54 protein-coding genes and 4 tRNA genes (1 of these 58 running past the window's edge) are annotated in these 57,671 nt (G+C 39.4%); 15 read left to right on the top strand and 43 right to left on the bottom strand.

The features are described from left to right. Window positions 1–396: the 5' portion of a TetR/AcrR family transcriptional regulator gene (locus ACG59Z_RS17070; protein ID WP_400200541.1), read on the bottom strand. The gene continues 186 nt to the left of window position 1, outside the view; the window shows 396 of its 582 coding nt (coding positions 1–396); its start codon is at window positions 394–396; its stop codon lies off the left edge, out of view. A 695-nt stretch (window positions 397–1,091) separates the two neighbouring features. Here ACG59Z_RS17070 and ACG59Z_RS17065 point away from each other — a divergent pair. Beyond that, on the top strand, window positions 1,092–1,508 hold the full coding sequence (locus ACG59Z_RS17065; protein ID WP_004703602.1) for an NF045616 family extracytoplasmic (lipo)protein: 417 nt from the start codon (window positions 1,092–1,094) through the stop codon (window positions 1,506–1,508). Window positions 1,509–1,561: 53 nt separating this feature from the next. Here the strand turns inward: ACG59Z_RS17065 and ACG59Z_RS17060 are convergent, their stop codons facing one another. The 4 genes from ACG59Z_RS17060 to ACG59Z_RS17045 all read right to left on the bottom strand — a co-directional run bounded on the left by ACG59Z_RS17060 (window position 1,562) and on the right by ACG59Z_RS17045 (window position 5,535). After that, complete coding sequence (locus ACG59Z_RS17060) at window positions 1,562–2,053, bottom strand: flavin reductase (RefSeq protein ID WP_032014964.1); 492 nt, start codon at window positions 2,051–2,053, stop codon at window positions 1,562–1,564. 187 nt (window positions 2,054–2,240) lie between these two features. Next, complete coding sequence (locus ACG59Z_RS17055; protein ID WP_400200538.1) at window positions 2,241–3,284, bottom strand: methionine synthase; 1,044 nt, start codon at window positions 3,282–3,284, stop codon at window positions 2,241–2,243. Window positions 3,285–3,305: 21 nt separating this feature from the next. Further along, window positions 3,306–4,292 carry a DUF1852 domain-containing protein gene (locus tag ACG59Z_RS17050; RefSeq protein WP_016804373.1) on the bottom strand — a complete coding sequence of 329 codons (987 nt, stop codon included), beginning with the start codon at window positions 4,290–4,292 and terminating at the stop codon, window positions 3,306–3,308. 370 nt (window positions 4,293–4,662) lie between these two features. Next, window positions 4,663–5,535, bottom strand: coding sequence for a LysR family transcriptional regulator (locus ACG59Z_RS17045; protein WP_400200534.1), 873 nt, complete (start codon window positions 5,533–5,535; stop codon window positions 4,663–4,665). Window positions 5,536–5,790: 255 nt separating this feature from the next. On the opposite strand from ACG59Z_RS17045, the gene ACG59Z_RS17040 reads away from it, so the two are divergent. From ACG59Z_RS17040 to tcuB, 7 genes are all read left to right on the top strand, one after another. Continuing rightward, window positions 5,791–6,399 (top strand): LysE family translocator, encoded by a 609-nt coding sequence (locus ACG59Z_RS17040; protein ID WP_400200532.1) that lies wholly within the window; start codon window positions 5,791–5,793, stop codon window positions 6,397–6,399. A 204-nt stretch (window positions 6,400–6,603) separates the two neighbouring features. Next, window positions 6,604–7,533 carry a LysR family transcriptional regulator gene (locus ACG59Z_RS17035; RefSeq protein WP_400200530.1) on the top strand — a complete coding sequence of 310 codons (930 nt, stop codon included), beginning with the start codon at window positions 6,604–6,606 and terminating at the stop codon, window positions 7,531–7,533. 278 nt (window positions 7,534–7,811) lie between these two features. After that, window positions 7,812–9,122 carry an MFS transporter gene (locus ACG59Z_RS17030; RefSeq protein ID WP_400200528.1) on the top strand — a complete coding sequence of 437 codons (1,311 nt, stop codon included), beginning with the start codon at window positions 7,812–7,814 and terminating at the stop codon, window positions 9,120–9,122. An 86-nt stretch (window positions 9,123–9,208) separates the two neighbouring features. Then, window positions 9,209–10,003 carry a substrate-binding domain-containing protein gene (locus tag ACG59Z_RS17025; protein ID WP_400200527.1) on the top strand — a complete coding sequence of 265 codons (795 nt, stop codon included), beginning with the start codon at window positions 9,209–9,211 and terminating at the stop codon, window positions 10,001–10,003. 131 nt (window positions 10,004–10,134) lie between these two features. Continuing rightward, window positions 10,135–11,064: a LysR family transcriptional regulator gene (locus ACG59Z_RS17020; RefSeq protein ID WP_400200526.1), complete on the top strand. Its 930-nt coding sequence runs from the start codon at window positions 10,135–10,137 to the stop codon at window positions 11,062–11,064. Window positions 11,065–11,167: 103 nt separating this feature from the next. After that, window positions 11,168–12,574: an FAD-dependent tricarballylate dehydrogenase TcuA gene (gene tcuA, locus ACG59Z_RS17015; RefSeq protein WP_039254690.1), complete on the top strand. Its 1,407-nt coding sequence runs from the start codon at window positions 11,168–11,170 to the stop codon at window positions 12,572–12,574. After that, window positions 12,564–13,697 (top strand): tricarballylate utilization 4Fe-4S protein TcuB, encoded by a 1,134-nt coding sequence (gene tcuB / locus ACG59Z_RS17010; protein WP_400200522.1) that lies wholly within the window; start codon window positions 12,564–12,566, stop codon window positions 13,695–13,697. Before tcuA ends, tcuB begins: the two co-directional genes overlap by 11 nt. Before the next feature lie 75 nt (window positions 13,698–13,772). On the opposite strand, the gene ACG59Z_RS17005 is transcribed toward tcuB, so the two are convergent. Then, window positions 13,773–14,306: an HPP family protein gene (locus ACG59Z_RS17005; RefSeq protein WP_400200520.1), complete on the bottom strand. Its 534-nt coding sequence runs from the start codon at window positions 14,304–14,306 to the stop codon at window positions 13,773–13,775. Between the two features lie 97 nt (window positions 14,307–14,403). On the opposite strand from ACG59Z_RS17005, the gene ACG59Z_RS17000 reads away from it, so the two are divergent. Together ACG59Z_RS17000 and ACG59Z_RS16995 are read left to right on the top strand one after the other, a co-directional pair. Further along, window positions 14,404–14,952 carry a TetR/AcrR family transcriptional regulator gene (locus ACG59Z_RS17000; protein ID WP_014208449.1) on the top strand — a complete coding sequence of 183 codons (549 nt, stop codon included), beginning with the start codon at window positions 14,404–14,406 and terminating at the stop codon, window positions 14,950–14,952. Window positions 14,953–14,966: 14 nt separating this feature from the next. Continuing rightward, window positions 14,967–15,626 carry a VOC family protein gene (locus ACG59Z_RS16995; protein ID WP_400200517.1) on the top strand — a complete coding sequence of 220 codons (660 nt, stop codon included), beginning with the start codon at window positions 14,967–14,969 and terminating at the stop codon, window positions 15,624–15,626. A gap of 85 nt (window positions 15,627–15,711) precedes the next feature. Here ACG59Z_RS16995 and ACG59Z_RS16990 read toward each other — a convergent pair whose 3' ends face one another. The 3 genes from ACG59Z_RS16990 to ACG59Z_RS16980 all read right to left on the bottom strand — a co-directional run bounded on the left by ACG59Z_RS16990 (window position 15,712) and on the right by ACG59Z_RS16980 (window position 19,762). Further along, window positions 15,712–16,941, bottom strand: a complete 1,230-nt coding sequence (locus ACG59Z_RS16990; RefSeq protein WP_400200515.1) for a CaiB/BaiF CoA transferase family protein — start codon at window positions 16,939–16,941, stop codon at window positions 15,712–15,714. Between the two features lie 51 nt (window positions 16,942–16,992). Next, window positions 16,993–18,315 (bottom strand): MFS transporter, encoded by a 1,323-nt coding sequence (locus ACG59Z_RS16985; RefSeq protein ID WP_400200513.1) that lies wholly within the window; start codon window positions 18,313–18,315, stop codon window positions 16,993–16,995. Window positions 18,316–18,541: 226 nt separating this feature from the next. After that, the gene (locus ACG59Z_RS16980) at window positions 18,542–19,762 is read right to left on the bottom strand and encodes an acyl-CoA dehydrogenase (RefSeq protein WP_400200511.1); all 1,221 of its coding nucleotides are present in this window, start codon (window positions 19,760–19,762) and stop codon (window positions 18,542–18,544) included. Between the two features lie 246 nt (window positions 19,763–20,008). Here ACG59Z_RS16980 and ACG59Z_RS16975 point away from each other — a divergent pair, with 246 nt between their 5' ends. Further along, window positions 20,009–20,956 (top strand): LysR substrate-binding domain-containing protein, encoded by a 948-nt coding sequence (locus ACG59Z_RS16975; RefSeq protein ID WP_400200510.1) that lies wholly within the window; start codon window positions 20,009–20,011, stop codon window positions 20,954–20,956. Window positions 20,957–21,046: 90 nt separating this feature from the next. Here ACG59Z_RS16975 and ACG59Z_RS16970 read toward each other — a convergent pair whose 3' ends face one another. Further along, the gene (locus ACG59Z_RS16970) at window positions 21,047–22,222 is read right to left on the bottom strand and encodes a zinc-binding dehydrogenase (protein WP_400200508.1); all 1,176 of its coding nucleotides are present in this window, start codon (window positions 22,220–22,222) and stop codon (window positions 21,047–21,049) included. 403 nt (window positions 22,223–22,625) lie between these two features. Between ACG59Z_RS16970 and add the strand changes: the two genes are divergently transcribed. Further along, complete coding sequence (gene add, locus ACG59Z_RS16965) at window positions 22,626–23,621, top strand: adenosine deaminase (protein WP_400200506.1); 996 nt, start codon at window positions 22,626–22,628, stop codon at window positions 23,619–23,621. A gap of 276 nt (window positions 23,622–23,897) precedes the next feature. Here the strand turns inward: add and ACG59Z_RS16960 are convergent. The 14 genes from ACG59Z_RS16960 to rpe form a co-directional block, all read right to left on the bottom strand. After that, window positions 23,898–23,974: transfer RNA gene (locus ACG59Z_RS16960), tRNA-Pro, on the bottom strand. Window positions 23,975–23,978: 4 nt separating this feature from the next. Then, a tRNA-His gene (locus ACG59Z_RS16955) sits at window positions 23,979–24,054 on the bottom strand. Window positions 24,055–24,087: 33 nt separating this feature from the next. Continuing rightward, window positions 24,088–24,164: transfer RNA gene (locus ACG59Z_RS16950), tRNA-Arg, on the bottom strand. Window positions 24,165–24,220: 56 nt separating this feature from the next. Then, window positions 24,221–24,297, bottom strand: a tRNA-Pro gene (locus tag ACG59Z_RS16945). Window positions 24,298–24,439: 142 nt separating this feature from the next. Further along, window positions 24,440–25,504, bottom strand: a complete 1,065-nt coding sequence (gene nadA, locus ACG59Z_RS16940; protein WP_024433993.1) for a quinolinate synthase NadA — start codon at window positions 25,502–25,504, stop codon at window positions 24,440–24,442. 145 nt (window positions 25,505–25,649) lie between these two features. After that, window positions 25,650–26,870: a bifunctional glutamate N-acetyltransferase/amino-acid acetyltransferase ArgJ gene (gene argJ / locus ACG59Z_RS16935; protein WP_400200504.1), complete on the bottom strand. Its 1,221-nt coding sequence runs from the start codon at window positions 26,868–26,870 to the stop codon at window positions 25,650–25,652. 136 nt (window positions 26,871–27,006) lie between these two features. Continuing rightward, entirely contained in the window at window positions 27,007–27,486 is a 480-nt protein-coding gene (locus ACG59Z_RS16930) for a methylated-DNA--[protein]-cysteine S-methyltransferase (RefSeq protein ID WP_400200502.1), read from the bottom strand. A gap of 11 nt (window positions 27,487–27,497) precedes the next feature. Then, a complete protein-coding gene (locus ACG59Z_RS16925; protein ID WP_002050323.1) occupies window positions 27,498–27,818 on the bottom strand; it encodes a multidrug efflux SMR transporter in 321 nt (106 codons plus the stop codon). A gap of 150 nt (window positions 27,819–27,968) precedes the next feature. Next, window positions 27,969–28,964, bottom strand: coding sequence for a cation transporter (locus ACG59Z_RS16920; RefSeq protein ID WP_400200499.1), 996 nt, complete (start codon window positions 28,962–28,964; stop codon window positions 27,969–27,971). Between the two features lie 28 nt (window positions 28,965–28,992). Beyond that, complete coding sequence (locus ACG59Z_RS16915) at window positions 28,993–29,748, bottom strand: copper resistance protein B (RefSeq protein WP_400200497.1); 756 nt, start codon at window positions 29,746–29,748, stop codon at window positions 28,993–28,995. Continuing rightward, window positions 29,735–31,810: a multicopper oxidase domain-containing protein gene (locus ACG59Z_RS16910; protein WP_400200495.1), complete on the bottom strand. Its 2,076-nt coding sequence runs from the start codon at window positions 31,808–31,810 to the stop codon at window positions 29,735–29,737. The genes ACG59Z_RS16915 and ACG59Z_RS16910 overlap by 14 nt, the downstream gene beginning before the upstream one ends. Window positions 31,811–31,849: 39 nt before the next feature. Then, window positions 31,850–32,242 (bottom strand): hypothetical protein, encoded by a 393-nt coding sequence (locus ACG59Z_RS16905; RefSeq protein ID WP_400200545.1) that lies wholly within the window; start codon window positions 32,240–32,242, stop codon window positions 31,850–31,852. A gap of 101 nt (window positions 32,243–32,343) precedes the next feature. After that, window positions 32,344–33,165: a Cof-type HAD-IIB family hydrolase gene (locus tag ACG59Z_RS16900; protein ID WP_400200494.1), complete on the bottom strand. Its 822-nt coding sequence runs from the start codon at window positions 33,163–33,165 to the stop codon at window positions 32,344–32,346. Window positions 33,166–33,601: 436 nt separating this feature from the next. Then, window positions 33,602–34,288 carry a ribulose-phosphate 3-epimerase gene (gene rpe, locus ACG59Z_RS16895; RefSeq protein ID WP_019456697.1) on the bottom strand — a complete coding sequence of 229 codons (687 nt, stop codon included), beginning with the start codon at window positions 34,286–34,288 and terminating at the stop codon, window positions 33,602–33,604. Window positions 34,289–34,472: 184 nt separating this feature from the next. Between rpe and ACG59Z_RS16890 the strand changes: the two genes are divergently transcribed. Then, complete coding sequence (locus tag ACG59Z_RS16890) at window positions 34,473–34,745, top strand: DUF2218 domain-containing protein (RefSeq protein ID WP_031947423.1); 273 nt, start codon at window positions 34,473–34,475, stop codon at window positions 34,743–34,745. 3 nt (window positions 34,746–34,748) lie between these two features. Here the strand turns inward: ACG59Z_RS16890 and fghA are convergent, their stop codons facing one another. The 6 genes from fghA to ACG59Z_RS16860 form a co-directional block, all read right to left on the bottom strand. Beyond that, a complete protein-coding gene (gene fghA, locus ACG59Z_RS16885; protein WP_240288108.1) occupies window positions 34,749–35,594 on the bottom strand; it encodes an S-formylglutathione hydrolase in 846 nt (281 codons plus the stop codon). Continuing rightward, complete coding sequence (locus ACG59Z_RS16880; RefSeq protein ID WP_002050332.1) at window positions 35,563–37,014, bottom strand: C13 family peptidase; 1,452 nt, start codon at window positions 37,012–37,014, stop codon at window positions 35,563–35,565. The genes fghA and ACG59Z_RS16880 overlap by 32 nt, the downstream gene beginning before the upstream one ends. A gap of 136 nt (window positions 37,015–37,150) precedes the next feature. Next, window positions 37,151–37,942: a class I SAM-dependent methyltransferase gene (locus tag ACG59Z_RS16875; RefSeq protein ID WP_400200490.1), complete on the bottom strand. Its 792-nt coding sequence runs from the start codon at window positions 37,940–37,942 to the stop codon at window positions 37,151–37,153. A gap of 11 nt (window positions 37,943–37,953) precedes the next feature. Beyond that, complete coding sequence (gene tsaB / locus ACG59Z_RS16870; RefSeq protein WP_002050333.1) at window positions 37,954–38,619, bottom strand: tRNA (adenosine(37)-N6)-threonylcarbamoyltransferase complex dimerization subunit type 1 TsaB; 666 nt, start codon at window positions 38,617–38,619, stop codon at window positions 37,954–37,956. A 132-nt stretch (window positions 38,620–38,751) separates the two neighbouring features. Beyond that, entirely contained in the window at window positions 38,752–39,279 is a 528-nt protein-coding gene (locus ACG59Z_RS16865) for a gamma carbonic anhydrase family protein (RefSeq protein ID WP_114253416.1), read from the bottom strand. Window positions 39,280–39,301: 22 nt separating this feature from the next. Next, window positions 39,302–39,928 (bottom strand): CoA pyrophosphatase, encoded by a 627-nt coding sequence (locus ACG59Z_RS16860; RefSeq protein ID WP_081400259.1) that lies wholly within the window; start codon window positions 39,926–39,928, stop codon window positions 39,302–39,304. Window positions 39,929–40,042: 114 nt separating this feature from the next. On the opposite strand from ACG59Z_RS16860, the gene ACG59Z_RS16855 reads away from it, so the two are divergent. Next, window positions 40,043–40,591 (top strand): NUDIX hydrolase, encoded by a 549-nt coding sequence (locus tag ACG59Z_RS16855; protein ID WP_343570569.1) that lies wholly within the window; start codon window positions 40,043–40,045, stop codon window positions 40,589–40,591. 52 nt (window positions 40,592–40,643) lie between these two features. Here the strand turns inward: ACG59Z_RS16855 and ACG59Z_RS16850 are convergent, their stop codons facing one another. The 6 genes from ACG59Z_RS16850 to ACG59Z_RS16825 form a co-directional block, all read right to left on the bottom strand. Next, window positions 40,644–42,605 (bottom strand): protein FilF, encoded by a 1,962-nt coding sequence (locus ACG59Z_RS16850; protein ID WP_400200487.1) that lies wholly within the window; start codon window positions 42,603–42,605, stop codon window positions 40,644–40,646. 18 nt (window positions 42,606–42,623) lie between these two features. Then, window positions 42,624–43,874 carry a putative pilus assembly protein FilE gene (gene filE / locus ACG59Z_RS16845; RefSeq protein ID WP_400200486.1) on the bottom strand — a complete coding sequence of 417 codons (1,251 nt, stop codon included), beginning with the start codon at window positions 43,872–43,874 and terminating at the stop codon, window positions 42,624–42,626. Between the two features lie 14 nt (window positions 43,875–43,888). Further along, a complete protein-coding gene (locus ACG59Z_RS16840) occupies window positions 43,889–45,553 on the bottom strand; it encodes an OmpP1/FadL family transporter (protein ID WP_400200485.1) in 1,665 nt (554 codons plus the stop codon). Between the two features lie 12 nt (window positions 45,554–45,565). After that, window positions 45,566–46,750, bottom strand: coding sequence for a hypothetical protein (locus ACG59Z_RS16835; protein ID WP_400200483.1), 1,185 nt, complete (start codon window positions 46,748–46,750; stop codon window positions 45,566–45,568). Between the two features lie 44 nt (window positions 46,751–46,794). After that, window positions 46,795–47,628 (bottom strand): C39 family peptidase, encoded by an 834-nt coding sequence (locus tag ACG59Z_RS16830; protein ID WP_017393200.1) that lies wholly within the window; start codon window positions 47,626–47,628, stop codon window positions 46,795–46,797. 298 nt (window positions 47,629–47,926) lie between these two features. After that, entirely contained in the window at window positions 47,927–48,775 is an 849-nt protein-coding gene (locus ACG59Z_RS16825; RefSeq protein ID WP_263612971.1) for a DUF6160 family protein, read from the bottom strand. A gap of 342 nt (window positions 48,776–49,117) precedes the next feature. Between ACG59Z_RS16825 and ACG59Z_RS16820 the strand changes: the two genes are divergently transcribed. Then, a complete protein-coding gene (locus ACG59Z_RS16820; RefSeq protein WP_400200544.1) occupies window positions 49,118–50,482 on the top strand; it encodes an anthranilate synthase component I family protein in 1,365 nt (454 codons plus the stop codon). 3 nt (window positions 50,483–50,485) lie between these two features. Here the strand turns inward: ACG59Z_RS16820 and hisC are convergent, their stop codons facing one another. From hisC to ACG59Z_RS16785, 7 genes are all read right to left on the bottom strand, one after another. Beyond that, window positions 50,486–51,571, bottom strand: a complete 1,086-nt coding sequence (gene hisC / locus ACG59Z_RS16815; protein ID WP_400200479.1) for a histidinol-phosphate transaminase — start codon at window positions 51,569–51,571, stop codon at window positions 50,486–50,488. Between the two features lie 70 nt (window positions 51,572–51,641). Continuing rightward, window positions 51,642–52,931, bottom strand: coding sequence for a histidinol dehydrogenase (gene hisD, locus ACG59Z_RS16810; protein ID WP_400200477.1), 1,290 nt, complete (start codon window positions 52,929–52,931; stop codon window positions 51,642–51,644). A 105-nt stretch (window positions 52,932–53,036) separates the two neighbouring features. Then, on the bottom strand, window positions 53,037–53,720 hold the full coding sequence (gene hisG, locus ACG59Z_RS16805) for an ATP phosphoribosyltransferase (protein WP_068934120.1): 684 nt from the start codon (window positions 53,718–53,720) through the stop codon (window positions 53,037–53,039). Then, entirely contained in the window at window positions 53,720–54,976 is a 1,257-nt protein-coding gene (murA, locus tag ACG59Z_RS16800; RefSeq protein ID WP_311070520.1) for a UDP-N-acetylglucosamine 1-carboxyvinyltransferase, read from the bottom strand. Before murA ends, hisG begins: the two co-directional genes overlap by 1 nt. Window positions 54,977–54,982: 6 nt before the next feature. Beyond that, window positions 54,983–55,234 (bottom strand): BolA family iron metabolism protein IbaG, encoded by a 252-nt coding sequence (ibaG, locus tag ACG59Z_RS16795; RefSeq protein ID WP_002050455.1) that lies wholly within the window; start codon window positions 55,232–55,234, stop codon window positions 54,983–54,985. A 138-nt stretch (window positions 55,235–55,372) separates the two neighbouring features. Continuing rightward, window positions 55,373–55,711 carry a ribosome hibernation-promoting factor, HPF/YfiA family gene (gene hpf / locus ACG59Z_RS16790; protein ID WP_001167461.1) on the bottom strand — a complete coding sequence of 113 codons (339 nt, stop codon included), beginning with the start codon at window positions 55,709–55,711 and terminating at the stop codon, window positions 55,373–55,375. 169 nt (window positions 55,712–55,880) lie between these two features. Further along, window positions 55,881–57,329, bottom strand: coding sequence for an RNA polymerase factor sigma-54 (locus ACG59Z_RS16785; protein ID WP_400200472.1), 1,449 nt, complete (start codon window positions 57,327–57,329; stop codon window positions 55,881–55,883). Window positions 57,330–57,671 lie beyond the last annotated feature (342 nt).

Raw genomic sequence — 57,671 nt, 5'->3', positions numbered from 1 at the left:
TTCATGGCGTAACCACTTTCGGTATTCAACCGCCATACGGTAGGCCTTTGGGTAAAGCAGTTTTATTTCAAAAATGGCTTTAAGTAAAAGGTTGTACAGGCTGTTTAAATTGGTATGTAAAACAATAATTTCTTTGAGTTTGTCTTTTGAACTGTAGTAACGGTTTGAGTAAATGGTAGAGAGCACTTCTTCTCTGAGCAGGCTTTTTTGAAAGGCGGTGCACATTTCGATCAGGTGTTCTTTCGAGCCAAAATATTTATAAAACGTGGACTTGGTAATGTTGGCTTCTTTAGCAATTAGGTCTACGCCTGTGGTGTGAAAGCCACGAGTAGTAAAGAGTTGGATAGCGGTTTGAATAACCTGTAATTTTTTGGATGATATTTCTAAAGTTGGCATAGTTTTACCTTTTTAAATTCTTGTTGTGTCTAAATGAGATAAAAAGCCTGTGCCCTTTTTGGGAGAAAAAAAGGCACAGCAAAGCCGCAAGACGGTGCTTGGCACATCTCAAGTTTTGTTTTGCTAAGTTTTAAGTAAAAATGACGTAAAGCCTGAAAACCTTAGGGCGTTCAAGCTGCTATAATTTTTTAAGCTGTGTCGTTATAGCTTTTGGCGCTCAAGGCCAAGAAATGATGGATGTGCATAGCCAACTCCTGATTATTGGAGTTCTGCCAGAGCATTCATTTGGACTTATGGTGGCAGAACGAAAGAGGGTTGACAGACTGGTTTTCGAGAACCCAGCACACCCGAAGGTGTCCCCCTTCCGTCCTACCGCTACAAAAAGGGAGACGAGTGGGTCTACATCAAAAAAAACGTGTTTTTTCAATGCACTCGAAAAATCGGCCTGTCAAAGCCGGCTGGCAATGTGGCCAGCACGCAAAGCATAATCTGAGAGTTTAGATGTGTCAATGTCGCTTTTATGACAAGTATTTAAATTTCTTATTATTTTTCATTAGATTAACTTAATTATTATTTTAGATATTATATTTAATTGTATTTATTCATTTTTTAAAAAGAGTCAGATACGGTAAGCTAAACCGCATGAATTTTACTTTTTGATTTTGAATATTTTTTAGAACTTTACGAGAACATAAATGATAAGACTATCTTCAAAGTCCATTTTAATATTAACAACTGGGTGTTTGTTAAATGGCTGTAGCCAAGGCCCTCTTCCATTAGAAGTTACTCTACATCAAGATTATGTATGTGCCTTTACCAATAACCCTAAAAAAACGCATTATTCTTTTGATAATAAATTTTTGATTTTTGTGGCAAAAGCTGACTATACAAACGGCTACAAAAGCACCTATGAGAAAGAATATTCAAATGTTCCTTTGCCAATAGAAGAGAAAGATTGTGTAAAAATTCCTCTAAAGGCATTTGAAAAGAATGTGGCTTATGACATTACTTTAGATATATACAAAACTTTCGATACACGTATTTGTGTAGTAGAACAGAACAATAAGCTAGAAATTCGAGAGCCTGAACCGGGTGAAACAACCTGTAAATAGGATCGTTCCTAGACCCTCATTTCGCTATTTCAGAAACAACAAAACGAGTGGGATTAGACAATCTCGGTCTGCCCCACTTGGTGATAAGCGCGGTTAAAGTAAACCAAGCTTTGGTCATGCTGGCTTTGTTTAATCGCTACAATCGGACATATAAAAATCGTATGTGTGCCGACTTGTTGAATTTGTTCAATCTCACAATCGAAACTGACCAAAGCATCATCTAACACAGGTGAACCCGTTTCTAACTCAATCCATTCGCCATGTTTAAAGCGTTCTTCTGGTGTGAGTTTAGATGAAAATGCTTTTGAAATATGTTCGTGATGCGCACCTAAAACATTTACCGTTAAGATTTTGTTATCTAGGAAATGTGCATGTGAGCTCGCAGATTGGTTCATACACACCAATAATGTCGGCGGTGTGTCAGTCACACTACAAACAGCAGAGGCAGTAAATCCAAAACGGCCAGACATGCCTGCCGTGGTCACAACGCTAACCGCACTTGTGAGTAAAGACATTGCATTTCTAAAGTCTGTTGCTTGAACCATGACATTATTCCTAAATTGAACCGTACCTTTTCCTGTGTGTTTTGCTATACCGCCCAACTCCATCAGGAAGGTACTATCGACATGCGATCTAATTAGAGCGACATGTAATAAGTAAAATGAGGGTTACTGCTTTGATTATCAATAGCCATCAAAAAAGTAACCCTTTATACCATTGTATTGGTAAATATTAAGCAGTAAGTTCAAAACCAGTTAGTTCTCGACGAACAATTTCTGCACCTGCCGTTAAAGCATTTAACTTGCCACGTGCCACTTCACGAGAAAGAGGCGCCATACCGCAGTTTGTGCAAGGGTAAAGCTTGTCAGAATCTACAAACTGAAGTGCTTTACGTAGTGTGTTCGCCACTTCTTCTGGTGTTTCAATCTGGTTAGATGCGACATCAATTGCACCCACCATGACTTTTTTACCACGAATGAGTTCAAGTAAGTCGATTGGCACACGCGAGTTGTGACATTCTAACGAGATGATATCAATGTTAGAAGTTTGAAGTTTCGGGAAAGCTTCTTCATACTGGCGCCATTCTGAACCGAGTGTCTTTTTCCAGTCAGTGTTGGCTTTAATGCCGTAACCATAGCAAATGTGCACCGCAGTTTCACATTTTAGACCTTCAATTGCACGCTCTAAAGTCGCAATGCCCCAGTCATTTACTTCGTCAAAGAAGACGTTAAATGCAGGTTCGTCAAACTGGATAATGTCTACACCAGCAGCTTCTAGCTCACGCGCTTCTTGGTTCAAGATTTTGGCAAATTCCCAAGCTAGTTTTTCACGGCTCTTGTAGTGACTATCATAAAGTGTATCAATCATGGTCATTGGGCCAGGTAATGCCCATTTAATAGGTTGATCAGTTTGCTGACGTAGAAACTTAGCATCTTCAACAAACACAGGCTTTTGACGAGACACTGCACCTACAACAGACGGCACGCTTGCATCGTAACGGTCACGAATACGAACTGTTTCGCGCTTCTCAAAATCTACGCCATTTAAGTGTTCAATAAACGTGGTCACAAAGTGTTGGCGAGTTTGTTCACCATCGCTCACAATGTCGATGCCCGCACGTTGTTGTTCATGCAAAGCTAAACGTAACGCGTCTTTTTTACCTTCAACTAAGCCTTCGTTTTCAAGTTTCCAAGGTGACCAAAGCTTTTCAGGTTCTGCAAGCCAAGACGGTTTTGGTAAGCTGCCAGCAGTTGAAGTCGGTAATAATTTTTTCATGTTAAATGACCTGTATGTTGATTAATTAGGAGCGTAATTAGCAGACCACTGCTCAAGAATCGCTTGGTATGGTTTGATAAATTGCTCTTCAACAAACTTCCCCTGCTCTATAGCCAGACGGCTACGTTCTTCACGGTCATACACAATTCGAGTAAGTGAATAATCTTCGTGTTTCAAGCTTGGTTGATAAGACTTTCCAGCCACTGAATTTGCGTTGTAAATTTCAGGACGGTAAATCTTTTGGAAGGTTTCCATCGTACTAATGGTACTAATCAACTCAAGGTTGGTGTAATCACTCAACAAATCACCAGTAAAATAGAACGCTAACGGCGCAACGCTGTTTGGCGGCATGAAGTAGCGAACTTTTAAGCCCATTTTTTGGAAATATTCATCGGTTAATGAATAGTCTTCTTGCTTGTATTCCACACCCAAAACAGGATGTTCGTTTTCAGTACGGTGGTACTCTTTAGTTGTTGAAACGCTTAGGCAAATCACAGGCGCTTTTTTAAAATTGGCTCTGTAAGTTTCAGAGTTAATAAAGCTCTTAAACAAGTTGCCGTGCAGTTCACCAAACTTTTCTGGCGTGCTAAACGTAGACTTGTTTTTGTTGTGATCTAACAACAACACACTAAAGTCATAGTCACGTACATAAGACGAGAAGTTGTTGCCAACAATACCTTCGATGCGTTCATTGGTTTTCTTATCAACAATATTGGTTTTCAATATTTCGATGAGAGGAAGCCCGCTAGTACGGTTTTCGGCATCAATGTTCATTTCAACTGAAATGATTTCAAGTTCAACGCCATAGCGGTCGCCCTTAGGGTTGTCCCAATGAGCTAAGGCATTGAAACGATTGTCGATCATGCGTAATGTGTTGCGCAAATTTTCTTCGCGGCTCATCCCTCTCGCCAAGTTAGCAAAGTTGGTGGTAATACGCGTATTGTCTGCTGGACGATAGTTCTCATCGAAACAAATACTCTTAATCGTAAATGTAAATTCTTTACTCATTTTGATCAGTACCCTAATTTCTGAGATAAAACCTAAAAAAATTTCGAGCTCTTTTTTGAACTTTCCAGCCTTGTCAGTTTTGTGCCTTATGGTCTTATCAAAAAGTGAATTACTGGAGTGCTTCAGAGCATGAATAGATTTATACCGCAATCACAACATGAATAAAAATGATTTAGTCTCATTCAAAACTGAGTGAAATTCATGTTTGGAGTTTAATAAATAAGTAGGAATTTAAATATTTTTCATGTTAGGGGTTTTTAGACAGCACAAACGAGACATACGACACTCATGTTTCAATGCCTGTAATTTTCATAATTTATGATTATTTTCAAATATTTAAACTATTTATTTTTAAATAAAACTGCTCAACCTAAAGTAATCTATGTTGAATCTCGCTCATCTCTGCTTTTAGCCACTCTAAAAATATGGTTTTGCGTGGATCTTCCTCAAAAGCGCCATGAGAAAGTAGAAAATAGGCTGAATTATCTTGAACGATTGGTGAAATTTTTTTCAGTAAGTTCCACTCGAGCTCTTTTTCAATCATATAAATTGAGATGACTGTAGCTCCGAGTCCAGCCAAACAACCTTCTAAACATAGATAAAAATGTTCGAGTTCAACTTTCGTGTAGCCTTTTAAGCTTTGCTTTAACTCAGCAATGCGACTCATGCTTTTGAAAAAATTTGGCCTAGAGGTCGAGATGAGTACGTCTTTAGTTTCCAATGTCTTGGTTGGTTGAACTAGAGCAATATATTCATCGGCAATTTTTTCGCTATAGATATGCTCTCCCCAATCAAAATCATTTCGGCGAATCGCGATATCAATATTATCTTTTTCAAAGTCGACCACCCCACCTGCGGTAAGTAATACAACCTCAAAATCATGACCGAGCTTTTTAAATTTTGATAACCGCGGAATGAGCCATTTCATGGAAAGAGTCGGTTCACACGACAAGACTAGTTGTTTGTTTTCGGTTTTGGGTTGGCTGAGTTGAATCAAACATTCATCAAGTTGACCAAACACCTGATGGCAACAACTCAATAAAATTTCGCCCTGCTGGGTCATCACAAGTGTTTTATTTTTTCGCTCGAACAAAGCCGTATTCAAAGCTTCTTCTAAATTATAAATCTGTTTACTGACCGCACTTTGCGTCACAAATAATTTCTTTGCAGCTAAAGTAACGCTGCCATACTTCGCCACAAAATAGAAAAATTTTAGTGAATTCAGCGATATTCTTTCAATCATTCCAAAAACTCATAGATATGAAGTCGTTTTTATCGATTTTTATTTCTAGGTTTTTATTCAAAATAAAAATCATCTTTATTAAACCTCATTTTAGATGATGAAAAACATATTGAATATCGATATCTATCTTCGCAAACCTAAAGCCCCCACATCTCTTGTAAAAAGAAGAGCAATTTTAAGTAGTGTTTTCACCTTCTTACATACATTCCAAAAAGTACAGAACAACTCCCTCTTGTTCAGTGAGGGTACAAGATAATGGCAGAGTTTATTGCGGTTATTCTCATTACGATTTTGGCAGTAGTAAGCCCCGGCGCTGACTTCGCGATTGTCACCAAAAATAGTTATCTGTACGGCAGAAAAATAGGTGTATTCACTTCACTCGGGATATCGCTTGGTGTGTTGGTGCATGTCACCTATACACTTGTAGCCGTTGCCTTTGTGATGACATATACGCCGCAAATTTTGACTATTGTTAAGTATATTGGTGCGCTTTACCTGATCTATATTGGCTATAAAACCTTTACTCAAAAACCTGTTTTAGACACCGCTGCCTTAACGTCTATAGGTACTTTGCAAGCAATAAAGTACGGCTTTTTTACCAACGCCTTGAACCCTAAAACCACGCTATTTGTGATTAGTACCTATACGCAAATTGTGAGTTTAACTACACCTAAATCGATTCTTTTGACTTATGGCTTTTTTATGTCTTTTGCCCATTTTGTATGGTTTTCACTGGTGGCTGTGCTGTTTTCATCAATGCTGTTGAGACAGAAAATGTTAGCCAAGCAAGTGCAAATTAATAAAGTGATTGGTTCAATTTTATGTGTTTTAGGGGTGATTCTACTTTTTACTAAATTTCAGTAAGAAACTCATTTTATGGAAGAATAAGTCGCTTATGCTTATATAGGGTTTGTACTTTTAAAAAGGCTTTTTATAAGACTTTCCCAAGAGAGCTATTTAATTTTTAAGGAACTTTTATATTTTTTGCTGTTAATATTAAAACGCATGATAGATTTTCCAATCCTTCATATTTCTATAAATCAAGGATGATGAGCGAATACATTTATTATGGAAATCAAACAAATAAAATATTTTTTGACGGTGGTTGAAGCAGGCAGTATTGGTAAAGCTGCCCAAAAACTCGATGTTGGTGCTTCGGCCATTAGTCAGCAAATTAGTAAGCTAGAACAAGAGTTAAGCATTCGCTTATTACAGCGTAATGCCTTTGGTGTCACGCCTACACCTGCTGGCCTTGCCTTTTTAAAGCACTCTCAGCTTATTTTACGTCAAGTGAACTTTGCCATAGATGCTGCGCATTCAGCACGGCTTTCAGGTCATGTCAGCCTTGGTTTTCCACCGACCATTACCGCTTTAATCGGTATCCCTTTAATGAAACTAATGTCTGAACGCTATCCAGACATTCGTCTAGAAATTGTGGAAACCCTGTCAGGTAACCTCATTCAGTACATTAACTCGCGTCAGCTTGATATCGCGATTATTTTTACCAATGAAATTGATAAGCAGTGGTCTATCCAGCCGTTGGTGCGTGAACAAATGTATTTAATGGCGCGAAAAGAAGTGCTCGAAAAATACGGTCTTGCCGACTGCATTAAAAGCGGCATTATTCAGTCGCAACAAATTGGCGATATTCCATTAGTGTTGCCACGTCAGCGTCATAGCTTACGAAAGCTGCTTGAACACAAGATTGGACAGCTTAATGTCGTCTATGAAATTGATGGCTTACATTTACTCATGGACAGCCTAATTCACCTCGACCTTGCCAGTGTTCGTCCCGGAAGTGCCTGCCTGCAAGAATACAAACATCAGCTGCAATTGCTTAAGGTGATTGACCCAGAAGTGGAACGAATTAACTACTTAGTGAGCCTTGCAGAAGAAGAATTATCACCCGCTGCACTTGCTGCCAAGTCAGCCATTAAGGCATGTGTGAAAGAGTTGATTCAAAACCAAATTTGGCCATGTTCTGAAATTATTGTTTAAAGGGTCATTAATTTTTCTAAATACCTAATTAATTTTCGCCTCTCACTCCTCCCTGCTTTTTAAGATTACATTTTTATACGAATGATAAGTGGTTTTCTGTTTATCGAAATATAGATGTGTAGTTTTAACTGGAAACAAGGCATCACATTTTCTACCAAGGACACCTTTAAATCTCATCTCTAACCCATTTCCTATTTAGGTTTATTGATTGAATCAATTTACGTCCAAACTTTGAAGATCGTGAATGTTTCCATTTTGTCAGGCCAAGGAGGTCTCCAATGGATGTCGTTAATAACCGTAGGGCTACTTTTAAAAAAATATTAAATGTAACGAGTGGCAACTTTTTAGAACAGTACGATTTTTTTCTTTTTGGTTTCTATGCCACTTATATCGCAGCAAAATTTTTCCACTCTGAAAATGAATATGTCTCGTTAATGATGACATTTACCGTATTTGCTGCGGGCTTTCTTATGCGTCCTCTCGGCGCTATTTTCTTGGGTGCTTATGTCGATAGAATTGGTCGTCGTAAGGGTTTGATTGTGACTTTAAGCCTCATGGCTATTGGTACGATCTTAATTACCTTTGTACCGGGTTATGACACCATTGGTATTATGGCCCCAATTTTGGTGGTCATTGGACGCCTATTACAGGGCTTCTCGGCAGGTGTTGAATCTGGCGGTGTGTCGATTTACCTCGCAGAAATTGCAACCGATAAAAACCGTGGTTTTATCACAAGCTGGCAGTCTGGTAGCCAACAAATTGCGGTGGTGTTTGCTGCGTTATTTGGTTATTGGCTCAACACCGTCTTAACTCATGCGCAAGTGAGTGAATGGGGCTGGCGTATTCCGTTCTTAATTGGTTGTTTAATCATTCCTTTAATCTTCTTATTCCGCCGTACTTTAGAGGAAACTGAAGCATTTAAAGCGCAAAAAACTCACCCTTCAACCAAAGAAATTTTCAGCACGCTTGCGAGCAACTGGCGCATCGTACTTGCAGGTATGATGATGAGTGCCATGACCACAACCACGTTCTATTTCATTACGGTTTACACCACAGTATATGCAAAACGTACTTTAGAAATGTCGGTCACAGATAGCCTGTTAGCAACCGTGTTTGTGGGTTTATCGAATTTCTTCTGGTTACCAATGGGTGGCTTGCTTTCCGACAAAATTGGTCGCCGTCCAGTCTTAGTGGGTATTACAACTCTTGCGATCTTTACCAGTTATCCAGTTTTAAGCTGGTTGGTGAGCGACATTAGTTTTACAAACTTACTGATCACGCTTGCTTACTTCTCGTTCTTCTTTGGTATGTACAACGGGACTATGGTGGCAACACTTGCCGAAGTAATGCCGAAACGTGTTCGTACCGTTGGTTTCTCTTTAGCGTTTAGTCTTGCAGCCGCTATTTTTGGTGGTATGACGCCAATGGCATGTACTTACCTTGTCGAAAACACAGGCAATGCAAGCACACCAGCGTACTGGCTGATGCTCGCTGCGGTATGTAGTCTCATCTCAAGTTTATATCTATGTCGCGGTTCTAAGCAGAACAAATCTGACGCGATTGCTGAACCTGCGAAGGTTAGCGCTTAAAACAACTCCTTAACCTGAAATTTTAATGAACAGTACGGCGCATGTTGCAGCCGTACTGTGCTCTCCTGTCATTAAAGCGAGATACTATGAAAAAGTCCCCTATCTTCATGACCATTTGCCTAGCTGGTGCAGGCTTAGGCTCAACCCTTGCTAACGCAGATACCCTCGAAGTGATTAGCTCAGGCGGTTTCTATTCATCTATGGAAAAACTCATTCCAATATTTGAAAAGCAAACTGGTCACACGGTTCACCTTTCATCTGGTTCATCAATGGGTGCATCGCCAACGGCAATTCCAAACCGACTCGATCGTGGGGAACATTTTGATGTGGTGGTGTTGGCTGCTCCTGAACTGAACAAGCTTGCAGAAAAAGGTTATGTTGACCCAAATTCACAAAGTGCTTTAGTCAATTCAAGCATTGGCATGGCTGTACCTAAAGGCGCACCAAAACCAGACATTAGCTCTGCGGCAAAATTTGAAAAAGTTTTATTAAATGCCAAGCACATTGGTTATTCAGCAAGTGCAAGCGGCACGCATCTTGAAAAAGATGTTTTCCCAAGCTTCCCACCTGTCGAGTACAAAGTGATTTCTGGTAAAGCAGAAAAAGTGGTCGGTGACCGCGTTGCAAAACGTATTGCTGAAGGTCAGTTTGATATTGGTTTCCAGCAAATTAGTGAAATCAAACCGTTTACCGGCCAATATGGTCAAGTTGATTTAGTCGGTCCAATTCCTGCGCCTTACCAAAAAGTCACTGTATTTGCAGCGGGCATTGGTAAAAACTCGCAACATGAAAAAGTCGCAAAAGAACTCATCAAATTTGTGAAATCGCCTCAAGCGACACAAATTATTGAAGAACAGGGTCTTGAGCAGGTTAAACAATAAAAGCTCTAAAAGGCAGCATTTTGAGAGGGTGTTGCCTTTACTCTTTAGGCGGTTTACGTAGCGTAATAGAACAAAATGTATAGCAATAAACCAGTGTAGAATAATGGACAAAGGACAATGTAGTATTTGCCGTGGAACTCAAACAATTAAAGTATTTTATTGCGGTAATCGAGTCTGGAAGCTTGGGTAAAGCTGCAAAAAATCTCGATATTGGAACTTCTGCATTAAGTCAGCAAATCTCAAAATTAGAAAGTGAGCTTTCTATTCGCCTTTTACAACGTACCGCTTTGGGTACGGTTCCCACCCCTGCGGGTTTAGCTTTTTTTCAACAAGTGCAACTGGCGCTTAGACACCTAGACCATGCTGTAGATTCTGCACACTCTTCACGTTTAAGTGGTCACGTCACTGTCGGTTTTTCACCAAGTGTCGCGTCGGTTATAGGCACGCACTTTTTAAAACTCATGAGAAACCGTTATCCCGACATTAAAGTCCGTTTAATTGAAGGGTTATCGGGTGACCTCAAGGCATTAGTTAATGCAAGGCAGCTCGATGTCGCCATCATTTTTAGTGATGATGTCGACCCACAGTGGGCCATACAGCCTTTAGTCAAAGAACAGATGTTTTTAATCTCGCCTAAAGAAGTGCTGAGTCAGTACCATCTTGAAAGCTGTATCGACACTCAAACCATTACTCATTCACAGCTTAAAGAACTTCCGCTGATTTTACCGAGTCAACGACATGGACTGCGCTTGTTGCTTGAACAGAAAATTCATCAGCTTAAAGTGGCCTATGAAATTGATGGGTTGCATTTGTTAATGGAAAGCATTAGCCAGCTCGAAATGGCAACCATTCAACCTGCGGGTGCATCGTTAAACTCACGGCAAGACCTATGTTTACTGCGCGTTGTAGAACCTGCTATTGAACGCATTAACTATTTAATTAGTCTGTCTGAAGAGGAACTCTCGCCTGCTACTCTAGCCACCAAAGTAGTGATTCGTGCTTGTGTGACCAACCTAATTAATGAAAAGCATTGGCCTGGTGCGAAACTCATAAACACTTAAGCGCTTAGTGTTTATTTTTACTAAACACCCATTCAAGCTTAGCCTCTCACTTCACCTCCCCTTTTAAAGCTACATTAGCCCTAGCTGAGAAAGGGAGAAATCCATGCATGATGTGATTGTAATTGGTGGTGGGAATGCCGCACTGTGTGCCGCGCTCACGGCAAAAGAAAGTGGCGCGTCTGTGCTTGTCATAGAAGCAGCACCTAAAGAATGGCGTGGTGGTAACTCACAACACACTCGTAACCTTCGCTGCATGCATGATGCTCCTCAAGATGTATTGGTCGATGCCTACCCCGAAGAAGAATATTGGCAAGACCTACTTAAAGTGACTGCGGGCAAAACCAATGAACATTTAGCTCGTCTGGTCATTCGTAGCACGGCAACCTGTCGTGACTGGATGCGTAAACATGGTGTGAATTTTCAGCCGCCACTATCGGGGGCTTTGCATGTTGCACGTACCAATGCCTTTTTCATGGGTGGCGGTAAAGCCCTCATTAATGCGTATTACCGTAGCGCCCAAGAGCTTGGCATTGAGATTTTATACAACACAAAAATTAAAGATCTAAAGTTAAATCAAGGACATTTTGAAGCTGCAATTGCTGAAGATGGCCGTGTATTTAAAGCAAAAAGCTGTGTATTGGCCGCAGGTGGTTTTGAGTCAAATCTAGAATGGTTAAGAGAAGCATGGGGACAAAATGAAAACGGTGAATGGCCTGCCGATAATTTCATTATTCGCGGAACCCGCTTTAATCAAGGCAACTTACTCAAATTTATGATAGATCAAGGCGCCGATATTATTGGTGACCCATCACAATCGCATTGCGTCGCTGTAGATGCAAGAGCACCGTTATACGACGGCGGCATCTGCACTCGTATTGACTGCGTTTCACTAGGGATTGTGGTCAATAACAAAGCCGAACGTTTTTATGATGAAGGCGAAGACTTCTGGCCAAAACGTTATGCGATTTGGGGCCGTCTTGTAGCTAAACAACCTCAGCAAATCGCCTATTCGATTATCGACTCAAAAGCCATTGGCCGCTTTATGCCCCCTGTATTTGCGGGTGTGAAAGCAAATAGCATTCAAGAACTGGCCGAAAAAATCGGGCTAGATGCAAAAACCTTATGCCATACCGTAGAAGAATTTAACCAAGCCTGCGTACAAGGCACCTTTAACCATACCGTTTTAGATGACTGCACCACCCAAAATATTGTTCCCAACAAGACCCATTGGGCCGTTCCTCTCGATCGTCCACCGTTCTATGCCTATGCGCTTAAACCCGGCATTACCTTTACGTATTTAGGCTTAAAAGTCGAAGACGATGCTGCGGTACGTTTTAACAATAAGCCAAGCCGCAACCTGTTTGTCGCAGGTGAAATGATGGCAGGTAACGTACTTGGTCAGGGTTATACCGCAGGCGTTGGTATGTCGATTGGCACAACCTTTGGACGCATTGCCGGAAAAAATGCAGCCCACTATGCACTTTCACAAGGAGTTGAACATGAATGCTAGTACTAAAGCCCTAATTCCAGTTGTTCAGCTCTCTGACCATGAGCAGGAAGTTCAAAGAGCGCTACAGATTTGTAATGCTTGTCGTTACTGTGAGTCTTTTTGTGCTGTATTTGCGGCCATGACCAAGCGCCTTGAGTTTAATCAAGCCGATATTCATTACCTCGCAAACCTGTGCCATAACTGTGGTGCATGTTTACACGCTTGCCAATATGCCCCGCCGCATGAGTTTGGTGTAAACATTCCAAAAGCAATGGCGCAAGTACGTTTGGAAACTTACCAAGAGTTTGCGACACCTCAGCCTTTAGGCCGACTTTATAAGTCTGTCGGGATTCCATTTGTTTCGGCGTTATCAGTTATTTTCTTCTTATGCATGTTAGCTGTGGTGTGGTACAAAGGCACCGACCTATTTGCAGGCTATCAAGGTAATTTCTATGCGATTTTCCCGCATAACTTTTTAGCGCTACTGTTTGGAGCGACCTTTACAGTTGCGATTGTTTTGCTCGGTATTGGAATTAGTAAATTTTGGCGACAGACGTCTAAAGTTATTCACGGCAAAGTTGAAAAACCAGATCTAGTTCAAGCTACCCAAAATGTATTAACACTTAAATATTTAGATGGTGGACATGGCAAAGGCTGTAATGAACAAGATGACCGTTACACACAAATCCGCCGCGTGTTCCATCACCTTACTTTTTATGGTTTTATGCTTTGCTTTGCAGCCACAGGCGTAGCGACTTTATATCACTATTTTCTTAATCTGCATGCGCCTTACCCTATCTTCAGCTTGCCTGTTATTTTGGGTACGTTGGGTGGGTTTGGCTTAGTGATTGGACCATCTGGCTTGCTCTATTTAAATCTTAAACGCCACCCATTACATGGTGACCGTGAGCAAAAACCTGTAGATCGAGGCTTTATTTTCCTTTTAATTTTAGTCAGTGCTTCAGGCTTAGCCCTCATGGCATTTCGTAATTCTTCATACATGGCACTTTTACTAATTTTCCATTTAGCCACGGTTATGACCTTCTTCATTACCATGCCATTTGGAAAATTCGCACATGGTTTTTACCGCAGTGCTTCTTTACTCAAATTTGCCATCGAAGAACGTATTTCGAAGAAGTCATAAGTTCTCTCAAAAGTATTCACTATGCAGGTAGTGAATACTTTTATTATTTTAAGCTCAAAAGACTTCATAGCTTGCCTACTTTTTACTATTTAAAATTCCCAAGCCATACATCGGCCACTTGATACTCGCTTTAATATTATTGATTAGCATCGCTACCAAAACTAAAGATACTGCACCGACCAAAACAGGGAAAATTAAGAAACTCCACTCGTAATGTATGGTGTTTGCGGTAAGCAAAATAACTAAAGGATTGGCCCCAGCAGGTGGATGGACACACTTAAAAATCTGCATGAGCGCAATTGCGCAGCCCACTGAAAAAGCAATTGTAAAAATAGAAACACCGACAAATTTTAGAAAAAACAAACCCACAAAAGCCGAAATAAGATGTCCAAATATAATATTTCTCGGCTGCGCCAAAGGTGATTGCGACACAGTATAGAGCAATACACAGGTCGCACCAAACGGCGCCATGATAAAGATATTGTGTGTGAGCTTACTCAACCACAAAAGTATAAAAATACTGGCCGTCCCCCCAATAAGGCTTCTTAAAACATCAACTTTAGTGGGCGATGGAGCCAGTTTTTCTTTGCCATAAAAGATCGAGAACATGGTTTTATTCCTTAAACAGACATTGCTTTTTAAAAAGCATATAGATAAAATTTCAAATAGTACAGATCTGTACTATTTTATTTTTTGGAAAAGACACATGTCAAAATCTGCCTTAAAAATATTAGATACAGCCGAGAAACTATTTAATGAAAATAGTTTTGTCGGGGTTGGCGTTGACCTGATTCGCGATGAATCTGGCTGCTCTAAAACTACGATGTACACGTACTATAAAAATAAAAATCAACTGGTTAAGTCTGTGCTCGTTGCACGTGATGAAAGGTTTAAGCAAAGCCTTTTGGGTTATGTTGGAGATGCAACAGGGTTAGAGGCCATCAATAAAATTCTGGATTGGCACACCAATTGGTTTAGACAAGATTTTTTTAAAGGCTGTTTATTTGTAAGAGCAGTCGCTGAATCCAACCAAGATGATCAAGACATTATTTCTATTTCTAAAGCCCATAAACAATGGATTAAAGTGTTGATTGCGGAAAACTGCAATATACCGAATGGTGAAGCTTTATCTGAGCTGATCTATACGGTGATTGAAGGATTAATTAGCCGCTTTTTAGTCGATGGTTTCGATGAAACACTTGCGATAAACATGAAAAATTCTATTAATCAATTATTTAATATTCATCAACATTAGTATGAGAACTTAAAATGGAAGTGGACCATATTTTTATTTGTGTACAATCAGGCGCTCCAGAAGCTGAAACTTTAAAAAAATTCGGTCTAACAGAAGGTTCATCCAACAAGCACCCGGGTCAAGGTACCGAAAACAGACGCTTTTTCTTTAAAAATAGCTTTATCGAATTAATCTTTTTAAATAACCCCGAAGAAGCCTCAAGTGATCTCACAAAACCGACTCTGCTTTTTGAACGACTAAGTACTCAAAATAATATCGCGTCCCCTTTTGGTATTTGTTTTCGCCCTAAAAATAAAGATGATAATGGTGCAAAATTTCCTAATTGGGTGTACAAGCCAAGCTATTTACCAGCCAGCTTAGAAGTAAATGTTGCCAAAGATTCTGTGGTATCTGAACCGATGTGGTTCTTCCTTTCATTTGCTTCACGACCAGACCTTGCCGCAAAAGAAAAACAACAGCCACTTGTGCATAGCAAAGATTTATCAGAAATCACCGCGATTAAAGTTTCTATTCCAAACCTAGAGCAGCACCCTACTTCGTTACTGTTCAATACAGTTGATAATTTTGAAGTGACTGATGGATCGGAGCATTTAATGGAAATCAGTTTTGATCATGAGCCTCAAGGAATGATTCATGATTTCAGACCAGAGCTGCCGCTTATTTTTAAATATTAAGAGTCTTATTTTTTAATAAAAAAACTGTGATTTATTGCAAATCACAGTTTTATTTAAATTGAATCACATTAAAAGCGACAATAGCTTAAGCAATTTTCCCATCAATAATGCCTTTCTCTTTTAATGCAGCAAGTTCTTCTGCTGTTTTAAATCTCGATAAGATTTGAGCGGTATGTTCACCGAGCTCTGGCGGTGCATGATGATATTCAACTGGAGTATCAGACAACTTGATGGGTGAGCCAATCGTTTGGAAGTTTTCATTTAAACGATGAGGAATATTCACCACCAAATTACGATGTACGATTTGTGGTTCAGCCAAAGCATCTTCAATAGAGTTGATAACACCTACGGGAACTTTAAGCGCATGAATCATGTCGACCCATTCTTTGGCAGTTTTCTCTAAAAAGTGCTCGGACAGTAAAGGAATCAGTTCATCTCGATATTTTACGCGGTCCTGATTACGGACAAATTTTTCATTTTCGAGTAACTCTGGATAACCAATCGCAACACACAAATCTTTAAACTGTTTGTCGTTACCGCAAGCAATAATAAACTCTTTATCTTTAGCCTTAAAAGTTTGATAAGGCACAATGCTTGGGTGTTGATTACCCATGCGCTGTGGGGCCTTACCTGAAGCTAAATAGTTCATTCCCTGATTTGCCAGTGCCGCGACCTGTACATCAAGGAGTGACATATCAATATATTGACCACGTCCCGTTTGCGAGCGTGCAATCAATGCGGCTTGAATGGCAATGGTTGAATACAAACCAGTTTGAATATCTACAACAGCCACGCCAACCTTTTGTGCACCACCGCCGGCAACATCATCAGGCTCGCCAGTAATGCTCATCAGACCTGACATACCCTGAATAATAAAATCATAACCAGGTTCTTCTGCACGTGGCCCATCTTGCCCAAATCCAGTAATCGAGCAATACACAATGTTCGGGTTCAGCCCACTTAAGGAAGCATAGTCCAAACCATATTTAGCCAAAGACCCTGTCTTATAATTTTCAATTACCACGTCGGCAGTCTTGGCAATTTCATAAATTAAAGCCTGACCTTCGGGTGTGGTTATGTCTACTGCAACCGAATATTTATTGCGATTAGTACACTGAAAATAACCAGATTCACGGGTCATGTTTCCATCTTGATCGGGCATCCATGGTGGCCCCCACATGCGGGTGTCATCACCGACTCGAGGACGTTCAATTTTAATGACTTCCGCGCCAAGGTCTGCCAAGATCTGTCCGCACCAAGGCCCTGCAAGCACACGACTTAAATCTAAAACCCGAATTCCTTGTAATGCACCCATAACGATACCCTTATCTTTTAGAAGGCACTCAACGCACCTTCTTATCATTGTTTATGATTGTTTTTGCGGATCGTACTGACGATCTTTAATAAATAAGCCCGGCAATACACCCGCAACAAAATACGCAGCGCCCATCACAATAAAGGCCATGGTAAAAGTTCCACCCGATGCCAAGAAACCAATGGTGGCTGGTGCAATCGCTGCCCCGACACGACCAATGTTATAAGCACCGCCAATGGCTGTTCCGCGTACATCGGTTGAAAAACTTTCAGCCATATAAGTCGCGTTCACACCGTATGGAATGCCATATAAGAAGCCAAAAGTGATTAATAAATACAAAATGTTGTCAGGGGTATTGAAGAAAATAATGATTGGTAAAAACACGGCGCTGGCAATTGTGCCAAACACAAATACAGCACGGCGGTTAAATTTGTCAGCAAGATAACCCGCTAAAATTTTGCCTAAAATCATTGCGGTATATGAACCCACCATATAACTGGTTAAGTTTTTAAAGTTCATATGCACTTCTGTTTCTAAATAACTTGGCATCCAGTTGTTAATGCCGTAATAACCAAACTGTAAGAAGAATGCTGTGGTCATCCACAACAGAAACATCTTACGGTGCTTAAAGTTATTAAAGATTTGCTTATAAATACTGCCACTTTTCGGCTTTTCAGCCACGACCATTTCTTTTGGTTGACTCTTGCCTTGTAAGCTTTCAATTTTGGTGAGCTGCCAAGATTTTGGCTCTGGCACAAATCGTTGTAGGAAAATATTAACAAAAGCAGGTACTACAGTCAGGAAAAATAAAACACGCCAACCATGATCTGGAATAATCGCGCCAGCTAATAGCGTCGCAGCAATATAACCTACGGTTTGTCCCGTCTGTAATGTGCCCAAGACCGTTGTACGGTAAGTGGTAGGTACATATTCAGCCATTAAGGTATTACAAGCCATATAAAGTGCTCCAATACCCAAAGCACCAATAAAACGTAAGGCCATAAATTGCTCGAAGCTTTGCGTAAAGCCCAATAAGCAAGTCGCCACCGAAAAGAAAGTAACCGAGTTAGCAATGGTTCTTACACGGCCAAACTTGTCACATGCCCAACCACCCAAAATACCGCCAATACCCATACCAGCCAAAGAAGCACTGCCTAATGCCCCCGCTTGAAAGGTACTTAAACCAAACTCTGCCTTTAAACTGGTCAAGCTATAAGACAGCAGCATAATATCAACGCCATCGACCACCATCGCAAAATAGGCAAATAACAACGCCCATTTCCATGTATTTGGTCCAATTCTTTCGTATGTTCCAAGGTTACTTGGAAATGTAGTTCTTAACTCTTTCGATATTACTTGAACGTCATTGTTCATCTTTAGTTCCTCATTTTCCCAAATGAGTCATCGATAGCCTACTTATGTTTTCTGTATAACTTAATCTTCTATATTTTCAGCATCTTACATTTGGTTTTAAGTACACAGAGGCACATCTTCACATGAGTATCCTTACGATGAATCTTGTCATTATCCATAAATTTTTGCGTAAAAAATCCCTAAAGGTGCTCTCGAAAGAACACCTCTATCTTTAAAAATGGATGAGTTAGTTACTAAATGCGGCAATGCCTGTTTGTGCGCGACCTAAAATCAAGGCATGAACGTCATGTGTACCCTCGTAGGTATTCACAACTTCAAGATTGACCAAATGACGTGCCACACCAAACTCGTCACTAATGCCATTTCCACCCATCATGTCACGTGCCATACGGGCAATATCAAGCGCCTTTCCACAGTTGTTACGCTTAATGAGAGATGTACCTTCAACTGACGCAATGCCTTCATCTTTCATACGACCAAAACGTAAAGCCACTTGCAAACCCAAAGCAATTTCAGTTTGCATATCTGCGAGTTTCTTTTGAATCAACTGATTTGCAGCCAACGGACGACCAAATTGTTTGCGGTCCATAGTGTATTGATGTGCAGTATGCCAGCAGAACTCAGCAGCCCCCATTGCGCCCCATGCAATGCCATAACGAGCGCTATTTAAACAGGTAAATGGGCCTTTCAAACCTCGAATTTCAGGGAATGCATTCTCTTCAGGTACAAAAACGTTATCCATCACGATTTCACCTGTAATCGAGGCACGTAAACCCACCTTGCCATGAATTGCAGGTGCAGATAGACCTTCCCAGCCCTTTTCTAAAATGAAGCCTCGAATATCACCCACATTACCCTCAGCAGAAACCTCTTTTGCCCAGACGACAAATACATCAGCAATTGGGCTGTTGGTAATCCACATTTTTGCGCCACTTAAACGATAACCCCTGTCAACTTTTTTAGCACGGGTAATCATACTGCCCGGATCTGAACCATGATCAGGTTCGGTCAAACCAAAACAACCAATATATTCACCCGTAGCTAGTTTAGGTAAATACTTTTGCTTTTGCTCTTCGGTACCAAATTCATGAATCGGAACCATCACCAATGAGCTTTGCACACTCGCCATAGAGCGGTAACCCGAATCGACATATTCAATTTCACGCGCAACCAAACCATAACTCACATAGTTCAAACCTGCGCCGCCATATTGCTCAGGAATGGTTGGCCCCAGTAAGCCGAGCTCTCCCATTTCACGAAAAATAGATGGATCTGTTGTTTCATGACGAAATTGTTCAAGTACACGGGGTTGCAGGCGTTCTTGGCAATAGGCATGAGCAGCATCACGAATCATGCGCTCATCTTCGGTAAGCTGTTGCTCAATTAAAAATGGGTCTTGCCAGTTAAATTGAACTTTTGCTTTTTTTGTTGTCACCATGTGATTCATCGCATCCTCTGCTTGATTTGATCTTCTTTATTTAAATCGATGTTATGCGTGAAAAATGCAGTAATCAAACGATAAATGTTCATGCAGATATGCGACTTACGCATATTTAAAATAAGAAGGTTTAAATTTTGATATTTAATTCGTTGTATTTCATTAGAAATAGCTTATTTTTATACTAAACTCTGATATCTGCATTTAGGTCATATGCCATTTTGAAATATGACGACAAATAAAAGGATTTTATTTATGCGAAGAAGCATCCCGTCTATTCAGGGCCTGATTTGCTTTGAAAGTGCAGCAAAACATCTAAGTTATACCTATGCTGCGCAAGAGTTATGTATTACTCAAAGTGCAGTTTCTCGCCAAATTCAACAATTAGAAGATTTCCTAGGCGTTGAACTCTTTATACGTACTCGGCATGGCGTTGAACTGACCATTGCAGGACAACAATATTTTAAAAGCATTAAACCCTACTTGTTAGGGCTAGAGAAATGTACGGCCGATGTGATTTCTCATAAAGGTTTAGGTGGAACATTAAAGTTAGGTGTGGTTCCTACCTTTGCAACGCGCTGGCTGTTACCCAAACTTCATCTTTTAAATCAAAAACACCCTGAAATTACGGTTCACTTAGAGACTAGTACCAAGCCTTTTTTATTTAATGACAATATTTTTGACGCTGCTATTTTTGCAGGTACGCAGCAGCAAATTGATCACTGGCCCGGCATACAAGCACATTATTTAATGGATGAAGAAATTGTACCCGTGTGCTCGCCGAGACTCATCGAAAAGTATTTTCCAGATGCAGTCATGATCAATGAAAATACCTATGATTTAAGCTCTGAAGATTTACTGAAAATCCCCCTACTTCAACAAACCACTCGGCCTAGCATTTGGCAAGAATGGTTTCTAGCCCATCAGATGCAACACCAGAAGCCTTTTGATGGACAACGCCATGAGTTATTTTCAATGCTTGCGGTTGCTGCCAGTCATGACATGGGAATGGCCCTAATTCCGCAAATGTTGATTGAATCTGAACTACAAAAAAAGGAACTGGTGATTGTTTCCAATAAAAAATTAAAAGGCAGCCGAAAGTACTACCTCATCCATTCGAGCCAAGACATCTCACCGACTATTCAAAAATTTGTTGAGTGGATTTACCAAGAACTAGAACAACTAAAGACTAATACGAATTAGCTCAGCAGCTTTCATTTACGCTCAATACTCATAAAAGGTTGTGATTAATCAAATCACAACCTTTTTAGTTAAGCGTAAATGACTTTGAAATTAATGACTCATTAATTGAATATCTGAACCGCTACGTTTAGGGTCAATCAAGATTTTGGCATGCTGTTCAGGATCACGTAACGCTTCAAATGCATTAGTTACACCTTCTAGGCCAACAACACCCGTAATCAGTGGTGAACAGTTCACTTTCCCTTCTGCAATCATGTGTAGCGCATCTCTAAACTCAAGCGGTGTATAGCCCAACACAAACTGAATTTCTAACTCTTTATTAATCGCAAGTGCTGGTTCGATTTTGTCACTTTGCATGCAGACACCCACCCCAACAATTCGGGAAAACAAAGGTGCACCTTCAATAATTTGCTGCAAAACACCCGGTACGCCTACACACTCAAAAATAACAGGACGTTTTGGTAGAGCGCCTAATTTGTCAATCATGCGCCATCCATGCCACCACGGTAAGCGAGTTGCTTGTAACTTATCAAACAGTCCCATGCCCATGTTAATTGCATCAGAAACATTGCCAAGCAGACCAAACTCTTTCCAGTTGGCAAATGGCGATGTCTCTTTAGGGTCTACCACAATATCCGCACCACATTGCTCGGCAAGCTTACGGCGGTTTGGTGAAAAGTCGCTGGCAACTACAGTTTTAACCCCAGCTGCTTTAAGCATTAATATGACACCTAGCCCGACAGGACCACAGCCAATCACAATTGCAGGTTCACCAGTTTTCACACGGCTACGGCGAACAGCATGCAATGCAACCGCCATAGGTTCAGTCATGGCAGCACTATCTGCATCTAGACCATTCGGTACTTCAAACATCAAACTTGATTGAGCTAGTACTTGCTCGGCATAACCACCCGAAGCATTTGGGGAAAGTCCTGTAGACAAGTAACCATGCTGATCTACATTTAAAAGCGGCATTGCACAAACAAGTGTATCTGCTTTAAATTTATGACGTGTTTTTGGGCCGTAGTCTAAAACCTTGCCACAAAATTCATGTCCTAGTACAAACGGGTCTGTGGACTTCGCTAAACCATTAAACCCGACACGTGCAGCCAAATCATGCATGTGGTCGCAGTGGTGCTGCATATGTAAATCTGAACCGCAGATTCCACATCGCACCACTTCCAATAAAACCTGCCCTTTTGCAGGCGTTAAGTTCGGTTGGTCCACGACTTGCAATGTTGCTTGATAACAAAGTACCGACTTCATTTGAGCGCTTCCTATTTCTTCTTTTTCATTTACTTGCCAGAAATAGATTTCTACAGATAAATTAATCGCTTTATCAGTTTGGTCTTTAGCAAGCCTTTATTCATCTTTACAAGTAAAAGGCAAAATACCAATGACCATTCTTCAGCCAATCTATTGTTGAAGAGTCAACAAAAAAACAGGCTCAGCGAAATTAAAAACAATAAAAATCTTGGTGCTCGTATCTTACACAGACTGCGTTATCTTCTTAGGCCAGAACAATGTCATCAAAATTAAAACTAATACAAATATAGTAAGTTCAAAAAACTCAATTCAACGCTTTTCACAAAAACATAGCAAATCCAAACTTTTATCAGCGTATCTAAACAGGCATGATGAATTAATAGCAACAGATAAGAAGAAGTCTATGATTACAAAAACGCTCCCGCTTACAGATATACACCGCCACCTTGATGGCAACATCCGCATTCAAACCATTTTAGAGTTGGGGCAACAATACAATTTAGATTTGCCTGCTTACGACATTGAAACGTTACGCCCACACGTACAAGTGATGGATAACCAACCAGACTTATTAAGTTTTTTATCCAAACTCGATTGGGGCGTAAAAGTATTAGCGAGCCTAGATGCCTGCAAACGTATTGCTTTTGAAAACATGCAAGATGCAGCACAACAAGGTCTGGACTATGTAGAACTACGTTTTTCACCAGGTTATATGGGCATGACACATCAACTCCCTCTTGAAGGCGTTGTTGAAGCAGTTATTGCGGGTGTAAAAGAAGGCAGTCAGGCGTACAGCGTAAAAGCAAATTTAATTGGCATTATGAGCCGTACTTTTGGCCAAGAAGCCTGCGAAAAAGAATTAAATGCCCTGCTTGCCCATAAAAATAATATTAAAGCATTAGATCTCGCAGGTGACGAACTTGGTTTTCCGGGCAATTTATTTATTGATCACTTTAAAAAAGCACGCGATGCAGGTTGGCACATTACTGTGCATGCAGGCGAAGCTGCTGGTCCAGAAAGTATTTGGCAAGCTATTGAAGAATTAGGTGCTGAACGAATTGGGCATGGTGTTAAAGCAGTTCAAGATTTAAAACTTTTAGATTATTTAGCAAAACACCAGATTGGTATTGAATCTTGCCTGACTTCGAACATTCAAACCAACACAGTGCCTTCTTTAGTAGAACACCCATTAAAGACTTTTTTAGAACATGGTGTGCTTGCCACGATTAATACGGATGACCCAGCGGTAGAAGGTATTGAGATACAACATGAATATTTAACTGCTGCCCCATTAGCTGGTTTAAGCCCTGAGCAAATTTATACAGCTCAAGAAAATGGCCTAAAAATCGCATTTTTATCAGATCAAGAAAAAGATGAGTTAAGACAGAAATATCAATAACAGAGAACAGAGAACAGAGAACAGAGAACAGAGAACAGAGAACAGAGAACAGAGAACAGAGAACAGAGAACAGAGAACAGAGAACAGAGAACAGAGAACAGAGAACAGAGAACAGAGAACAGAGAACAGAGCTTATATAAATAAGTTCAAATATTGGAGTGTGTATGAATTAAAATTTAAATATATAAAAACAAAAAAATTCCTTCTATCGATAAGATTAGAAGAAATTCTTTTCAATATTTGGGATATTTTATAAAGCTTGAACGCTTTTAAATATGGTCGGAGCAGTAGGATTCGAACCTACGACCCCCTGGTCCCAAACCAGGTGCACTACCAGGCTGTGCTATGCTCCGAAATTGGGGTGAATGACGGGATTCGAACCCGCGACAACTGGAATCACAATCCAGGGCTCTACCAACTGAGCTACATCCACCATCAAATAAGTTCTACGTACCAAGCTACCAAATGGCGCGCCTGACAGGATTCGAACCTGTGACCATCCGCTTAGAAGGCGGATGCTCTATCCAACTGAGCTACAGGCGCTTAACCGATGATGCTTATCATGCGATACTTCGCCGATCTTAAAATATTATTTTAAGTGGTCGGAGCAGTAGGATTCGAACCTACGACCCCCTGGTCCCAAACCAGGTGCACTACCAGGCTGTGCTATGCTCCGATCTATCTCAGCTTTTGCTGTATCGCACATCGTGCGGTACGGTGTGCATTCTAGGCGCGACGCCCTCAGACGTCAACACCTATTCTCAAAAAAAGTTAAAAATCCTTATCAAATGTATATTTAACAAGCATTTTGAGGTTTTTTAACGTTTTAACGATGCACTAAAGGCTAACATTCGATCTAAAGGCATTTTGGCACGTTCAGCTAGCGCTGGATCAACGTGTATTTCCTGATCACCTTTTTGTAAAACTTCTAAAATTCCGTCGAGTTCATTCATTGCCATCCACGGACAATGAGCACATGAACGACAAGTTGCCCCCTCACCCGCTGTTGGCGCTTCAACTAAAATCTTATTTGGTACCGCTTGCTGCATTTTGTAGAAAATACCGCGGTCAGTTGCCACAATGAGTCGTTCATTTGGCAAAGTCTGCGCAGCTTTAATGAGTTGAGAAGTACTACCTACCGCATCGGCAATTTCTACAACCGACTCTGGTGACTCTGGATGTACCAATACAGCCGCATCTGGATACAGTGCTTTCATGTTGGCAATGCCACGTGCACGGAATTCTTCATGCACAATACATGCACCATCCCAAAGCAACATGTCAGCACCAGTTTTCTTTTGAATATAGCGACCTAAGTGCTGATCTGGTGCCCAAATAATTTTTTCGCCCAAGCTATCTAGATGCTCAACAATTTCAACAGCACAGCTTGAAGTCACTACCCAATCTGCACGTGCTTTAACAGCAGCAGATGTATTGGCATAAACCACTACGGTATGGTCAGGGTGCTGATCACAAAATGCCGTGAACTCATCAACTGGACAACCCAAGTCGAGTGAGCAGGTTGCTTCAAGTGTTGGCATTAAAATTGTTTTTTCAGGAGACAGAATTTTAGCTGTTTCTCCCATAAACTTTACACCAGCCACAACCAGTGTAGAGGCTGCATGGTCTCGTCCAAAACGGGCCATTTCTAAAGAGTCAGAAACGCATCCACCTGTTTTTTCAGCAAGTTCTTGTACATCCGGATCGCAATAGTAGTGAGCAACAAGGACAGCATCACGTTTTTTGAGCTCTGCTTCGATCTGTGCAAACTTTTGTTGTTTTGCTTCTTCACTTAGGCGGTTGTCTTTTGGCTCACCTAAACGGTCTAAATGCGCTTGTACAATGTTTTTTGCATCGTTGGCAATTAAAGTCGCATCACTCATAAAACGTCTTCTCTATCCTTCATGCTGGCATACCTGCTCGCATATAACGTTACTGCTTAAATGATTTACGGATTGAATCATTTAATATCAAAAGTTGGGGCTAATAAAAAAGCCTCTTTGTCGAGGCTTGATTATAACTGAATATTTACGAACGGTAATCTGCATTAATCTTGACGTAGTCGTAAGATAAGTCACAGGTGTAGACTGTGTCCTTGGCTTGACCACGACCTAAATCAACGCGAATGGTAATTTCGGTTTGTGCCATAACGCGCGCACCAGCTTCTTCGGTATAGTCCTCTGCCGCACCACCATCTTTGCAGATTTGTACGTCGTCTAACCATACCTGAATTTTAGATACGTCTAGGTCTTTCACTCCAGCATAGCCAATTGCCGCTAAAATACGTCCCCAGTTCGGGTCAGATGCAAAGAGTGCAGTTTTAACGAGTGGAGAATGCGCAATGCTATACGCAATGTCACAACACTCTTGAATGTTACCGCCGCCCTCTACAGCAACAGTAATAAACTTCGTTGCACCTTCGCCATCACGAATAATTAACTGCGCTAAACGGTTCATGACACGAGCAAGCACTTCTAATACTTTCGCGTAGCGTGCATCGCTGTCTGATGTAATTTCAGCACCACCAGCCTGACCAGTTGCCACAAAAATACAAGAGTCATTTGTTGAAGTATCACCATCAATGGTAATACGGTTAAATGAATGCTCAACCGTGGTCTTTAATAGCTTTTGTACCAAATCGCGGCTAATAGGCGCATCTGTAGCCACAAAGCTCAGCATGGTTGCCATGTTAGGACGGATCATTCCAGCGCCTTTACTAATACCTGTCATGGTATAAGTAATGCCATCAAGTTCAAATTTTTCAGATGCACCTTTAGGCACTGTATCTGTCGTCATAATACCAGTTGCAGCATCATTCCAAGCAGCATCTTGTACGCTATTTAATGCAGGCTGAAGTCCAGCAAGTAAACGCTCCATTGGAAGCTGCTCACCAATCACACCCGTAGAAAACGGAAGTACTTCAAAACTGTTCACACCAGCAAGCTCAGCTAACTTCGCGCAAGTGTCTTGGGCATTTTTTAAGCCTGTAGGCCCAGTACCCGCATTGGCATTACCTGTATTAATCACTAAATAACGAGGATTACCTTGAGCAAGATGAGCTTTAGATACATGAACAGGTGCTGCACAGAACGCATTTTGGGTAAATACACCCGCAACATTTGAACCTTCTGCAAACTCAAAAATGACTAAATCTCGTCGGTTTTGGTAACGTACATATGCTTCTGTTGAGCCAATTTTTACACCTTTTACCACATGCATTTGTGGCATTGTTACGTCGCCGACAGCCATTTTTAGAACATCCAGAGTTTGTTATGAAAAGATTAATATTTCAGAAAATAGCGATGCAAGAAAAGCCGCTTTACATGAAATATCAGTGTTGACAGCTTATTAGAAAAGCCTGAAAAAATCGAGCGCTAAAAATAGCTTATTTTTGCTCTAATTTTAATAAAATATCTTTCTTATCAAGACCACCAGCAAAACCGACCAAGGCACCCCCTGCCCCAATGACTCGGTGACAAGGTGCAATAATTGAAATCGGGTTTTTACCATTGGCAGCACCTACTGCACGCACGGCTTTTTCATTGCCAATTTGAACAGCAATCTCTTTATAACTTCTTGTTTCACCATAAGGAATGCTGATTAATGCCGCCCATACCTGTTTTTGAAATGCTGTACCTTCAAAATCTAATGGCAATGTAAATTCACGGCGCTTGCCTTCAAAATATTCTTTTAATTGTTGTTCAGTTTTTAATAAAACTGGATGCTCAGTTTGTTCGACCAGCTCTGCCAGTCGAACACGTTTTGGATTTTCATTGTCCCAAAGTACTGCCACCAAAGCATTTTCATTCGCAACTAGCTTTAATTGCCCAACAGGCGAATTGATATACTTATAAGACAGCAACATACTTTATCCTTTTAAGATGGAGACGAAATTTTCATTAGAACCAGTCCTGATACAATCAGTACAGCGGCAATCATTCTCATCGCACCAATAGGTTCATTAAGAAAAAATATACCCACTAAGAATGATCCAATTGCACCAATGCCTGTCCAAACCGTATAAGCAGTACCAAGGGGTAAAGTTTTCATTGATATTGAAAGCAGAACCACACTCAAAATCATAAAAACTACAGTAATAACACTAGGGGTTAAACGTGTAAAACCCTCAGACATTTTCATAGAATATGCCCAAATGATTTCAAATACACCTGCTAAAATTAAAATAGCCCAAGCCATAACATTCACTAATTTTTATAGTGTCAGGTCGTCCCGACATGATTACCCATTATGGGGGAGGTCGTTCCTCCTGTATGTGAAGACTCAGTTTACTTTAAAATAAAAAATGAAGGCAAACCCGAACTCAAATCTACCTTTAATCTATAAATCTTATTCATTTTTGAGTTGTAAAATTTTCCGTGCACCATTTAAAACAAACAAAACAATAATTAATCCAATAATTAAATCAGGATAACGAGAGCCTGTCATTGCAACTAATATTCCCGCAATTATGACACCTAAATTTACGATGACATCATTTGCAGAGAATATATAACTCGCCTTCATATGTGCCCCACTCTCCTTATGATCTCTCATTAAATAAAGACAACTAACATTGGCCGCAAGCGCTAAACCACCAATTAAAATCATGAGAATTGAAACAGGTTCACTGCCGTATATAAAACGACGTAGTACATCAACTAACACAATCATGGCTAAGCCAAACTGAAACCATCCGGAAATATGTGCAGCCTTTAATTGAGCATTGAGGTTTTTACCCACCACAAATAAAGCAATGCCATAAATTGCCGCATCGGCAAACATATCGAGCGAGTCAGCAATTAACCCTGTTGATGACGCAATAATGCCCGCCATAAATTCGATAAAAAACATCACAGCATTAATGAGTAACAACCACTGTAAAACCTGTTTTTGTGCTGCATGGTTTGAAGAGCTAGCACGTACCTTTTTAGGTTTTTCAACAGGTTCATAGTGTGGCTGGGTTTGTTGCAACTCTGCCCCTAAACCTAGGCGTTGCAGGCTTCGGGTAATTTTTTCAGCGTCCGTACTGTGATACACCGCTAAATGCCGAGCAGGCAAATCAAAATCAAGTTCCTGAATATGTTCAGCATAAGGTGTTAAAGCCATTCGCACCATTTGCTCTTCTGCTGCACAATCCATGTGAGGAATATGGTAATAACTCACCCATTGGATTTTATTCGCCATAGGTTCACTCGGCATAGAATAGTCCTGAGTTACTACGCTTGAGCACCCACAGCTTGAACAGCTTTTATTTACATTTATTTGATTCTCTTGTTTTTCTAAAGCCATCTTTGCACCATAACTGACACAAAAAACAATGCCATCAGTATAAACCAATGGCATGTCATTAAGCTTACTTTTTGTTCGGTAATTAGAATTTAAGTGTTAACCCTGCACCATAATACCAACCATGTTCAGAGTCCGTTCCAGTTTGCCAAGCCGTTTGCTTTAAACCTTTTTCATAGCCGTAACCAACATCAACAAATGGCATGACCTTTTTATTGATTTCATAACGGGTTTGAAAACCTGCCTGCAAACTCGATAATCCCGTTTTACTGGCATAGCGAGATTCATCTTGCAAAACTACATCTGCTTTTAAATAGGGTTTACCAATCAACTTTTGGGTAAAGAGTAAGTCCCTTTCCGTTTCCAAACTTAACTTCCATAGTTGATCTTCACCTGCGTAAAGATATGCATTGGTTTCAAAAAAGTAAGGTGCCATGCCGTGTAAGCCCACTACACCAGCCCAGCGATCTTGCTTTTCATCTTCCCGTTGTAAACGCTCGTAGTTTACACCAGCCTGTACATCCCAATAGTCAGCTACATTTCGGCTATAAAGTACTGAACCACCATAATTAGCATCTTCTGACTCGGCTTTTTCAACGTGGGCTTTGATGAATAATTTGTTTTCATCAGTCCCTACCCAGCTTTCTAATTCAGACGAAAAACGTCCTTCCCCTTCTTCATTTTGAGTCCAGCCAGTATCAATTTTTGTTGCTTGATAAACCTGTCCACCATGTTCACGTAAATGATCATGCGTTAAGGATTCTTGTGCCAAAGCAAGGACCGATACACCAGAAAAAATACCGCAACAGATCATTTGAGAAAATAGCTTAGTGATGTGCATGACTAGCTCCTTTCTCATTTTCAGATTGAACAGTTGGCTTTGATTGAGCTGGTTGTTGGCTATCGTTTACTTGTGCAACAATCAACTTATTCATCATTCCAGCACTCATGTGATAAAGCAGATGGCAATGAATCGCCCATTCTCCTAAAGCATCGGCTGTTAATAACGCAGTAACTGTCTTTCCTGGTGGAACAATAACGGTATGTTTATTTGGTAAGTTTTCAGCTTGTTGGCCATTTTCCAATTGCATGAACATGCCATGTAAATGCATTGGATGGGCCATCATGCTGTCATTCACAAACTTCAAGCGAATACGTTCGCCATATTTAACTTGTAATGGTTCAGCTTCGTTAAATTTCTTACCATTAATGGTCCAGATATAACGCTCCATGTTGCCGCCTAAACGAATAACAAGCTCTCGTGCTGGCGCACGTGTGTCTGGTTGAGGCGTCAAAGATTGCAAATCACTATATTGCAATGCTTTCATACCTGCTGGTGTTGAAGCATTTGCCCAGCCATAAACGGGCTCAGTATTTTTAGTCTTATTCTCAGATTGCGCAGGCATCTCATGCTTCATATTCATCATAGCGTGGTCATGCTCGCTAGCTGACATTGCCTGCATATCATGCTTCATTTCAGGCATGACCGACATATCGTGCTTCATTTGCATCATGGAATGATCATGTTTTTCAGATGACATATTTTTCATGTCATTGCTCATGCTCATCATTGTGTGATCATGATTAGTCTGGCTCTCTTCTTTTTTCATTTCAGGCATGGCCGACATGTCGTGCTTCATTTGCATCATAGAGTGATCATGTTCTTCAGATGACATATTTTTCATGTCATGATCCATGTTCATCATTGCATGATGATGGTTAGCACTATCTTGAACCGCCTCTTTTTTCATTTCAGGCATTGATGACATGTCATGTTGCATATTCATTTGATGACCAGCATGATCATCACTTCCATCACCATGACTCATGCCCATATCGTCCATGGTTAACAAAGCACGTGGGCGTGGTGTTGGCATTTGGACTGGCCCCACAGCCTGTGTATTTTCATTGTGCAAAGTGCCGATAGCGAAACCACTACGGTCAATAGACTCTGCTTCAATCTGATAATTTGCTTGTTTAGGTTCTACAATGACATCGTAGGTTTCCGCTGTACCAATACGAAACTCATCAATTGCTACAGGCTTAACTGGCTGTCCGTCTGCACTCACAACAGTCATTTTCAAATTTGGAATTCTGACATCAAAAAATGACATTGCCGATGCATTAATAAATCGTAATCGAACCTTATCTCCAGCTTTAAAATTACCTGTCCAGTTTTGCTCTGGTGTCTTGCCATTAACTAAGAAGGTATAACCCGTCACATCAGACATATCGGTTTTTAACATCCGCATCTGATTCCACATGGAACGATCTTGCCAAGTTGCCTTTAAGCCTTGTGCTTTAACTTGCTTCCACACATCAGATACGGTTTCACGGCGGTTTTGATAATACTCAGCAGATTTCTTTAAATTCTTTAAAATACTATCGCTAGAAGAGTTATGAAAATCTGAAAGCATCACTACATAATCACGATCAGTTTTTTCATGCGCCGCAACTGGTATTTTCCCTTTGGGGTAAATTACGAGTGGCCCATATAAACCATCTTGCTCTTGGCCTTTACTATGCGCGTGATACCAATAAGTACCATTTTGCTTCACCTTAAAGCGGTAAACAAAATCTCCGTTTGGCGCGATTCCTTTGAAATTATTAAAACCCGGTACACCATCCATTAACCCTGGCAGTAACAACCCATGCCAATGCAAAGACGTATCTTGATTCTTTAATTGGTTATGAACATGAATAACAGCCTCATCCCCTTCCTCAAACTCAAGAAGTGGGGCTGTAAATTTTCCATTTACGGTAATTCGTTTGAGCGGCTGACCAGTAATATTGACCTGTTGTTCATTAATATTAAGGTGATATTCCTTAATTGCCGCGAGGGTCCATGGTGAAACCAATAGACCAAATACAGCGACGAGGCTGCTAATTGTTTTATGAGACATTGCTGTAATCCTTTGAACTAAAAAATAAGTAAGAAAGGATTAAGCTTTTGGAGGACGTAAAATTTCTTGCCAGTATCCGGCTAAATGCTGAGCCTGATAAACACTACTAAATTGAGATGAAATAGGAATAAATGATGTTTCAACGTCTGGTACAGCTTGCTGCAAAGCCAGATTCAGCATCTGACAATGGACTGGGTTACAGTCTTGGCAGTGTTCACCATGTTGAGAAACTTTCACCATAGATTGATGGCACATCGCCTGATCATCAGCTTGACCCTGCATAGCATGATGTGTCATTTGCTTACTATGACATGGCATCGTATGAAGATCATGCTGCATAGGCATCTGAGCAACAGACACACCACTCCACCCAACGACCAAAGTCATTAGGAACACAAACCAAGCATACTTGCGTAAGTGTTGCAGTGTCATCATTTATTGCCTTGAGCAATCCATTTATCTATGGTGTATTAGCATAACCAAGTTTTAAATCAGATACAATTTTACATCTTAATTGATTGTTTTTACGGTCATTAAGCAAACGGAGGTTGATGCTGAAGGACTAAATCAATCACATCTAGTGCACCTTCTTGTTCATTACTTACAGTTGCATAAGGTGCCACTGCTTTTAAAGCTTGAACAGCATTTTCAACAGCAAAACCATAACCGACTGCTTTAATCATCTGAATATCATTATTGTTATCACCTATCGCCACCACCTGATTAGGCTCAATCTGCCATTTTTGTAGTAATAGCTTCAAACCATGCGCTTTATGCTGATCAGGAAGAATTAAATCGATAAAACCAAAACCACTAGAAACAGGCACTAAAACTTTATCTGCTACAAAACTTTGCTTCTGAAAATGCTCAAAAATTTCAAAACTTTCGCTTTCCTGAGCAGTAAAAGTAATTTTACACACCAAGTCATCTAACGAATAAAAGTCATCGATAACTGTCAGCTTCTCAAAATATCGAGCGACTTTAGCGTAGTCCTCTGCGCTCATGCTGCTATGCACATAAGCACTCTGTTTCCCACAGATCACCATAGTCGAGGTATACGCAGGGTCAATCGCTTTTAGAATATTACTAAATTGTTCTTTGCTTAAATGGGCAAAAGCGAGTTCTTGTCCAGCATCTACAACATGTGCGCCATTTTCCGCAATAAAAGCAATTTCATGATTAATTTCTGGAAAATAGGTCACAAGCTTTGCAAGTTGGTTGCCACTAGCCACCACAAAATGAATGTTATTTTGTTTTAATTGTTCATACTGTTTTAAAAAACGTGCTTTGTTGTACTGCTTCTTAGAATTAAGAAAAGTCCCATCCATATCTACCGCTAAAATTTTTACTGTCATTAATGATCTAGGTCTCTTACTAAAATCTTATTAAAACAAATTTAGCTTTACTTTTCATGACACTTTTACAGTTTTCTCTCTATAAGTTTTTAAAAGTTTTATACAGCCTCATCTCGTTTTTTGCACAGGTTATTTTTTAGCAAAGCTTAATAAAAAACCAGACAATAAAATATTCAATACGCATAAAAAAAGAACGCCAAAGCGTTCTTTTTTCATATATTTTGTTTAGAGAGTAAACGTTTGATCTCATTTTGTTTATTTTACCAACACCTTATCCATACGGTTATCAACACAGTTATCCATACAGTTATAAACAAAGTTATCCACATGAACGAGGGGTAGCAGCGATTAAGTATCGCTGCCCGAGTGCAAGACGAACAGCTATGCTGTGAGTGGCGAAAAGCATATCTCACCTTATCCAAGCACAAAAAAGCTGTTAAACCTCTTTCGTCCCTACTTTAGCAAGCTCTGCACGCATTTGATCAATTACAACTTTATAATCTGGTTGACCAAAAATAGCTGAACCAGCAACAAACATATCTGCACCCGCTTCTGCAATTTCACGAATATTTGCTGGGCCAACACCACCGTCAACTTCTAAACGGATATCACGGCCACTTGCATCGATAATTTTGCGCGCTGCACGTAATTTCTCTAAAGTCATTGGAATGAACTTTTGTCCACCAAAGCCAGGGTTTACACTCATTATTAAAATTTGGTCAACTTTATCAAGCACGTAATCTAAATGGTGTAATGGCGTTGCTGGGTTAAAGACTAAACCTGCTTTAGCACCACCAGACTTAATAAGTTGTAATGAACGATCGATGTGGTGAGATGCTTCTGGGTGGAAAGTAATAATATCAGCGCCTGCTTCTAGGAAATCACCAATAATACGATCAACTGGAGACACCATTAAATGCACATCAATTGGAGCTTTAACACCATAGTTTTTTAGAGCCTTACATACACCAGCACCAAAAGTTAAGTTTGGAACATAGTGATTATCCATCACGTCAAAATGCACTACATCTGCACCTGCAGCTAACACTTTGTCTACATCTTCGCCTAAACGAGCAAAATCGGCAGATAAAATAGAAGGAGCAATCAAATAAGGCTTGGACATAGGTGGATGACCTGGCTAGAAGTTTAAGGAGAGGCTAGAAATTATAACAAAAAAGAACCTACTTGGCCCGCCCTTCCTTGCTTAAATGACAACATTTCAAACTTGCAACGTAACGTTGCTACTATAGAATGCCAAGTGCCAAACGAATTTGTTAAGGTACATTAAACCAATGTGAGGATTGATAATGAAAAGTACGACTCATCTATTAACAAATGATGGAAAACGCATTGCAAAACGTCTAGTTAATCATTGGAAACATAAGTTTGAAGTACAAGAAAATGAGCAAGATTTTAAAATCTTAATGCCTACAGCAACCATTACGCTTGCACCAGAAACAGAGCAATTAAATGTTGCTATTGATAGCCAGTTAGATGACCATGACCACTTGGAAAAAGTTGTCCTTGATCATCTAAACCGTATGGCTCAACAAGAATTTCAGGTGGAATGGCAGCACTAATTATTAGCCAGCGACCTTTTCCAACTGGATTGCATGAAACTGCAAATGCTCATCCATAAAGGTCTGGATAAAATAATAGCCATGATCATAACCCGCATGTTGTCTTAAAGTTAAAGGCTGCCCTGCCTTTAAACATGCTTGCTTAAATTTTTCAGGGTGAAGTTGTTCATAAAATTGATCATCTAATCCCTGATCAACCAAAATTTCGCTAAAAACTGCACCATTTTTTGAGACTAAAGCCGTAGCATCATGGTCCAACCAGCTCTCGCGATCTGCGCCTAAATAATGGCTAAATGCTTTTTCACCCCATGCACAATCAGTTGGTGCACAGATCGGTGCAAAAGCAGAGACTGACTTAAATTTCTCTGGATATTTAAAAGCCAAAGTTAATGCGCCATGACCGCCCATTGAGTGCCCAAAGACACCAACTTGCTGAGCATTTACTGGAAAGCTTTTTAAAATGAGTGAATATAACTCATCAATTAAATAGCTTTCCATCTGATAATGTTCAGACCACGGCGCTTGTGTAGCATTGATATAAAAACCTGCACCTTGTCCTAGATCCCAATTGTCACCAGCCGTTACCTGTTCACCACGAGGTGAAGTATCAGGCGTAATCAATATAAGACTAAGCTGAGCTGCCATATGCTGTGCATGTGCTTTAATGGCAAAGGTTTCCTCAGTACACGTTAAACCCGCCAAGTAAAACACTGTAGAACATGGTTTACCTTCTAATGCAGCAGGTGGCAAATAAACACCAAACTTAGTAGAGCCTTTTAATAATTGAGAATCAAATTGGTAGATACGCTGCTCACCTTCAAAGCAGCGGTTTTTTTGCAGGAGTTGCATCGTTTTTAGCCTCTGTTTGTGTTTGAGCAATATTTACACTACCTGTACTTTGCTGTGGGAAAAGATATTTTTCCAACTGAGGTAGCATCAGCTCCATATTCTTACCAATCATCCATTGTGGCTCTGAAGGGTCTACACCTTGAGCTACTTCCCATTTGGTTACGGTTTGCTTGGCAGCATTAAACGAATCTTTCATTGAAGACTGCTCTCGCATCGCCAAGTCAAAGAAAGCTCGTCCAAAATAAGTATAGTCAGCTTCGTTATTACAGCCAAAAGAAGTTTTGTCTGCCGCAGATGCCGTAATAATTAAAGTATCTGGTGACTGTAAAGCAGGAATAAAACTTCCAGAGTAACAAGCAGATATGACAATCACGCGCCAACGAATACCAGCTTTATCGAGTGTTTCACGTAACCATTTCGGATCGACTTGCCCCAAATCTAAAGGTGCATTTTCAATTTCAAAATGATTCTGTTCACCGTGCGATGTCATGTATAAGAACAGCACATCACTATCACGGTTCATTTGTTGGCCCATACGGCGTAGAGCCAACTCTATACTGGTTTTAGATGCAATCGGGATTTCAGTTCGAGTATCTGGGTTATTGACCAACATCATTGAACGCCCAACTGTACCAAAACGCGTATCGAATTGTTCCTTAATACGGACCACTTCCGATTTAAAAACATCTTGGTAACTATCGCCCGCAACGCCTAAGAAATACCAATGGCTTTTCGCCACTTCACCATATTGGACTTGCTCTAAAGCATCATGAAGTAACTTGCTTTGTGCATAGAAAGCATCTTCAGCAAACGTAGGTGGAGAGTCTTCTACTTTCCAAATAGGCTGATCTTTTACTGAAAGTTGCCAGACCACCATGGTCGCAATAGTCGCAACCATAACCAATGCCCGCTCCCACCACGGCCACTTCAACTCACGTGAGAAAACCCAAATGACAGCTAAACTTTGCCACACAAAAAGTGCCACAAATAGGCTTGGTAGAATACCGTTATAAATGGCATCGGGAATAAAGTTTAGATAACCGTTAGAACCCAAATATTGAATTAAACATTGGATTAATAAAATATTGGTATCTAGAACCAACCACAGTAAGGCTGGAACTAACATCAAACGTGGCTGATTAATACGCTGTGATAGAAAAATACCAACAATAAGCGCAATAAAAGGCCAGAGTGCATACCCAATTAAACCTTGCGAGTTGAAATCACCCGTTTGACCAGCAACAAGCCAACTATAAAGCGAGTTGGTACATCCACCTAATATTCCCCAAACAATAAGCTGAAGAATAGAGGGATGTACGATCTGTAAGGAACGTCTTGACCCCAAAAATAACCACATTCCGGCAAGCTGGTTACTTTTAAAATCATGCCAAAAGTTAATGGAAGGTTTGAGATCAATCATAAAAAGGTTTCAAAAATTTCGTTTTTGTCAGGCACCATAAGTGTATGCCTGCTAAGAATTTTAGCAATCATGCTTTTGAACTATATCACATATATTTGCGCATTATTCAAGCAATAAAACTTAACCTTACATAAGCTTACTGAAAGTAAGCATCAAAACGACAAGCATCTCCCTGCCACTGATGGGCTGGCTCTTGATTTGCTAAAAAAATCGCATGTCGTGGGCGTTTCACAATCACACGCTTGGCAACTTTCTTGGCTAACTCAAGCAAATTATCACCTAAATCCATTTCACCATCTTCGGGGAGGAGTAAATGCAAAAGCTGCATCTGCTTTTTGACTTGGGCTTGTTTTTTAATCGCTTGTTGGTTCTGGTCACGCTGTGGAAACATCGGGTCTAAATAAACCACATCAACCGTTTTTGCTTCTTGATCTAATTGCTGTAAATAGCTTGCAGAGTCAGCAAATACCAATTGAATACGTTCCATAAATTGATTTAAAAATGGATCATGCTGTGCCTGAGCTTTTGAATCTTCAAGTAAAGTAAATAAAATCGGATGGCGTTCAACAAGCTGTATTTGAGCACCTAAATACGCCATGAGTAAGCTGTCGTGGCCTAAACCCGCTGTTGCGTCTACAAGTACTGGTTTTTCGCCCAGCTGACAAGCTCGAGCAATCATCTCTGATTTAAGACTTGCTCGTTTTAAGCGTGGAATTTCAGCTTTCCAGTCAGGCTGCATTTTCATACCATTTGCAGATAACCAAAGTCCGTTTTCATCTACACAAAGTGCCAGTTCAGGGTTTAAACGTAAGAAACGAGCATTGAGTTTTTCAATGGGCTGTAAGACGGCTGTCACACCTCTAGAACAAAGCACAGCTTGGTAGTGCTGTGCTTGTTCTTGAAAATCTACTTCAAAATATATGTGCATGAGTAGTGCCTTTATTTTGCTTTACCCTGATCTGCTATTTTTTTCCACGCATCATCACGCAAGTAAACCGGTAAAGCATGTTCTGCATCAACCCACTGCTTTTGCGTGGCATAGACACGTGCAATCGAAGCAATGTCTTGTGCAGTGGCAGTGATTGTTTGATGCTCTGCATCGGCTTGAAGAAGCTTAGCACCTGAACCAATTAAGCAATGCTTTGCATAAGCAGCCGCTTGCTCGTAGTTCATTAATTTTTCTTCATCGATACACTGCATGATGCCTTGCTCATCTAGAACAAAACTTGCAATGTAAACTTCGTTCATACGTGCATCGAGTACCGCAGTCACCTGTTCTAAACCTTCAAGTCGGTAAGCCGCCTGTGCGAGAGCTTGTAACGTAGAAACTGGAACCACTGGTAAATCTTGTGACCAAGCTAATGCCTGAGCAACAGCAGCATTAATTCGAACACCACTAAAAGAACCTGGCCCTCGACTAAAGGCAATTGCATCTAAACCAGCTACGTCAAGTTCGGTTTGTTGCAACCCTTGCTCAATCATTGGCAGAATGGTCTGAGTTTGTGCTTTCGCTCGCGTATCGAGTTGGAAAAATAGTTCTTGGGTTTCATCAATTAATGAAATGGAACATTGCTCGTTTGCAGTTTCCAACGCCAGCAGTTTCATGCACAACCTTAGTATTGAATCAGATTAAAAACGGAAGTAATGATACCCCACTCGGCCCTGTTAGGCGAGTTGTTCCTATCTAAATAAAAATGCCAAGCGAGTGCTTGGCATAGAAAATATCTTACTAAAATTTTAAAAGTGAAATTCTTTTAAATCAGCATAGCTTTTAAAGTGTTCAGCATAATGTAGTGCGCTCAAACGTATTTTTGCCGCGCCATCTTCATCCAAAGTTTTCACAATTTTTCCTGGTGAACCCATCACTACTGAGTTATCTGGAATCACTTTACCTTCTGGTATTAAAGCATTAGCACCGATAATACAATTTTTACCAATCACAGCCCGATTTAAAATGACGGCGTTCATACCAATCAGGCTATTATCACCAATCGTACAACCATGCAGCATGACTTTATGTCCGACCGTGACATATTCACCAATATTTAGTTCAAGGCCTGCATCGGTATGTAATACCGAGTTTTCTTGAATATTAGAAAAATTACCAATCCGAACGACACAGTTATCAGCACGTACTACCGCTCCAAACCAAATACTGACCTGACGGCCTAATTCTACTTGTCCAATAAGCGTTGCTGTTGGAGCAACCCAGCCATCCCATGGCTCATGTAATGCTTTTGGGTGCTGTCCTTGATAGCTATACATCATAATTTATCAATCCTGATCTTCATTTTTTATGAGAAAATTTTGGCATCCCAAACGTTGGCGAGTTGAGTAAAAATGGCCATTCTTTTTGGTAGCCTAAACCATATTTAAATAGAGCCACCAACATACGAGCAGTTAAACCCCAGATAATTTCATTATCAATCTGTAAGCTTGGAAAATACAAAGACTGATGAGCATATCGAACTTCATAGGGCGTCGGACGCGTCTCTATAAGTTGTTGTAAAGGCACAAAAAAAATTCGATCAATTTCAGTAGGCTGAGGTATTAAATGAACCTCTGGTGGAATAAGCCCAACAATTGGTTTTACAGACAAACCACTTCTTGCGCGCTGCATCGGCAAATCACCTAACAACTGCACATCAAACGGGTTTAAAGCCGTTTCTTCTTGAGCTTCTCTTAGCGCTACAACAATATTACTGGTATCACTGGGGTCACGCTTTCCCCCCGGAAAAGAAACCTCCCCCGCATGGTTGTTCATATGTATTGAACGGCGTGTAAGTAATACCTTAGGATTATTTTCATTTGTAATCGCAATAAGTACCGCAGCTTGTGCTTCTTGTATGCGGGTGGAAAAGCGCAATCTTTGCTGTAACTTTTGCGTTAGCAAGTGCTCTTCCATACCTTTCACCTATTATTCTGTCTCTCTTTTCATCATATCTGAAAATAAAACTTAGGGAATAGAGTTGATGCGTAAGTCTAAAAATTCAGTTATGCTGAGTCATCTCTATACTCGATGATAATTATGAGTTTCTGTGTAGCGTGTGGGCATAAAACCGAACAAAAAATTCCTTTAGGTGATCATAAAGTACGCCATGTTTGTACTCATTGTGGCAATATTCACTATGAAAACCCCAAAGTAATCTGCGGTGCCTTAGCGTTATGGGAAGACAAAGTATTACTCTGTCGTCGAGCTATCGAACCTCGTTATGGTTTATGGACGCTTCCTGCTGGTTATATGGAATTGTTTGAAACCATGGAACAAGGCGCAGCACGTGAAACTCGTGAAGAAGCAGAAGCCGAGATAGAAATAGAACAACTCTACTGTATGTACAATATTCCTCGTATTGGCCAAATTTACGTACTTTTCAAAGCGCAGTTAAAAGATGGCATTTTTGGTGCAGGCGAAGAAAGCATCGAGAGTCGTCTGTTTGAAGAGCATGAAATTCCATGGGGTGAACTTGCCTTCCCTAGTGTTGAACACACATTAAGACATTATTTTGAAGATCGTAAGAAACAAGTTTTTCCAACACACCTAGAAACGCTAGGAACTCGTTTAGACCATACAGGTTAATAATTTAATTAATAAAAAAGACCGCATTTGCGGTCTTTTTTATTTTGTTTAATTAAGATTTAATTTTGATTGCTTTACATGCTGGAATAGACTGATCAGCAAGTTTAATTGTTACCGTACCCGTTTGACGTTGTGCTAAAGCTTTATCCTCAGCAGTTGGAGCAGGGACACCCTCACGCTTATTATAACTAGCCTGAGCTGCCGCATATTGATTATACCAAGGAGTATTATTATCAAAATCTATGCTTGTACTATCGACCTTATTTGCCAATAAATTAAATAGATTCAATTTTGCAGGACCTGGAGAAATGCCTGCAAAAGTCAACCCAACCATAACACCATCGATATTGGCAAATTTAGTATTAGATAAAATCATACGGACATATACAGATTGATCAGCATTTAAAGGGTCATTAACCGTCGCGGCTGTAGTACCAATTCGATATTGTTGCATACCATTGCTATCAACTAAGCTTTCATCTGATACTGTAGCACATTGGCCCGACATGTCAGTTGATGTTGAATTTGGTTTAATATCAGTCCGAATATCTCCATGCTCATCAATAACAATACCTAACTTTACAGGTTGAATAGTGGTATCTGAAAAATTAAATGTCAAAGTAGCATAAAGAGGAAAAATATAATTTTCGCCTGTTTTTACATTACCCAATGTTTTAAAAACGTTTCGCTCTAGATAACTAATAGGGCTACTTTTAATAATACTCAATATACCATTGTAACTATCTCCATCAACATTTTGACGCCAGAGCCCGTAATGCTGTGGATTACCTGTATTAAGTTTTGTTAAGTATTTATAGAATGCTTCCGTGCCCGCTAATCCATAATCATTAAAGAATTTTCCCTGATAAATCTGCAGATCTTCGCTTGAGTTATTAGAAAAACTCAAACGGAGTGGTGTAGTTGACTGAACTTCTCGACTAACCGGGTTTAACCAATTATTTTGTGCATTTACGTTGAGTTTAGCTGGTTTAACTTTTGAAGTTAATGCATAAGGGTTTTGTACTACTTGACTCCCCCCAGTTCCACCAATAATCGCATCACCCTTCCACTGCAGACCATATCCTAGAGTATAACCTTGACGATCCGATAATAAATAAAGATCATCTGTTGAATGACGCAAGTTAGGTGTGTTAATAAAACACTCTTGTTGTGTAGATCTATTACATCCATTAAACACTTGATAAGTCTGAAGTACTGTTGAGTTAAGAAGTAAATTAAATGCTTGGAAAACACCTGCATTACTTAAATTAGTCGTTTGTACTAAAAGCCTATATGCTTCATCATCAGAAATTTGGTCTAGATCTAGCCATGGTTTCAAAATGCTTGCATAAGCTCCGTTCTGAAATTCGGTAGCTGTTATACTCTGAGAAATCTTCGTAAGTTGATCTTTTTTTGTATCTGTAAGTTGAGTTGGTTGTATATCACCGATAACATTATCGCCATTTTCTACACCAATGCTTTGAAAAATTTTTACTAAAGCAATTGCTACTTTAATAGTTTCATCATTTTTATCTAAGCTTGCTGGTGTTTTTCCTGTAATTCCACTTGCTAAATCTAGTATTCTTAAATATATGGGATTGCTTTGTTTGGTATTAGGATTAACAGAAGTAAACTTTCCAACTGTATCAAGATTAACGTTTCCTAAGTAAACCTTTTTATTATCTTTACTTTGAATATAAAAACGTGCTGTATCACCAACTTTACAGGATCCTATTACAGCATTTCCTGAAAATTTTGTAGCATAATGAAAATTTGTAGCTGAACTACAATCAAAATTAATACCAGCTATCGGATAATCTAAAGCAAATTGTAAACAAGTTGAATCTTCTGCACCATTATTACTAGTAGTTGGTGTACAACTACCAGAAGTTAAGTTTCCGTTATTAGTACCAGAGTTTGGATTTTCATTAATTGTCGAGCTGCCACCACCACAACCATTCAGCATCATTACCAATGTGGTTAATGCAAAAGGCCATAATAATTTTTTATTCATTAGATACCCTACTTATTTTTAACGTAATACTGAAATTTGAATCTGTCCTTGATTAGATAACTCTTGTTCTGCTACATCTACAGAGGAAGATAACGGAGTTAACATCATATAACGTGCATGAGGCGGCACTCTTAAAATACCTTGAAGTGATGCATGTTGTAATATCGTAGAAGGATAAGACTTGCTCTTGAAACCACTTGCCCCCTCTAAAATACAACCCTTCTCATCTAAGAATATAGCTAAAGGCCAATAATATAGAGGCGTCGAATTACTTGCTGCAAATGACATAAGCTGTAAATGTTGTACAGACGGATCCAGTTTTACTAGCTCGTATTCAAACTTTTCTTTTAGCGGTTTACGAGGCCATAAATTTACTTCTTTTTTAGCTCCAAGCACTTTGATTGATTTTTTATAACCTTGAATAAAACACTTATCTTGCTCAAAAGTCGTTTCTAATTCTTTTTGAGACAGACGTATATAGGTTGGGGCTAAAACAATCGCCGCTTGATCATCCTGAGATTGCTTATTAAACAATTGTTCTAAAGTAGATTTACTTACACCCTTTTTCCGCTCAATAAACTCTGTTCGCCCTAAACCATCTGGCATAACATAAAAGCGTTTTTTGCCTTCAAGATTAAATTCTTGGTCTTCAAGATATTCATTATTTACATACTCTACACCATCAATACTCGTAAATTTAGATGGATCATTTGGCGAATTTTGAGTTGAAACAGCTTGTGAAGTGCTTGGTACAGATGAAGGAATTCTAGCAGGGGTACTTTCTTCCTTAACAGTATTAGTTTGCTTTTTAACTCCATTCTTCTGAGTTTTACTAACTGTTAAAGGAGGCTCTTGAGTCGGTGCAGTCGGTGCAGTCGGTGCAGTCGGTGCAGTCGGTGCAGTCGGTGCAGTCGGTGCAGTCGGTGCAGTCGGTGCAGTCGGTGCAGTCGGTGCAGTCGGTGCAGTCGGTGCAGTCGGTGCAGTATTTAATTTTTTTGTAACGCGTGATTCAAACTTTTTAGGTTCTTTTGAATGATGAGAATTTTCACTAGGTAATTCTTGAACAGGTATAAAGACAGATTTAGGCTGCGCCACTTGCTTCGGTGCTTCGACTCTAATATTTGATTGCTTCTGTTCAACTTTTTTACTCGGCACAATCATTGGTCGACCATCTGGACCAATGATTGTATAGAACCCATCTGCATAAGATACAGAAACGCTTGCTATCGCAACACATAAAGTTGAGATAGCAAATCTAGGTCGAAACATCCTTTTATATTGTTTTACCATTTTGTTCTATAGCTCAAACCAAGTACTGTAACTTTTGTATTCGTTTTTACATCTAAACCAGAATAAGGGTTTAATAAAATATTATCGACACCACACTTGTTTGATAATGTACTCGTACAAGCTGGAATATTGTCACGACTACGTAAGAAACCCACTGAAAGATCTAGATCAGTATCCGCATCAAAACGGTACCCCACCCCAAGACCGAATAATTGCGCATTGTTGATTGGGACCATGGTATTACGTTTATCATCAGGTATCGAACTAGCACGAGGTTCATAACCTGCTCTTAATTTCAAACGATCAGTTGCTGAATATTCAAGACCAATCCCCCAGCTCCATGGCGAGGTAAATTTCAGAGGCAATGATAATGAATTATCGGTAACGTCATTAGATAAAAGCTTAGCCACTTTTAATAAGGTAATTTGTCGATCAAATTCGAACTTAAATTTATTCCAAGCAGAATAATCAGTCCATCCCACATCAAAGTTAACTTGTAAATCTGGTAATATTTTATATTTAATACCCGCTTGGAAATGTGCTGGGTACTCGAGATCCATTGCAACTAAACCGGACTCAGTATCAGGAACATAACCAGGTAATCCGAGAATGGCAGCTAAAATTTGACCCGTAGCTGATGAGTTAAGACCGTTGATTAATTCTTGAGGTGCTCTGGCATTATCAATCATGTATTTGCCTTTTAAACGCATCTTGGCAGCACTTTGATAGACCATACCAAAACCAAAATCGTCTGTTGGTTCCCAGAGCAAACCTAGGTTATAGCTTGGGCTTAATGATTGCTCTAACGAAACTTGCAATGAACCCATTTTACTAAATGGATTCATACCTTCTTTCGCATTACAAATTCCCAATAACAATAGATCGGTAATCATATCGTTATTATCTTTGAACGGTGCACATACCACATCATCAACCATACGCAATACACCAATCATCTCATTTGGAAAACGTAGATCAGTATTTAAAGCGATTGCGTTATAGGACATCCCTATAGAAGCACCAATTGATAAATGATCATTTATCTGATAACCAAACGATGGGGATAAATAAGTGATCCGTTCTACAGCAACTTGTTTACCCATGTAATTACCAGGATTACCATTCTCTGCTCCAAACCCTGCTACTAACGGCGCATATATTGCTGTTGCATAAGTAACTTTTGAGCCAGGTGGTTTATATGCAATTCCGGCAGTAGGAGCAACTAGAGGATACCCTGCTCCGAGATCAACCATTTTTTTAAGAATAGGTACATATAGGCTTGCGTACTCGACATCACCATGAACTGTTCCTTTAAAATCTGTACAAATATTGGCAGAAACTTCCGGACCATCATTACAAACGAGAGGGTCATCTGAATAACCAAAAATGTTATAACCAGGGGGAGCCGAGAACTCACGCTTAATATCAAAGTTAGCAAGAATCCCTTGCACATCTGTTTGCAGCCCATCAATTTTTGCTAAGGCTGCAGGGTTAAAGTGAACTGCACTAATACCAGGAGGGTCTGCAGTTACAGCATTCCCCATTGATAGTGAGCGAATATCAACAGCTAGGTTTTGTCCTAATTGAGCATTGGCAAAGCTAGAAAAACCGGAGATAACAATTGCCGCCGTTAAAGGACATAATTTAGGATATTTCACCTGCTTATCTCCTTATTTTTGTTTTTTGTTAAAACCTAAAATATCTAACGGGAACGACAAACCAAGAGAAATATCTGGTGCATCTTCGGTTAAACCAATACCAACAGTACCATTAACAATCGTTTCAGGTGAAACGCGAACACCTAAAGCAAAAGATAACATTCCACTACTTTGATCTGGTGACTTATAAGACTCACCATTATTAAATTGGAATTCAGCATTTGTATTAAAACTTTGCTGATATGACATCGTCAAAGACACGTCATAGTTAAATGAATAGGCAAAACCAAATGAGAAACCGCCACTGATACCTGGATCAAAAGATTCTAAAATGCGTGAACCTCGGGCTTGATTAAGACCACTTTCTTTAAATCCATAGTTGGCAGATGCAGAAGCGAAGAGAACAACTGGATCAATATATTTTCGAGTACTCGCCCCTACACCAACCGAGTAATATCCCTTACCTGTTGACAGCTCATCTATACCAATTTCATAAGGACTATCACCTGTTTTAGTTGATACGCTACCAAAAAGAACGAGTGGTAAACGGCCTTGCTTTAATGGAAAAGGTTCCCAGCGTGCACCAAAAGAAATATCCCCTAAACCAGCTGTTGTTTTATCTTTAATAATCTCAGACTTAGCAACAAAAGGAAGAGTTGCAGACAACGTTAAGTTATCTAATACCCCATATTGGAAAGTAAAACTATTCGTTAATGTGTGGTTAGCATCTTCTTCAACACGTAAACGGTTAAGTTGAGAAGAATTATCCGATAAGGCTAAATCAATACGAGCATCACGATAATAAGTGTAATCAAGGTCATAGTAAGAAGAAATCACGCCCTTCTTAATCAAAGAATATTGACGTTCATTTGAAGTAAATACTTCTTGTAAGTTTGTCTCCTGACTAGCATCCCCTTCTTTTTTCTGTAATGCACTTGCAGCTTGATGTGCCTCACTATTCGGAGCTGGGGCTACAGCATTTGTATCTACTGCATTTGAGGTTTGCGTAGTATTATCTGTTGAGACTGAACCAGAACTAGTAGCTTCTGAAGAAGCAGAGCTGTCTATTCCCCCTGCTACAGTCTGATTCGTACCAGATACTTGTGCTTGCTGTACTTGATCTTCGGCATAGATTGTCCCTGTAATGGCACTCATACTTAAGGCCAACACACTCATCTTCATCCATCGATTATTCATGTTTTTCCTACCCAATTTATTTATTTTACTAACTTTAAAATTGACTATTTGCGTTTGTAATAAAGACGCATATAGGTTTCTATCGGCTGTCCATATGTCGGCGAATGATTATCGTTATCTAGTACACGTCTCATGGTTGAAGCTTTATTTGCTAAACGATCAAAGTTAAATGCTGGATATTGAACATCAACAAAAGCATATCTATTGACCGTGGCATCTTCTACATGGCGCATATCTGCATCTTTTAGTGCCAATAAATCTTTACGCTGTGATTCAGGAACAGAAATAACAAATAAAGTATTATTATCCCAAATTTGTTTAAAACGACTTTCATCAAAGCTGATATTCCCTAAAGCAGGATCAGCTACATATACTCTTCCATCTTTATAAGCTTTATATACGACAAAATGTTTAAAACCTGCATAAGAAATAGGCACAATTGCAGGTTGGCCGAGTTTAACTAAATCAGAAAACTCACCTCGATAACCACCACTGTCCAAACCAATTGCTGTGACAAAGCGCTTCATATCAAGTAATGAGAAACTTCGGCGTTCAATAATACGTTGATATTCGCCATACTGAAGCAAACCACTCATTGTTTGCTGTTCAGTTAAACTCGTTCCAACATAGCCATTTAATAAAGTCGTAAGTGCAGCAGAACCACAACTATAGTCATAGGCTTGTCGAACAATGCCACGAAACTGATCTTCTACAGCCGGTTTTATTGTGACAGGTTCAATATGGTTTCGATGAAATGATAAATTACGTGAATCGGCAGTCTCTGTATAATAAACAGTTCCCGGTGGCTTTTTTTCTATTTCGAAGGCTTCTGTCGCAAAGTAATACATCAATGCTGAGCCTAAAACTATCTCTAACATAAGCACTTGGTCTAAATGGTGGCCTAACCGGCCTTATTCATTTTATTCTTAGAGCAATAGCTCTACATCCCTGTGTGTTGAAGATACCTTTTTTTTTTGTAAAAAACAGCTTTTTTTTAATCTTTTTGATGAATGCATAGTTTTACATTTATAAATTGATAATTAATTCTCATTTCAAATGTTTTATATTCTTTCTTATTATATAAGCTAATATTATTTAAATAAAAAAGCTTAAGATTGAGTTTTATTAAGATAAATAAAAAAGCGCGTATAAACGCGCTTTTTATCAGCCTTTAAATTAGTGTCCAGAAATAGTAATTGTAGACGTTCCTACATTTAAACCTTGGATTTCTAAATCACCAATTGAAGCATTACCCGCTGCACCTAGGTGTACGCCCTGTGCATAAACGTTCATACCTTGTGTACTGTTATTCTGGATACGTAAACCTGTAGGAACAACAGAAATGTTCGCATTTACATCCAAGTCACCAGTTGTATTACCTGAACCACGAACCATTACTTTGTCTAGGACAATTTTACCACCACCAGCAGCATCATTAATACCGAAGTTAGATAGTGTTAAACCACCTTGTAAGCTAGAGTTCACTTTGATCATCGCGCCTTGCGGAGTTGAACCTAACTGAACATTTGCAGAAATTTGACCCAAAGATAAATCTAAGCCAGAAATAATTTCAGTTGGAGCTGTTTCAGTAATACCACGTACAGCAGTAGTTGTATTTAATGAACCAGAAGTACCCACCCCGATTGAACCTACATGTACATCAACTGCGCCCACTGTTGCTGCAACGTTTAAGAAAGCACCGTTTGAGCCTGAAGCACCGTTTGTATCAATTTTTAAATCTAAAAGGTTGCCTGTACCTTTTTGAGTTACAGTAACACCACTAATTGCGATTGAGCCCGCTGTACCTGAAGACCCTGTAATACCTGTTGATGTTGCTAAACCATCATTATCATGTAGGTATAGCTTATCGATAGAAATACCACCAGAACCCAAAGCAATACCGATATTAATACCATCTTGACCTGTAGCAGCACTAAGCGCTGCATCATCCATTGATTGCATTGCCATTGCATTTGCACTGATAGCTAAAGAAGAAACTAAAGCAAGTTTAGTGAACATTTTCATTGAGCACTCTCCCAAGAGCATTTATTTTTTGACTTAACCACTCTTACTGTCTCAAGTTGCATTTTTCTTTTATGGCAACCGAAACTTCCAATCCTTGAGTAGTTTTGCTTAGCAATTACTAAATTACAGCTACGTTAATTTTTGTTCAACTACTGTAATGCATTTTTTGCCAATTACCCGACAAACGGTACAGATGCTGACTGCCTGATCACGCTTATAAATTGTCTTTAAAGCTGAGATATTATTCGGTTATTTTTTCCACAAAATATTAAACTCTTTCGACTCATCCGTCTGATGGACTAGAACTTGTAGTAAACTATGTCATCTCTTCCAAGCGCTTACATGTTTAAAATGTCACAGTTAAAGAAAAAAATCTCTTTAGAAAGCTATCAATCGGCTGCCGATATTTTAAAAAAATTGGAAGAGTTAATTGGACTTGTATATCTCCATGATGATAACAACCCAATTATTGGTTTTTTGCCAAAAAAATACTTAATTATTCAAAATAATCAAAAAAAATTATTTGATAAAACTGATCTAAATCATTATAAAACTTCCCCTAATACACAAAGTCTTTTAGAATTTACTCAATTTCACGATGAAAAACTAAAAAATAAAAGTAAAGAAAAAATAAGCTTCAATGGAGGTTATATTGGTTTTATTAGTTATGATTTTTCTGTGAATCAATTTATAAATAATCAATTACATAAACAGCCCTCTTTATTTATAGGTTCTTATTCTTCTTTTCTTAAAAATATAAATAATGAATGGTATTTTTTTAGTGATGAAGCTAATGCTATAGAAATTTTTAATTGCATTGTAGAACTATTAAATAAACCTTCTGACACCCTAAACGAAAATAATTTTAAAATAGAAAAAAATATTCAACCGCGCTGGTCTAAAAATGAATATTTAACTGCTTTCCACAAAATACAAGAATATATTAAAGCAGGAGATTGTTATCAAATTAATCTTACACAAGAGTTTGGTACAACTTTTACAGGTACATTATTAAATAAAGCAGAAGCTTTATGGAATTTAACCAATGCACCTTATTCTGGTTATTTAAAATTAAAAGAGTTTGAGTTATTAAGTTGCTCTCCTGAATTATTTATTGAATTTAATACAGATAAGCAAATAAAAACCCGACCAATTAAAGGCACAATGCCTCGTTACGAAAATAAAGAACAAGATTTGCTTTCAAAGCAAACCTTAAAAAACTCCCAAAAAGATCAGGCCGAAAATGTCATGATCGTTGATTTATTACGTAATGATTTGAGCTTTTATGCCAATACAGGTTCGGTAAAAACAACAAAATTATTCGAAATTGAAAGCTTCAATCAAGTTCACCATATGGTAAGTGAAGTTACGGCTACACTTAAAAATGATATTAATCCTATGCAAATGTTGCTTAGTGCTTTACCAGGAGGCTCAATTACTGGTGCCCCTAAAATCCGGGCAATGCAAATTATTGAAGAGTTAGAAGGTGCGCCAAGAGGAGCATATTGCGGGACTTTGGGATATTTTAATTTTGATGGTACTGGGCGTTGGAATATTCTGATTCGTAGCTTTCAACAATATCAAAACCAGCTCTCTATTTGGGCAGGTGGTGGTATTACTATCGCTTCAGAGGCTGAAGCTGAATATCAAGAAAGTTTAGATAAAATCTCTGCTATGCTGAACTTGATGAACAGCACAGCAGAATAAATTTTAAAGAATATCTTGCTTCAAAGTTTGAACTAAACGTGTATTTTGCTCATCAGTTCCAACCGTGATACGTAAAAACTGATTAATGCGAGGCTTATTGAAATAACGGACAATAATGCCCTGCTCACGCAACTTCTGGGCTAATTGCGCAGCATCATATTGCGAATGTGAAGCAAAAATAAAATTCGCTTTTGATGGCAAAACATTAAAGCCAAGTTCAGTTAAATCACTAACCAGTTTTTCTCGACTTGTAATAACTTTTTGACACTGCTCTTCAAAATAAGCTTGATCTTCAAAAGAAGCAACAGCTGCTGCAATAGCGAAGCGATCAATTGGATATGAATTAAAACTATTTTTTACCGCTTCAAGTGCCGCAATCAAATGCGACTGAGCAATCGCAAATCCAACGCGTAAACCAGCCAAAGAACGAGACTTTGAAGTTGTTTGGCACACCACAAGATTTTCATAACGGTTTATCAAACTTACAGCTGACTCAGCACCAAAATCAACATAAGCTTCGTCAATCACAACCACACGGTTTGGATTGTCTTGTAGTACTTGTTCAATCTCTGCCAAGCTGAGCGCAATACTGGTTGGTGCATTAGGATTAGTAATAATCACGCCACCATTGGGTTGTGCATAATCTTTGACATCAATCTCGAAATTCTCATTAAGTGGAATTTCTTTTGTTTTTGTTCCAAAAAACTGGCTATAAACTGGATAAAAACTATAAGTGATGTCTGGATACAGAATTGGCTCATCTTGAAGGAAAAATGCTTTAAAGATATGAGCAAGCACCTCATCAGAACCATTACCCACAAAAACTTGAGATACATCAATATTTTGTTGTTTTGCAATTGCTTGCTTTAATGCTGTCGCATCCGGATCTGGATATAGACGCAAAGCATCAGCTTGACCATGTAGCACAGCTTGAACTGCGTCTACTACTTTTGGTGATGGTGGATACGGATTTTCATTGGTATTTAACTTTAATAAATTTTGGATTTTAGGTTGTTCACCTGGCACATAAGGCTCTAACTCACGAACCTCAGGGCTCCAAAAACGCATTTGTGCTGTAGATACAGTCATAGTCTTATCTCAAAAAAGGGCTGAAAAGTCAGCCCTGAATAATCATTAAAAATTCTACAAGGCTTAAAGCTTATTGATAACGATAACGAGCCGAGCGTGCATGAGCATCAAGATTTTCTTGAACAGCAAGTACATCAGCAGTTTTAGCCAATGTTTTTACACCCTCTTTTGAGCACATGATCAAGCTAGAGCGTTTTTGAAAATCATATACACCCAGTGGTGACGAGAAACGAGCTGTGCCAGATGTTGGCAATACGTGGTTTGGCCCAGCACAGTAATCACCAATTGCTTCAGGTGTATAGCGCCCCATGAAGATTGCCCCTGCATGACGAATGTCTTGGCTCATCATTTCGGCATCATCAAGACACAATTCCAAATGCTCTGGTGCAACCTGATTAATCAAATCAACTGCTTCTGCACGATCTTTTACTAAAACTAAAGCCCCACGATTTTCAATCGATGTACGCGCAATATCAGCTTTCGGCAATTCACTTAAATGTTTTTCAATTGCAGACTCTACAGCTTCTAGCAATGCTTCATCTGGAGTAATGAAAATAGCTTGAGCCACTGTGTCATGTTCAGCTTGAGATAATACATCCATCGCCAACCACTCAGCATTATTCACTCCTTCCGCATATACTAAAATTTCAGAAGGCCCTGCAATCATGTCGATACCCACCTGACCAAATACAGCACGTTTAGCTGCTGCTACAAATCGGTTTCCAGGGCCAGTGATTTTATCTACACGTGGAACAGTTTGAGTGCCATAAGCTAGAGCTGCAACAGCTTGTGCCCCACCAATAGTAAATACTCTGCTAACTCCCGCAAGATAAGCTGCTGCAAGAACTAATGGATTTAATTCACCATTTGGTGCTGGTACAACCATAATAATTTCAGGTACACCAGCCACATGTGCGGGTACCGCATTCATTAGTACAGATGAAGGATAAGATGCAAGACCACCAGGTACATATATACCAACACGGTCAAGTGGAGTCACTTTTTGTCCTAGGGTATTACCCAAATCATCTACATAGGTCCAGCTATCTTGTTTCTGAGCCTCATGAAATGTACGAATACGATCAGCTGCAAGTTGCAGGGCTTCACGAATCTCTTGATTTAAGCCATCAAACGCAGCTTTGAGTTGTTGTTGAGACAATTCTAGATCGGAAAATTGATGCGCTGGATGTCGATCGAACTGTTGAGTAAGTTTTAAAACATGATCATCACCATGCTGACGAACATCAGCAATAATTTGATCTACTGTTTGAACTAAATTAGGATCATTAACGGTTTCAAAAGCCAAAAGCTCTGCAAAAACCTGTTTGAAGTTCTGATCTTGAGTCGATAAACGTCGCATCAATTTACCCACAAGGCGAAAAAGAAAAACCAAGTTTACTATTTTTCTAAGGCCTTGTGGGCATCATATCTACAACTATCGCAAAAGCATGATAGGAAATTACTTTTAACGTGATTGAACAGCTTGTTCAAGTTGGGAAATGATTGGGTTTAACAAAACTTGCTTACGCTTAAAGCTCGCTTTATTAACGATAAGACGTGAGGATACTTTGCAAATTTCTTCTAATGGTTCAAGCCCATTTGCTCGTAAAGTATTTCCAGTATCAACCACGTCAACAATATAGTCACCTAAACCAACGAGTGGTGCTAGCTCCATAGAACCATAAAGCTTAATAACATCCACCTGCTCACCTAAGCTTGCATAGTATTGACGTGTTAGATTGACGTACTTAGTTGCAATTTTTAAACGACCTTTTGGACGTTCCATTCCTACTTTACCAGCAGTCATTAACTTACATTTTGCAATCTGTAAGTCCAGTAACTCATAAACATGTTGAGCACCATGTTCCATAAGTACGTCTTTACCTGCTACACCTAAATCAGCTGCACCATTCTCAACGTAGGTTGGCACATCAGACGCACGTAAAATCAAAATACGAACTTGCTTATGTGTTGTAGGAAAAATCAACTTACGAGATTTTTCCGGGTCTTCAAGCAAGTTAATACCTGCTGTTGCAAGTAAAGGTAAAGTTTCTTTTAAAATACGCCCTTTACTCAGTGCCAAGGTCAAACCATGATCAAAATTACCCATTACATCAAAATTAGGATCATCGTTTCTTACGTCATTCATTAACTTACTCGCTTAATTCTGGCACCTAAACCTTGAAGTTTCTCTTCGACATGCTCATAACCACGGTCAATATGGTAGATACGGTCAATTACTGTATCACCTTCAGCAACCAAAGCTGCTAAAACCAAAGAAAAAGAAGCACGCAAATCTGTTGCCATTACAGGAGCTGCTTGTAATTTTTCAACCCCAGTCACTACAGCATCATGGCCTTCAACCTGAATATTAGCACCCATACGTGACAATTCAGGAACATGCATGAAACGATTTTCAAAAATGGTTTCAGAAATCGTTGCAAATCCGCGACCAATTGCATTTACGGCCATAATTTGCGCTTGCATGTCGGTTGGAAATTCTGGGTGAGGTAAAGTTCTAAAACTTACTGCTTTAGGTCGCTTACCTAACATATCCAATTCAATCCAGTCATCACCACGGGTGACTTCAGCACCCATTTCTTCAAATTTGTCTAAAACAGATTCAAGCAATGAAGGATCTGTATGTGTTGTTTTTACACGACCACCAGTAATAGCCGCTGCAGCTAAGTAAGATCCCGTTTCAATACGGTCTGCAACAACTGCGTATTCACAACCATGTAGACTTTCAACACCAGTAACAACAAGTGTATCTGTATCTATACCTTCGATTTTTGCGCCCATTTTAATAAGCATTTGAGCAAGATCAGTAATTTCAGGCTCACGCGCAGCATTACGAATAGTAGTTACACCATCCGCTAAAGCAGCCGCCATTAAAATATTTTCTGTACCACCTACAGTGACCATATCGAAAACCACTTCGCCGCCTTTCAGACGACCATCAACAGTGGCATGTACATAACCATTTTCAACTTCGATATGTGCACCCAATGCTTCTAGGGCTTTTAAGTGTTGATCTACTGGACGAGAGCCAATAGCACATCCACCAGGTAATGAAACCTTGGCATTTCCGTAACGTGCCAATAATGGCCCTAATACCAAAATAGATGCACGCATTGTTTTTACAAGTTCATAAGGCGCAAACTGGTTATCTAAAGTAGAGGTATCAGCTTTGACCGTATCGTTCTCATAACTGATCGTGACGCCTAAACCACCAATTAATTTCACCAAAGTATTTACATCTTTAAGATTTGGAACATTGGTTAATGTAATTGGAGAATCGGCAAGAATCATTGCCGCAAGTAATGGTAAAGCCGCATTTTTAGCACCAGAAATGCGTACTTCCCCTTCGAGCTTAACACCGCCCGTAATTAAAAATTTATCCATTAATATTTAAGCTCCGAAAAGGCTTGCTTTGCGCCATTCATCTTTGGTCATCGCACGAATTGTTACGGCATGGACTTCGCCACTTGCAATATAAGTATTTAATGGTGCATAAACTGCTTGTTGACGGGCAACAGTACGCTTACCTTCAAATTGATCATCCACAATACGGAGGTCAAATTTTCCAGCCTGTCCGCTCACCGCTACTTCCGCTTCAGGAAAAGCTTCTTTTAAAATTTGAGTGAGCTGTTCACTATTCATTGCAAAGACCTCTGGCACAACCTACGGTGTAAAACGAAGTATTTTACTATAACTTTTTCAAAGAATTCAGTACGTGTTTATATTTTATCAATAAAAAAGAGGCTATATTTCAAGCCTCTCACAATTATTAAAAACTTATTAAATAGAAACAGCAACTTGTGAATACGTACATTGCATTTTTCGATATTTTAACAATTGTTTTTTTAATTTTTCAGTCAGTTTTTTAATTGAAGTATACATGTCATCTGCTGTTGCTTGAGCAAATAGTTCAATTCCAGGTAACCGGACTATCGCTTCAGCCACATGATTAGAGCTACCTTTATGCGAGCGCTTATCAATCTGATGATCTTTCGTTAATTTAATCTGCATACTATTCACCTGATCAAGATGTTTCGTTAACTGATTAAATTTTGCTTTAATATTTTCTTCTATAGCGGGTGTAATTGCTAAATGATGTCCACGAATCGTTATTTGCATAATTCTATCCCTCACCTTTTTGGGTTATATAAAGAAGAACTAAAACGATTTAATGCAATCTAAAAAAGATGATTTGGGACAATTAAATCATTTTAGCTACTCCTCTTGGTGAAATTGAAATTTCATTATTTCGTCATAATGAATATCTAGAATAGTCATACTTCAAAATTTAGATCAAGACTTTTCTCTCGGATGACGATGGAATATGTAACGATTCACGATATTTTGCTACAGTCCTTCTCGCTACTTCTATCCCTTCATCTTTTAATAAATTAGCAATTGCATTATCAGACAACGGTTTACGTGGATTTTCATTAGAAACTAACTTTTTAATCATAGCCCGAATTGCGGTAGAGGAAGCTTCCCCTCCAGCTGTGGTCCCAACATGACTAGAAAAGAAATATTTCAACTCAAAAAGTCCTCGTGGAGTCAGCATGTATTTATTTGTTGTAACCCGAGAAACGGTAGACTCATGCAACTCCACTTCTTCAGCAACATCCCGTAGTACTAACGGCTTCATTGCTTCAGGGCCTATTTCAAGAAATGCTCTTTGGTGCTCAACAATACAACTAGCAACTTTCAATAAAGTTTTATGTCGCTCATCAATACTCTTTATAAAATTCTTGGCTTCAAGCATCTGATTACGCAGATATAAATTATCATCACTCTGATCAGCCCTACGAATCATACTCGAATAAAAAGAATTAATTCTTAGTTTTGGCATAACATCAGGATTTAACTGAACTTGCCAATGTAAATCCTTCTTAGCAACTACTACATCAGGAATTTGATATTCTGATTCTTGCTTTTCAAAATCCATACCTGGGTAAGGCTTTAATGTCTTCAGTAAATCAACTGCAAACTTTAACTGATCTTTAGAAAGACCTGTTTGCTTTAATAATTTATTGAGATCATTCGCAATCAATAATTCATAATATTGAAGTAGATTTTTAGCTTCTTTTAGATATTCGGTTTCTTTAGGCAAAAACTCTAACTGAACTTTTAAGCACTCAGCAAGGTTACGAGCTCCAATACCAATTGGATCAAGGCGTTGAATATGCTTTAAAACAACTAAGACTTCATCTTCCTCGACTTCTTCCTCAACATCCATGTCATTTAATAAATGTTGTACAGCTAAGATAATCTCTTCTACCTCAGCATCTAAAAAACCCTTATCGTCTAACGCATCCACAATACAATAAGCAATCAACTGATCTATTTTTGAAAAGTGCAGTAAGTTGACTTGTTCTAACATATGCTCTTTAAGTGTCATCTGAACTTGGCGGTTATCCTCGCGCTCTTCAAATTCAGGGGTAGCTAAAGCTGTAGACTGATGGGTATAAATATCATCCCATTCAGTATCCACAGGCAAGTCATCTGGTAAATGGTTTGCATTTAACTCTGTCGTAAGATCATCTGCTTCTTTTTTTTCTAAAGTGGATAAACTTTCTACTAGTGATTCATCTTCCACTTTTTCAAGTAATGGATTACTATCTAATTGAATCTGAATTTCTTGCTCTAATTCTAAACTTGAAAGTTGCAGTAATCGGATTGCCTGCTGCAATTGAGGCGTTAACGATAGAGAATTCGCAACTTTCAATCCAACAGATAATTTCATATATTTCTCTTTCCAAAAAAACAAGCAAAAATCATGCCTATTTGCTATTTATAGCATATAGTAATGGTTTCTCCTATATATTGACTCCGCATTTCATGAGAAAAATAGTAATTTATTCCTCTAAAATAATATTAAAGTTATTTCGAGCTGCGTCTAATAATCTATTTTAGTTATCGGAAAGATTTATTATTTAATGGATTAAGCTTGACTTTATACCACACAAAAAAACACCCCAATCTCTTTCGAGACCGGGGTGTTTAGAATAATGAGCTGGCGATGACTTACTCTCACATGGGTAACCCCACACTACCATCAGCGCTAAGAGGTTTCACTTCTGAGTTC

It is taken from the genome of Acinetobacter sp. ABJ_C1_1 (assembly GCF_044684115.1).
Classification (GTDB): domain Bacteria; phylum Pseudomonadota; class Gammaproteobacteria; order Pseudomonadales; family Moraxellaceae; genus Acinetobacter; species Acinetobacter nosocomialis_A.
The sequence above is the reverse complement of the archived record's forward strand: the minus strand, read 5'-3'. Positions and strand labels throughout refer to the sequence as shown.

What these genes read in the sequence shown, in the direction of transcription:
- tcuA (WP_039254690.1), top strand. Translation starts at nt 11,168, where the DNA reads ATGCATGATGTGATTGTAATTGGTGGTGGGAATGCCGCACTGTGTGCC.
- tsaB (WP_002050333.1), bottom strand. Translation starts at nt 38,619, where the DNA reads ATGAAACTGCTGGCGTTGGAAACTGCAAACGAGCAATGTTCCATTTCA.
- add (WP_400200506.1), top strand. Translation starts at nt 22,626, where the DNA reads ATGATTACAAAAACGCTCCCGCTTACAGATATACACCGCCACCTTGAT.
- ACG59Z_RS17065 (WP_004703602.1), top strand. Translation starts at nt 1,092, where the DNA reads ATGATAAGACTATCTTCAAAGTCCATTTTAATATTAACAACTGGGTGT.
- ACG59Z_RS16905 (WP_400200545.1), bottom strand. Translation starts at nt 32,242, where the DNA reads ATGACACTGCAACACTTACGCAAGTATGCTTGGTTTGTGTTCCTAATG.
- hisC (WP_400200479.1), bottom strand. Translation starts at nt 51,571, where the DNA reads ATGACTGTATCTACAGCACAAATGCGTTTTTGGAGCCCTGAGGTTCGT.
- ACG59Z_RS16875 (WP_400200490.1), bottom strand. Translation starts at nt 37,942, where the DNA reads ATGCACATATATTTTGAAGTAGATTTTCAAGAACAAGCACAGCACTAC.
- ibaG (WP_002050455.1), bottom strand. Translation starts at nt 55,234, where the DNA reads ATGAATAGTGAACAGCTCACTCAAATTTTAAAAGAAGCTTTTCCTGAA.
- hisD (WP_400200477.1), bottom strand. Translation starts at nt 52,931, where the DNA reads ATGCGACGTTTATCGACTCAAGATCAGAACTTCAAACAGGTTTTTGCA.
- ACG59Z_RS17060 (WP_032014964.1), bottom strand. Translation starts at nt 2,053, where the DNA reads ATGGTTCAAGCAACAGACTTTAGAAATGCAATGTCTTTACTCACAAGT.
- ACG59Z_RS16820 (WP_400200544.1), top strand. Translation starts at nt 49,118, where the DNA reads ATGTTTAAAATGTCACAGTTAAAGAAAAAAATCTCTTTAGAAAGCTAT.
- ACG59Z_RS17000 (WP_014208449.1), top strand. Translation starts at nt 14,404, where the DNA reads ATGTCAAAATCTGCCTTAAAAATATTAGATACAGCCGAGAAACTATTT.
- ACG59Z_RS16995 (WP_400200517.1), top strand. Translation starts at nt 14,967, where the DNA reads ATGGAAGTGGACCATATTTTTATTTGTGTACAATCAGGCGCTCCAGAA.
- ACG59Z_RS16785 (WP_400200472.1), bottom strand. Translation starts at nt 57,329, where the DNA reads ATGAAATTATCTGTTGGATTGAAAGTTGCGAATTCTCTATCGTTAACG.
- tcuB (WP_400200522.1), top strand. Translation starts at nt 12,564, where the DNA reads ATGAATGCTAGTACTAAAGCCCTAATTCCAGTTGTTCAGCTCTCTGAC.
- ACG59Z_RS16910 (WP_400200495.1), bottom strand. Translation starts at nt 31,810, where the DNA reads ATGTCTCATAAAACAATTAGCAGCCTCGTCGCTGTATTTGGTCTATTG.
- ACG59Z_RS17035 (WP_400200530.1), top strand. Translation starts at nt 6,604, where the DNA reads ATGGAAATCAAACAAATAAAATATTTTTTGACGGTGGTTGAAGCAGGC.
- ACG59Z_RS16830 (WP_017393200.1), bottom strand. Translation starts at nt 47,628, where the DNA reads ATGTTAGAGATAGTTTTAGGCTCAGCATTGATGTATTACTTTGCGACA.
- ACG59Z_RS16835 (WP_400200483.1), bottom strand. Translation starts at nt 46,750, where the DNA reads ATGAATAATCGATGGATGAAGATGAGTGTGTTGGCCTTAAGTATGAGT.
- nadA (WP_024433993.1), bottom strand. Translation starts at nt 25,504, where the DNA reads ATGAGTGATGCGACTTTAATTGCCAACGATGCAAAAAACATTGTACAA.
- ACG59Z_RS16980 (WP_400200511.1), bottom strand. Translation starts at nt 19,762, where the DNA reads ATGAATCACATGGTGACAACAAAAAAAGCAAAAGTTCAATTTAACTGG.
- ACG59Z_RS16850 (WP_400200487.1), bottom strand. Translation starts at nt 42,605, where the DNA reads ATGAATAAAAAATTATTATGGCCTTTTGCATTAACCACATTGGTAATG.
- ACG59Z_RS16970 (WP_400200508.1), bottom strand. Translation starts at nt 22,222, where the DNA reads ATGAAGTCGGTACTTTGTTATCAAGCAACATTGCAAGTCGTGGACCAA.
- hpf (WP_001167461.1), bottom strand. Translation starts at nt 55,711, where the DNA reads ATGCAAATAACGATTCGTGGACATCATTTAGCAATTACACCCGCTATA.
- hisG (WP_068934120.1), bottom strand. Translation starts at nt 53,720, where the DNA reads ATGAATGACGTAAGAAACGATGATCCTAATTTTGATGTAATGGGTAAT.
- ACG59Z_RS16865 (WP_114253416.1), bottom strand. Translation starts at nt 39,279, where the DNA reads ATGTATAGCTATCAAGGACAGCACCCAAAAGCATTACATGAGCCATGG.
- ACG59Z_RS16825 (WP_263612971.1), bottom strand. Translation starts at nt 48,775, where the DNA reads ATGAAAATGTTCACTAAACTTGCTTTAGTTTCTTCTTTAGCTATCAGT.
- ACG59Z_RS16915 (WP_400200497.1), bottom strand. Translation starts at nt 29,748, where the DNA reads ATGCACATCACTAAGCTATTTTCTCAAATGATCTGTTGCGGTATTTTT.
- rpe (WP_019456697.1), bottom strand. Translation starts at nt 34,288, where the DNA reads ATGTCCAAGCCTTATTTGATTGCTCCTTCTATTTTATCTGCCGATTTT.
- ACG59Z_RS17030 (WP_400200528.1), top strand. Translation starts at nt 7,812, where the DNA reads ATGGATGTCGTTAATAACCGTAGGGCTACTTTTAAAAAAATATTAAAT.
- ACG59Z_RS16855 (WP_343570569.1), top strand. Translation starts at nt 40,043, where the DNA reads ATGAGTTTCTGTGTAGCGTGTGGGCATAAAACCGAACAAAAAATTCCT.
- murA (WP_311070520.1), bottom strand. Translation starts at nt 54,976, where the DNA reads ATGGATAAATTTTTAATTACGGGCGGTGTTAAGCTCGAAGGGGAAGTA.
- ACG59Z_RS17040 (WP_400200532.1), top strand. Translation starts at nt 5,791, where the DNA reads ATGGCAGAGTTTATTGCGGTTATTCTCATTACGATTTTGGCAGTAGTA.
- ACG59Z_RS17045 (WP_400200534.1), bottom strand. Translation starts at nt 5,535, where the DNA reads ATGATTGAAAGAATATCGCTGAATTCACTAAAATTTTTCTATTTTGTG.
- ACG59Z_RS16990 (WP_400200515.1), bottom strand. Translation starts at nt 16,941, where the DNA reads ATGGGTGCATTACAAGGAATTCGGGTTTTAGATTTAAGTCGTGTGCTT.
- ACG59Z_RS17005 (WP_400200520.1), bottom strand. Translation starts at nt 14,306, where the DNA reads ATGTTCTCGATCTTTTATGGCAAAGAAAAACTGGCTCCATCGCCCACT.
- argJ (WP_400200504.1), bottom strand. Translation starts at nt 26,870, where the DNA reads ATGGCTGTCGGCGACGTAACAATGCCACAAATGCATGTGGTAAAAGGT.
- ACG59Z_RS16925 (WP_002050323.1), bottom strand. Translation starts at nt 27,818, where the DNA reads ATGGCTTGGGCTATTTTAATTTTAGCAGGTGTATTTGAAATCATTTGG.
- ACG59Z_RS16985 (WP_400200513.1), bottom strand. Translation starts at nt 18,315, where the DNA reads ATGAACAATGACGTTCAAGTAATATCGAAAGAGTTAAGAACTACATTT.
- ACG59Z_RS16920 (WP_400200499.1), bottom strand. Translation starts at nt 28,964, where the DNA reads ATGCCATTGGTTTATACTGATGGCATTGTTTTTTGTGTCAGTTATGGT.
- fghA (WP_240288108.1), bottom strand. Translation starts at nt 35,594, where the DNA reads ATGCAACTCCTGCAAAAAAACCGCTGCTTTGAAGGTGAGCAGCGTATC.
- filE (WP_400200486.1), bottom strand. Translation starts at nt 43,874, where the DNA reads ATGTTTCGACCTAGATTTGCTATCTCAACTTTATGTGTTGCGATAGCA.
- ACG59Z_RS16900 (WP_400200494.1), bottom strand. Translation starts at nt 33,165, where the DNA reads ATGACAGTAAAAATTTTAGCGGTAGATATGGATGGGACTTTTCTTAAT.
- ACG59Z_RS16975 (WP_400200510.1), top strand. Translation starts at nt 20,009, where the DNA reads ATGCGAAGAAGCATCCCGTCTATTCAGGGCCTGATTTGCTTTGAAAGT.
- ACG59Z_RS17025 (WP_400200527.1), top strand. Translation starts at nt 9,209, where the DNA reads ATGAAAAAGTCCCCTATCTTCATGACCATTTGCCTAGCTGGTGCAGGC.
- ACG59Z_RS16890 (WP_031947423.1), top strand. Translation starts at nt 34,473, where the DNA reads ATGAAAAGTACGACTCATCTATTAACAAATGATGGAAAACGCATTGCA.
- ACG59Z_RS16880 (WP_002050332.1), bottom strand. Translation starts at nt 37,014, where the DNA reads ATGATTGATCTCAAACCTTCCATTAACTTTTGGCATGATTTTAAAAGT.
- ACG59Z_RS17050 (WP_016804373.1), bottom strand. Translation starts at nt 4,292, where the DNA reads ATGAGTAAAGAATTTACATTTACGATTAAGAGTATTTGTTTCGATGAG.
- ACG59Z_RS16930 (WP_400200502.1), bottom strand. Translation starts at nt 27,486, where the DNA reads ATGTTGCTGTCTTATAAGTATATCAATTCGCCTGTTGGGCAATTAAAG.
- ACG59Z_RS17055 (WP_400200538.1), bottom strand. Translation starts at nt 3,284, where the DNA reads ATGAAAAAATTATTACCGACTTCAACTGCTGGCAGCTTACCAAAACCG.